Raw genomic sequence first — 56,235 nt, 5'->3', positions numbered from 1 at the left:
CGCAAGCCGATGCCCGTCGGCCAGGGCGACCACCCGCCGCTCCACGCTGAGCGCCTCGCTGGCCAACCCCTGGAGGTCGTTCTGCGGATGGTGCAGCAGGCCCACGTCGGCTCGCCCGTTGCGCAGCATCGCTGCGCGTTCGCCCAGCGAGAACGCGAACTGAACCGGCAGCGCGTCCGGTTCCGACTCGTACGCGGCCAGGATCCGCGGCAGCAGACCCCCGTCGCCGCCGGGCTTCATCGCGAGCACCAGCGACCGCTGCGCTGCGCCGGCCCGACGCGTTCGGCGTACCGCCGTCGATATCGCGTCCAGCGCCACACGCGCCTCGCCGAGCAGCACCTCACCCGCCGCGGTGAGGTGGTTGCCGCGGCTCGTGCGCTCCAGCAGCGCGACACCCATGCGGTGTTCCAGCCGCCGGATCGCGCGCGACAGCGGCGGCTGCGCGATGCCGAGCCGGGCTGCGGCCCGGCCGAAGTGCAACTCCTCGGCGACTGCCACGAAGTACCGCAGCTCGCGGGTTTCGACGTCGTCCATACCGCAACGGTATCGACACCCACCCGATCGATCTTGGACGTCGGTCCGGCGCACTGCTCGGATAGGGGTATGTCGACAACGAGGATCGCCCTGGTGACCGGGGCCAACCGGGGTATCGGCGCGGCGATCGCGCAGGGGCTCGCCGAGCGGGGCATGACCGTGGTCGTCGGGGCGCGCGACGCCGCCTCCGGCGAGCAGGCAGCGCGACGTCTCGGCGGCCGTGCGGTGCCACTCGACGTGACCAATGACGGCTCGGTGCGCGACGCTGTCGCTCACGTGGAGCAGTGGTACGGGCAGGTCGACGTACTCGTCAACAATGCCGGCATTTCGGGCGGTAGCGCGGGTCAGCTCGCCGGCGAGGCGGACTTGGCGGTCATGCGTGCGGTGTTCGAGACCAACCTGTTCGGCGTGGTGCGGCTCACCGAGGCGTTCTTACCGCTGCTGCGCAAGGCGGTTGGCGCCCGCGTCATCAATGTCTCCAGCGGCACCGGGTCGCTGGCCTGGCAGTCCGACCCGGGCCATGCGTTCGCCTCGTCGCGGATCGCGCTCGCCTACCCGGCGTCGAAGGCTGCGCTGAACATGCTCACGGTGCTGTACGCCAAGGCTCTGGCCGCCGACGGGATCGCGGTCAACGCAGTGGCGCCTGGCGCATGTGCCACGGACTTCGCCGCCGCACTGGGTCTGTCGTTGGAGCGCACCGCTGAGCAGGGCGCCGCGATCGCCGTACACCTGGCAACCGTGCCGGACAGCCCGACCGGCGCGTTCTTACAGGACGACGGGCCGGTCCCGTGGTGAACCGAACACCCCACGCCGGCCGCGACGGGGCTCCGGCGTTCATCGTGATGCCACGATCGGACGCGCGGATCTGCCGCGGACAGCGTGCGTCCCCATGGCTCTCCGCGCCGTCGCGATGGGGCCGACGAGGTCGCCAATGGTTTGGCCTACGTCTGGCCGGTGGTGCCCATGGCCCAGCCCGACATGGGGGAGCAGATTGGGAGCAGCACCCAGTTCTGAACGGCTTTCAAAGGCGATCAAAGGGTCCTTTGTCGTGGTTCTGTTCTGCTCCCTGGCTGACCTCCACCAGGTTGCGCGCTGGTATCCATCGAACTTGGCACATCGATGGGGGGTTGCCGGCCCGCTCATGGAGTCGGTGCCGGCGCCTGTTGGTGAGCGCCGGTTGTGTGAGACGTCAATGGTTGTCGTGTAACGCCTCACGCTGTCGTCGCGGCTCGCTCTCGGCCCCATCGGCAACAGCGGCGTCAGTCTCAGCGGGGCAGCCCCGATCGGAGGCGTGGTCGACGATGTGGCGGAGCCAGTTCAGCAGGCAGGCGAAGTCGGCGTCCCGGACGGTTGCGCGATGGTGGGAGAACCGGCCGGCCGCCTCGCTGGCGGCAAAGCCGAGGATTGCGGTGCTGAGCAGTCGCTCCGTTCGTGGGATCTGGGCCGGTTCCTGGCCGGCCTCGCGCAGCGCGTTATACACCGAGCTTATGACGTAGACAAACGGAGGCCACGATGCACGTACTGCTCACAGACGGCTCCGGACTGACCGCGCGGCAGACCGCTACGCTGCTGTCGCGAGCCGGGCACCGGGTCGAGGCGCTCTCGCCGGACCCGTGGTGCCTGTGCCGCTTCACCTGCCACGTACATCGGATCCATCCGGTACCAGCCTATGGCGTGGACCCGTTCCACTGGCTCGACGCCGCCCTCGACCAGTACGCCCGCACCGATGCTGATGTGCTGCTGCCGACCCAGGAGCAGGTCGCTGTTCTTTCCTGCGCCGACGACCGGCTTGCAAGCGCCGGTGTCCGCACCGTCGTCCCGCCGTTCGAGGCGCTCACACGGGTCCAGGACAAGGTGTCGGCCTCCGCCACTCTGGACGACCTCAAGCTGCCCCAGCCGCCCTACCAGGTCATCCGCGACGAACAGGAATTTGCCGGCTGGGATGACTTCCCGGTGTTCATGAAGCTTCCAAGATGTCCGAGGCATCAAGTACGCGCAGCCCTGAGCCATGATGTGGGTGACCTCGCCCCGGCCGTAGGTGTGGCACAAACCTGCCGCGTGACGTATGGGCCTGCGGGCGCCGTCAGCGCGATCCGGACGTCCGCTCATGTGCTTCTCGAGGAGCCAAGGTGTGACGGTTCCGTGCAACGGCTGCCCTCGTCGTACGGGTTTCGTGCACGTCGAGGCCAAGACGCGGGATCGCCCTACGGTCGCATCACCGGTCGTCGAGCGAAGGTGGGCTTCGGGTGGAACTGCACCACAGCACCGCGCTACGAGTGCGCAACGTGCGGCTGATCGGGATCGCGGCAGCGGTCGACACCGAAGCGGTTCTCGAGGCTGGCGACGACGGCCGGATCACGTACGCCGGACCGGCCGGCGGGGCGTGATCCGCAGGTGCACCCCTCCGATCCCCCAAGAGGAGATGTTGATGGCAGAACTCGGCGCCGATGCCACCGCGGAAGCCCGGGCCGACCCGCCCGCTGACGACCTGCACACCGGGTGGACAAGACGCGTCGTCGGTTACGTCGCGATCCTGGTCATGGTGAACGTGATGGTCGACAGCGTGCTCGCCTCGCCGACCTTCGTGCTGCCGCAGCTGAGCGAGGCCTTCCACACCGACCAGTTCGCCTGGATCGGCTCCAGCGCGATGCTCGCCGGCGCGATGTGGGCGCCGCTGCTCGGCAAGAGCGCCGACATCAACGGCAAGCGAAAGATCCTGGTGATCACGCTGCTCGTGGCCGGCGCCGGTGGTCTGGTGTGCCTGGCCGCGCCGCACATCATCGTCTTCGTCATCGGGCGTGTCCTGCAGGGTGCGGCGGTCGCGGCCCTGTTCCTCACGGTCGCGCTCATCCGGGACATCTGCGCGCCGAAGTTCGCGATGGTGGTGACCGGTTTCGTCACGTCGGGCTCGGCCGTCTTCGGCATCGTCACGCCGTTCATTCTGGAGCCGGCGCTGGACGCGTTCGGCTGGCGGGTCGTGTTCGTGATCTCGGCGAGCTTCGCCGGACTGGCCACGCTGCTCGTACGGCTCGTGCTGCCGGAGAGCCGCAACCGGACGCCTGGAAAGGTCGACGTCCGGGGTGCTCTGGTGCTGGGCGGCGGCCTCGCGGGCGTCCTGGTCTACATCAGCCTGGGCCAGGTCTTCGGATGGCTGAACCCGTTCCCGATCCTGGTGCTGGTCGCGGGGATCGCCGCGCTGCTCTTCTGGTATCTGGTGCTCACCCGCCGGCCGGAGCCGGTCATCGACATCCGTGGCATCTCGGTCGCCCTGGGGCTGGGCCTGCTCGTGGTCGTGATGGGCACCGGCGCCTACCAGAGCATGCTCCAGCTGTTCAGCCTCCTGATCGAGGTCTCGCCCGAAGACGGCCTCGGGTACGGGATCGCCGGCCCCGCCGCCCTCGGCCTGATGTTCGGCGTCCCGTCGATCGGAATCATGCTCGGCGGCATCCTGGCCGGGGCGGTCGCGACCAGGGTCGGGCCGGCGCGCACCCTCGCGGCCGGCGTGCTGGCCGGCGTGACCGCGACGGTGATCATGTTGCTGATCGGGGCGGGGAACCTCCCGTTGGCGGTGGTGTCGTCGTTCCTGCTGAGCCTGACCGCCGGCTCGCTGGTCACGTCCGGCTTCAACCTGGCGTCCATCCTCGCGCCCCGGGAACGGCAGGGCACGGTCTCCAGCATGGTCATGGTCATGGTGGCCATCGGCTCGGTCACGATGAACTTCATCGGTTCCGCCGTCCTCGGGGCCACCCGGACCGTCCACGAGGGGGAGTCCGTCAATTCGTCGTTCGGTGTGCACAGCTACATCGCGGTTGCCGGCGTGGTGTTCGTCCTCGCCGCCATACCGACGGCTTTCCTGGTACGCCGGATGCGCGGGTACGTGGTCACCGGCGTACCCGTCAGCCACATCTAGGTCATCGCCGCGGGGAACAGCATCTGAGCACCTTGAGAGGAGACCGCACATGACATACGCGGAAGCCGTCGCGGACGGCATCTGGGCGGCGGACGTGGCACGGGTCGGATACATCCCCTCCGTGACCGTGGCACCGGTCGTCAACGCCCTGGTGGCCGCCGACGGTGGCGTGGACGGCGTTTCGCCGCGGGTCACCCCGCTGTCGCGGGAGGAGGAGGCGGTAGGCGTGCTCGGCGCCGTGGCCCTCACCGGCGCATTGGGCGCGGTGGTCATGCAGGACAACGGCTTCGGCAACGCGCTGACCGCGCTGACCACCTTCCCGCTCGCGTACCACCTGCCGTTGCTGATCTTCGCGAACACCCGGGGCGGGCTCGGCGAGTACAACTCGATGATCCACTCGATCAGCCAGCCGATGCCGGCGATCCTGCGCGCGACCGGACTGCCGGTCATCGAACTGGACCGGCGCAGCAGCGCCGGCGACTGGCGCGAGACGGTCCGGGAGGCCGGCGTGCACGCCGTCATGACGTACCGGCCCGTGGTGGTCCTCGGGTCGTTCTGGAACACCGACGGGAAGGTCGCCTGATGAAGCGGATCGAGGCGCTCACCGCGCTCGCGGACCTCACCGGCCGGCATCCCGTCGTCGTGACCTGCGCGGCAACCAGCCGCGAGCTGGCCTCGGTGCGCGACAGCGACAACCACTTCTACCTGCTCGACGCGATGGGCCTGACCGGATCGGTGGCCACCGGACTGGCGCTGAGCCTGAACCCGGCCGCGCCGAAGGTGATCGGCATCGAGGGCGACGGCTCACTGCTGATGAACCCGAACGTGCTGCCCACGGGCGGCTACCTCGCCCCCGCCAACCTGCTGCTCGTTCTGCTGGACAACGGGGTCTACGGGTCGACGGGCGCGCTGCCGACCTACTCGTCCCGGGTCGACCTCGAGCGGCTGGCCGCGGCCGCCGGGTGGGCGACCCGCTCGGTGGACACCGTCGACGGGCTACGAACCGCCTTCGCCGACCTGCTCGCCGTCCGCGAACCGGCCTTCCTGTACGCCCGCATCGAGCCGGGTAACGCGACAGGCATCCCGAAGCTGCTGGTCGACCCGGTCACCATCCGGGACCGGTTCATCCGCTGGCTGCGGGAGGACGCGGCGTGACCCGGGTGGGCGCCGGCGTCGTCACGGTCAACCCGGCGACCGGCGAGGAGCTGGACTTCTATCCGTATGCCACCGCCGGGAGCGTCGACCGGGTGCTGGCCGCCGCGGCGGCCTGCGGCTGGGGCCGGTCGAGCCCAGGGGAGCGGGTCGCCGCCATCGGCCGGCTCGGCGATCTCCTGACGGCCCGGCGCGAGCGGCTCGCCCGGCTCATCACTCTGGAGATGGGCAAGCCGATCCGGCAGGCGCGCGCCGAGATCGACAAGTGTGTCGGCGCGTGCCGCTACTACGCCGCGCAGCTGCCCGGCATGCTGCGGCCGGAGACCTTCGACCTCGACGGCGACACCGCGGTGGTGCGCGTCCTGCCGCTCGGCGTCGTCTTCTGCATCCTCCCGTGGAACTATCCGTGGTGGCAGGTCATCCGGGCGATGCTGCCCGCCGTCGCCGCGGGCAACGCGGTGGTGCTCAAGCACGCGGAGTCGGTCACCGGCAGCGCGATGCAGGTGGAAGAGATCTTTCAGGACGCGTACGGTGCCGGCGTCCTGCAGACCGTCGTGGTCGACAGCGCGACCGCCTCGGACATCATCGCGGATCACCGGATCGCCGCCGTCACCTTCACCGGCAGCGACCGGGTGGGGGCGCTCGTGGCCGCCCGTGCCGGCGCCGCCCTGAAGAAGTGCGTCCTCGAGCTCGGCGGATCCGATCCGTTCATCGTCCTCGCCGACGCCGACATCCCGGCCGCGGCCGCTGCCGCCGTACGGTCCCGGTTCCTCAACAACGGGCAGAGCTGTATCGCGGCGAAGCGGATCCTCGTCCACCGGTCGGTCCGCGACGAGTTCGTCGACGCGATCGTGCCGCATGTCAAAGCGTTGACCGTCAGCGATCCGGCCGACGAGAGCTGCGACATCGGCCCGCTCGCCCGCCTTGACCTTCGCGACTCGTTGCGCGAGCAGCGCCGTCAGGCCGTGGCGGCCGGCGGCCGGGTGATCGCGCAGGCGCCCGCGCCGGAGGACGGGCCGGGAGCGTGGTTCGCGCCATCGATCGTCGAAGTGGAAGGGCGCGACTCGGTTCTGTTCTCGGACGAGACATTCGGCCCGCTCGGCGCGCTCACCACCGGCGCGCACGACGACGAACTCGTTGCGCTCGCCAACTCCTCCCGGTACGGGCTCAGCAGCAGCGTCTGGAGCGGTGACAGCGAACACGCCGCGGCGCTCGGCGCGCGGATTCAGGCCGGCGCCGTCTTCGTCAACACGATCTCCGCCACCGACCCGCGGCTGCCGGCCGGCGGGGTCAAGGCCAGCGGCTACGGTCGCGAGCTCGGCCGGTGGGGCGTGCACGAACTGGCCAATGTTCAGGCATCGCGGATCCGGAAGGCGGTTGGCGGGCGATGACCGCTCCGGACGCCCGGCCCGCCGAACGTCTGTCCGGCATCACCCCCTCCCGCATCCGGACGGTCTACGACCGGGCGGCCGAGCTGGAGGCCCGCGGGACCCGGGTCGTCCACTTCGAGACCGGCTGGCCACCGCGCGACGTGCCGGTTTTGCCCGACGGGCGTGGGTCGGTGCGGGCTACACCCCGGGCTGGGGTCAGGCCGGTGCCGCCGGGGAGTCCTCTGGCGCCGGGGTGGAATCGGTGGTGATGGCCGCCAACAGCGGCACCGAGCGTACCGATCGGCCCTCGCCGTCCAGGACGCGGCCGAGCAGCTTGACCACCCGCAGGACCACCGTCCGGTCCTGGACCCGCAGGGCCGGCAGCGCCTGGCTCATCCGGCGTTCGAGTTCGTGGACCTCGGCGGCCGAGTGCAGCCACGCATCGATGATCACGTTGTGCGGCCCGGCCACGATGCTGCACGCGCGCACGCCGGGCAGCCCGCGGAGGCGTCCTTCAGCGTCGTCGAGGCCGTCCACGTCGATCGAGCCGTAGTAGACCGCCGCCACGGCACGGCCGGAGAGATGGCGCGACGTGTCACACCGGTAGGTGAGCAATCCCGCGCTCTCCAGCCGCGACAGCCGCCGCCGCACGGTCACCGCTCCGACACCGGCGTGCTCGGCGAGCCGCTCGAACGGCATCCGCCCGTCGATGGTCAACGCCCGCACGATGCGGTGGTCGACGGCTTCGAGGAGGCCGGCGTGCTCCGCGCGGGAGGTGGCGTAGGCGCTCAGCCGTCGTTTCTGGTCCTGGTCGAGAGCGCCTTCGCGCCACCGGCTGGCCTCGATGGCGGAGCGGGTCACGATGTGGCTGCGGACGTTCGTGGCCTCCGGCAGGTGCCCGATCCGGTCCAGCAGATAGCCGGAGAGCGCGGTGAGGTCGGGGGCCTGTGCCAGCACTTGCAGGTCACGACCGCCGGAGGTCAGCTTGATGGTTGCCGCCTCCACGTCGTCGGCCAGGGTGGCCGCCACCGCGGCGGATCTGCCGGGCGTACAGCTGATCTCGACGAGGGCGCAGGCCGGAGTTGCCCGGCCCGCCGGGTGAGCGGTCACCCAGGCCACGCCCGCGGCGTGCATCCGCGCCCAGCGCCGCCCGACCGTCGCCGGGTCCACGCCCATGACCGGCGCCAGGTCGCGCCAGCTCGCGCGCGGCGCCGACCGCACCGCGTCCACGATCGCGACGTCGAGTTCGTCGAAGTCCACCTCGGGCATGATCAACGCTCCTTCAGTGCACCATCTGCGCGCGGTTGAAGGAATCATGCAGCACAACTGCCTTCTGTGAGAGGCGCCCTAGCCTTCCGGCATGACGATCGACATAGACGTGTGTGCCGCCGCCGCCCGGCTTGCCGGTGTGGTGCATCGCACTCCGGTGCTGCGCTCACGGACTCTCGACGAGCTCGTCGGCACCGAGGTGTTCCTCAAATGCGAGAACCTGCAGCGGACCGGCGCGTTCAAGTTCCGAGGCGCTTATCACGCCGCGTCGCGCCTGCCGCCGCAGCGGTTGGCGAACGGCCTGCTCACCCACTCCTCGGGTAACCACGGGCAGGCGGTCGCGCTGGCCGCCCGGACGCTGGGCGTGCCCGCGGTCGTCCTCATGCCGCACGACGCCCCGCGGTCGAAGACGGCCGCAACCATCGGGTACGGCGCCGAGGTGCTCACCTTCGACCGCTACGCCGACGACCGGGAGGCGCTCGCCGTGGCGGCGGCCGCTGAGCGCGGCATGACGATCATCCCGCCGTACGACCACCCCGACGTCATCGCCGGGCAGGGCACCGCCGCTCTCGAACTGCTCGACGACACCGGCGAACTCGGCATGCTGCTCGTGCCGGTCGGGGGCGGCGGGCTCATGGCGGGCTGCGCCGTCGCCGTCGCCGGCCGGTACCCGGACATTCGCATGATCGGCGTCGAGCCGGCGGCCGCGGACGACACCAGGCGCTCCCTCGCGGCGGGCCGCCGCGTGGCCGTCGACGTACCACGCACGATCGCCGACGGCCAGACCGCACGCATTCCCGGGAAGCTCACGTTCGCCGTCAACCAGCGCCTGGTCCACGCCGTCGTTGTGGTCACCGACGACCAGATCCGCGAGGCGATGCGCTTCGCCTTCGAGCGCCTGAAGATCGTGACCGAGCCCAGCGGTGCCAGCGGCCTGGCCGCGATCCTCTGCGCGGCCGCCGGGCCCCCGCCGTCCCGCGTCGGCGTCGTCATCTCGGGCGGCAACATCGACACCGGCCGCTACGCGGAGATCTGCGCACGGTAGTGGGCCGGCCTTAACGTGTCGCTCGTATGCCGGCCAGGATGACGTCGACGATGCGCTCGGCGTCGGTGGCGGTGAAGTCTTTGACGCCGCGGGTCACGTGCAGATGGACGGGGCCGGTGAACAGCTCGGCGAGCAGGTGCGTGTCCACCCGCGGCAGCTCGCCGCTGTCCACGGCCTGAGAGATCCGCTGATCGAGAGTGCTGGTCCGCCGGTCGTAGAAGCTTTGGACGACCCGGCGGAGCTCGGCGCTGCCCTCGGCGGTGTGCAGGGCGCTGCTGATGGCCCGGCCGAGCGGGCTGGAGAGGCTGGCGGCCATCGCGACCAGGAAGCCGGCCAGGTCCCTGCGCAGGTCGCCGGTGTTCCCGATCGGCGCCTCCTGGTCGGCGAGGCGGGTGAGCGCCTCGCTGACCAGCATGTCCCGCTGTGGCCACCGGCGGTAGACGCTGGCCTTGTTGACGCCGGCCAGCTCGGCGACCTCGTCGTAGCGCAGGCCGGTGACCCCGTGCCGGGCGACGATGGCGACCGTCGCGTCGAGCACCGCCGCGCGCACCCGGGACGAGCGTCCGCCCGGCCGCCGGCGCACGGGAACCTCCGGTGTGGGTCCTTCGGCCATCGGTTTCGTCGCTCCTCCCGCCGATCGAGCACCACCATAGCCTGCGCCGTCTGTTAATGCGACGAGTTGTTGCTTTAGTGGGGTGGGTTGAGCTAGAAAGGGGCGATGACCGCTACCCCGAGAGTGCCGATACCCCGTGCCTACTTCGACCGTGCCGGTCACAGCCCCTTCGATCCGCCCGCCGTCCTCGGCCGGCTCGGGGAGCTGTCACCGGTGTCCCGCGTGAATCTGCTCGACGGCTCGGAGGCGTACGTGGTCACCGGCATCGACGAGGGACGGCAGGTCCTGACCGATCCGCGGTTCAGTGCCGACAGGTTCATGCACCGGTCGTCGCTGCGGCCCAACCCGAGAGACCCGTACGGCGCGGGCGCGGGCCTGTTCGCCGCGATGGACCCGCCGCTGCACACCCGCTACCGCCGGCTGCTGACCGGCGCGTTCACGGTCCGGCGGGTCGGCAAGCTGGAACCGGCGATCAGGGACATCGCCGCCACCCTGATCGACAGAATGCTCGCCCGGGGAAACAGCGGCGACCTGGTCACCGACTTCGCGCTGCCGCTGCCGTCCCTGGTGATCTGCGAGCTGCTCGGGGTGGCGCACGCCGATCAGGCCACGTTCCAGTCGTTCGCCGCGGAGATGGCCCGGCTGGACACCTCACCAGAGCGTGCCGCGCAGCTCGGTGCGGAGTTCGACGAGCTCCTGTCGCGATCGATCGAGCACAAGCGCGCGAACCTCGGTGACGATCTGCTGTCCGGCCTCATCAGCAGCGACGCCGATCCCGCGCTGACGAACATCGAGCTGGTCAACATCGCCCGGCAACTGCTGGTCGCCGGGCACGAGACGACCTCGAACATGCTCGCGCTCGGGATGTTCGCGTTGCTCAGTCACCCGGACCAGCTCGACTTTCTGCGTACCCATCCCGGCCATTGGCCGGCGGCGGTCGAGGAACTGCTCCGCTATCTCTCGATCGCGCAGCTCAGCGTGGTGCGGGTGACGACTCACGAGGTGCCGCTCGGCGAGACGACCCTGCCGGCCGGGGCCGCGGTGATCGTGGCCGTGTCGCAGGCCAACCGTGACGCCGGGACCTGGACGGCGCCGCAGGACCTCAGGGTCGACCGGCCGCGCTGCCCTCATCTCGCGTTCGGCTTCGGCATCCACCAGTGCCTGGGACAGCAGCTGGCCAGACTGGAGCTGATCGTCGGCTATGCCGCGCTGCTCGACCGGCTGCCGGGCCTGCGACTCGCGGTCGCGGCTCACGAGGTTCCGCTGCGGACCGACATGACGATCTTCGGCGTCCACGCCCTGCCGGTCAGCTGGAGCTGACGCGCCCCCATCCCTGAAAGGAACCCGCCATCATGCGCATCCTGGTCTCCGGAGCCGGCATGGCCGGTCTCGCCGCCGGCATCAACCTCGGCGCCATCGGTCACGACATCACCCTCGTCGAACGGGCCGGCCACCTACGCGTCAACGGTTCCCCCATCGACATCCGCGGCGACGCGATCGAGGTCACCCGCAAGATGGGCGTCCTCGACCAGATCCAGGGCCGCAAGGTCACCATGACGGAGATGACCCAGTTCATCAGCGCTGACGGCACCGTCCTGGCCGAGCTCCCCGGCAGCGAGGTCAGTGACTCCGAGGACGACACCGAGATCCCCCGCGAGGAACTCGCCCGCGTCCTGCACGCGGCTCTGGCCCCCGGGGCGCCCGTCGTCTTCGGCGAATCGATCAAACACATGCACGACGACGGTGACGGCGTCGAGGTCACCTTCATCTCCGGTAAACAGGATCGCTTCGATCTGGTCGTCGGCGCCGACGGGATGCACTCGCTGACCCGCCGGCTGACCTTCGGCCCGGAGCAGGACTACCTCAAGCACCTGGGCTTCTACGTCGCGCTGACCGACCTGCCCGCCGCAGCCGGCACCGAACGCAAGAACCCGTTCCTGAACTGGCCCGGCCACATGATCGGCATCGCCCGGTACAACGACACCGCCCTCGGCGTCATGAACTTCCGCTCCGCATGGATCGACTACGACTACCACGACCTCGACGCCCAGAAGCAGATCCTGCTCGACGCGTTCGCGGGACACGATGAGTGGCGCGTACCCGAGATCCTCGACGCCGTCCGCAAGGATCCCGAGCTGTACTTCGACTCGGTGAGCCAGATCCACATGCCGAGCTGGCACCATGGCCGCGTCGTCCTGGCCGGCGACGCCGCACACTGCGCGTCCGGCCTGTCCGGACGTGGCGCATCCCTTGCCATCACCGGCGCCTGGCTGCTCGCGGAGGCGCTGCGCGGCAACCCGGGCGATCTCGAGGCCGCCTTCCACGAGTACGAGACCCGTCAGCGTCCTTACGTCGCACGTGCATAGGACAGCGCCGGTCCCGGCGGTGACCTCGTCGTGCCCGCAACCCAGCAAGCCCTCGACCTCCGCAACGCACGACTGCGCGCCATGGCCGAATCCTGAGTTGCCACGCCGGCGCGACCGGCGGCCAGACCGGGACAGGTCTCTATCGGTACGCGCGCAGGAAGGCGTCCACCCCGTCCGCGATGATCGCGTCGATGTCCGGGGGCTCGGTGTCCTTCTCGTTCTCGTGGTCCAGCAGGGCCTCCTGCGCGAGGCTGATCGTGAGCGCGGTGAAGTGCTGTGCCGCGAGGCGGGGACGGGAGGCTCGGATGCTGCCGTCGGCCGCCAGTTCGGTGAATCGCTGCTCGAGCATGCCCAGCGGACGGTCGCGGATCGCTCCCGGCGGGCGGGGCACCAATTGCTGCTGCGAGATCAGCCGGCGAAAGGTCAGGTAGTCGGAGGATCCGAAGGCCCGGTCCACGATGCGGTGGGCGAAGGCCGCCAACGCCTCGCGCAGATCGCGTCCCGTTGTCAGCTCCTCATCGATGGCGGCGCTGATGGTGCTCAGCAGTGTCTCGTTCACGCGGCTCAGCACCCGGAGAAAGATGATCTCCTTGTCGCTGAAGTGGTTGTAGAGGGTTCGCTTGGAGACCTGGGCGAGTGCCGCGATGGCGTCCACTGTGGTCCGCTCGTACCCCTCGGTGATGAACAAGGCCTCAGCCGCGTCGAGGATGGCGGTCTTCTTTCCCTCCGACCGCAGGCGGCGGCCCGGAGTCTGTACCTCCGCGTTGATCCTCGGCACGGCAAAAGCCTACGCCAGAAGACTTAGGGGTCATCCCCCTCGTAAAAGTGCACTCGCCGGTGTACTTTTGCTGCCATGACAAAGCTGACAAGCCACCCACCAGGAGGCGTCGACATCGAGGCCAGTGGGTTGACCAAGAGGTACGGCGACAAGCTGGCGGTGGACGACCTGTCCTTCACCGCGCGGCCGGGCGTCGTCACCGGGTTCCTCGGCCCGAACGGGGCCGGGAAGAGCACGACGATGCGCATGTTGTTCGGGCTGTCCAGGCCGACCGCCGGCACGATCACGATCGGCGGCCGGCGCCTCACCGAACTCGACGACCCCGCGCGCTCCATCGGCGCGCTGCTGGACGCCCGGGCGGTTCACCCGCACCGCACCGCGGCCGATCACCTGCTCGCCTTCGCCCAGGCCGCCGGTCTCGGTCGCCGCCGGGTCGGCGAGGTGCTGGACCTGGTCGGCCTGACCAGCGCCGCCGGGCGCCGGGCCGGGGAGTTCTCGCTCGGCATGCAACAACGGCTGGGCATCGCGACCGCTCTGCTCGGCGATCCCGGGGTGCTGGTGCTCGACGAACCGCTCAACGGACTGGACCCGGAAGGCATCCGCTGGATGCGCACCCTGATGCGTGATCTCGCCGGTCAGGGCCGCACGATCCTGTTCTCCAGCCACCTCATGTCGGAGCTGGAACTCACCGCGGACGACGTCATCGTGGTCGGCCAGGGCCGGCTCATCGCCGAGACGACCCTGGCGAAGTTCGTCGAGGACAACACCACCCAGGCGGTCACGGTCCGTGCCGCCGCGCCGGACGCGCTCGCCCGGGCGCTGAGCGAGTCCGGGGTGATCTTCGCCGTACAGCCCGACTCGTCCTTCCTCGTCACCGGGACCGACACCTCGACGGTCGGCAAGATCGCCGCGGCGGAGGGCATCGCCCTCGACGAGCTTGTCCGGGTGCGCGAATCGCTCGAGGACGTCTTTCTGCGACTCACTCACGACGTCACGGAGTACGGGAGTCACGCGTCATGAACCTGATCCGTTCGGAATGGACCAAACTGCGAACCGTACGCAGCACCTGGATCGCGGCGCTGAGTGCCGTGGCCGCCGGGGTGGCTCTCAGCGTCCTGGGGGCGACCGATCTGCTCAGCGCGTCCCCATCCGACCTTCCCGCTGGATGGGATCCCACCTCCGCGAGCCTGAAGGGCTTCCTCTTCGCGCAGCTGATCATCGGAATGCTGGGTGCGCTGAGCGTGACGCCCGAGTTCGGCACCGGGATGGTCGGCACCAGCATGGTGTTCGTCCCGTCGCGGTCGCGCCTGCTGGCCGCCAAAGCCGCCGTGGTGGCGGCCATCGGGCTGACGGTCGGTCTCGTCACGACGCTGCTCAGCTTCACCGTGGTCCAGCTGATGCTCAAAAGCGCGGGCCTGCCCGCGGCCGGCCTGGCCGATCCCGGGGTGGCCGGCGCGCTCGTCGGCGCCGCGCTCTACCTGACCCTCATCACCCTGATCGGCCTGGCGGTGGGTGCCCTGGCCCGCTCGGCCACCACCAGCCTCGCCGTGCTCGTCGGCGCCCTCCTGCTGGTTCCGGCACTCGGTCCGAGCCTGCCCGGCGTCCTCGGCGACCTCTTCGGGCGGCTCTGGCCGATCACCGCCGGCCAATCGGCTTACACAGTCGTCCCGGTCGACGGCATGGTCGCTCCGGTCACCGGGCTCATCATCCTGACGCTGGCGGCCGTCGGAGTCAGCGTGGCCGGCCACGCGGTCTTCCGCCTCCGCGATGTCTGACACGACGCCCACCCCACTTCTGGAGGTTCCTCCGATGACTGCCCCAGCCCTGCAGATCGCACGCGAATGCCCCTATGCTCCGCCGGCTCAGCACGTCGAGATGCGCGAGAACGGCGGCGTCTCCCGCGTTCGCCTGCCCAGCGGCAAGGAGGCCTGGGCGGTCAGCCGTCTCGACCTCATCCGCGAGATGCTGTCGGACCCACGGTTCAGCTCCGACCGCGACAACCCGGACTATCCGGCGCTGACCACCGAGCCGCCCCCGCCGCCCTCGGCCGGTTCGCGCAAGCTGCTCATCCAACTGGACCCGCCCGACCACGCGCCCGCTCGCCGCGCCGTGATCAGCGAGTTCACCATCCGGCGGATGGCCGCGTTGAAGCCCCGCATCCAGGAGATCGTCGACGAGCGGATCGACGCGATGCTGGCCGGCCCGCGCCCGGCCGATCTGGTGGAGGCCCTCTCCCTCGCGGTTCCGTCGCTGGTCATCTGCGAGCTGCTCGGCGTGCCGTACACCGACCATGAGTTCTTCCAGACCCGCACCGCGGCGATCCTGCATCGCGATACGCCGCCGCGGGAGCGAGGCGCGACGTACGCGGCCCTGCGCGCCTACCTGACCGAGCTCGTGTGCGGCAAGGTCCGCGAGCCGGGCGATGACGTGCTGAGCCGGCAGCTCGCCGCCGGGGCAGATACCGAAGACGTGGTGGCGCTGGCGTTGCTGCTGCTGGTCGCGGGTCACGAGACCACGGCGAACATGATCTCGCTGGGCGTGCTGACGCTGCTCGAGCGGCCGGAGCGGCTCGCCTGGCTGATCGCTGATCCGGCGCGGATGCCCGAGGCCGTCGAGGAACTGCTGCGCTATTTCACCATCGTCGAGTACGGCAACTCACGCGTCGCCACCGCCGATGTCGAGCTCGGCGGAGTGCTGATCCGGGCCGGCGAGGGCGTGGTCTCGCTGAGCAACACGGCCGATCACGATCCCGAGGTCTTTCCCGACGCGGACGAGCTGAAGCTGGACCGCGGCGCCCGTAACCACCTGGCCTTCGGATTCGGCCCGCACCAGTGCCTCGGGCAGAACCTCGCCCGGGCGGAGCTGGACGTCGTGTTCACCACCCTGTTCCGCCGGGTGCCCACGTTGCGCCTGGCCGTTCCGGCCGACGAGCTGCCGTTCAAGTCCGACGCCACCATCTACGGCATCCACCGGCTCCCCGTTACCTGGGACGAGTGACATGCCGCCGACCAGCAACGACCACCCGAGAGGTGAAGCGATGAAGATTCTGCTCGACGAGGAGAAGTGCGTCGGCGCCGGACAGTGCGTGCTGGCCGCCGACGACGTGTTCGACCAGCGCGACTCCGACGGCATCGCGGTGCTGCTGGACGAGAACCCCGGCGAGGAAAGACTGGGCGCGGTCGAAACGGCCGCGCAGCTGTGCCCGGCGCAGGCGATCCGGATCGAGAAGGGCTGAGGCGTGCGAGACGTTGTTGTCGTCGGCGCCTCGGCGGCCGGTCTCGCGGCCGCCGAGACCCTGCGCCGCGAGGGCTTCGACGGGCGGCTCACCCTCATCGGGGACGAGCCCGGCCCGCCGTACGATCGCCCGCCGCTGTCCAAGCAACTGCTGGCCGGCGACTGGGAACCCGAGCGGCTGCGCCTGCGGTCCGATGAGGAGCTGGCGGCCCTGGACGCCCGGCTGATCCACGGCGTCCGGGCGGTCGGCCTGGAGCCACGCCGGCGGCGGATCCGGCTCAGCGACCGCGACGAACCGCTCGGGTACGACGGGCTCGTCATCGCCACCGGCGTCATCGCGCGCCGGCTGCCTTTCGGCCACGAGCTGGCCGGGGTGCACGTTCTGCGGACTCTCACCGACGCCCTCGCACTGCGCGACGACCTGCGCGAGGCGCGGCGGGTCGTCGTCATCGGAGCGGGCCTGCTGGGAGCGGAGGCGGCCGCGGTCGCCCGTACGATGGGCCGCGATGTGACGCTCGTCGACCCCGTCGCCCAGCCGATGCACCATCAGTTCGGGCCGGAGATCGGCGCCGCCGTGGCCCGGATGCATCTGGATCACGGCGTCAGTCTCCGCATGCTGACCTCGGTGACGGGTCTCGCCGGCATGGGCGGGCGCGTCACCGGCGTACACCTCACCGACGGAACCACGGCACCGGCCGACGTCGTCCTGGTGGCCATCGGCGCCCGGCCCGCCACCGCCTGGCTCGACGGCAGCGGTCTGTCCCTGACCGACGGCGTGGATTGCGACCAGACCTGCCGCGCCGGCGAGTCCATCGTGGCCGCCGGCGACGTGGCCAGCTGGCTCGATCACCAGACCGGACGCCGCCTGCGGGTCGAACATCGCAGCAACGCCACCGAGCAGGGCATGGCCGCGGCCCGCACCCTGCTCGGTGCGACCCTGCCCTTCCGCCCCATCCCGTACTTCTGGTCCGAGCAGTTCGGGGTGCGCATCCAGGCCTACGGAACCTGGACCGCCGAGGCGCGGATGCGGATCGCCGACGGCACACCGGGGCAGGACCGGTTCACCGCCACCTACGAATACGACGGACGGGTCGTCGGCGTCCTCGGGTGGAACGCGCCCCGCGAGGTCCGGGGCCTCCGGAAGCTCCTCGAATGACTCCCGGCGCACGGCCGGGCGCTCGGCGCCGCCTCGCGCGGCTCGGTGACCGCCCGGCCCGCGGGCCGGCGTGCCGATCACGTCGCCGCGTGCAGATGGCCGATCTCATGCACCACGCCGGGCCAGGTCGACGGAAAAGTGCAATCCTCGGGGCCGGAACGCAGGGCCACCATACCGTTTCGCGAATGGACATCGACCACAGATCGGCTCTGAGGGTGCACAATGTCCGCCTCGTCGACGGTGTGGAAGAAACCGCGGTGCCCGATGCCGTGCTGCAGGCGGACGACGACGGACGGATCACCTACGCCGGCCCGGCGAGCCGGGCGCCGGCAGCGCCGCCGGACATCCCGACAATTGACGGGCGGGGCGGCACGCTTCTGCCCGGATTCTTCGACTGCCACGTCCACCTCGGCATGCCCTCAGAGCAGTCTGTGGTGGAGCAGGCACTCACGACCACCGACGTGATGCGGGTGATCCAGACCACGCAGCGGATGCGGCGGACGTTGGAGGCCGGGATCACCTCGGCGCGTGACCTGGGCGCCCTGACAGCGGCCTACCGCGCCGCGGTCCGCGGCGGTGACCTGGCCGGGCCGCGGCTGCAGGTGTCGATCGGGATCATCAGCCACACCGGTGGGCATGCCGACAGCACGCTACCCAGCGGGCTGCACCTCGATTTCGACTTCTGCGTGCTGGCCGACAATGTGCATGAGGTGCGACTGGCGGCGCGCCGGATGCTGCGCGACGGCGCCGACGTCGTCAAGATCTGCACCACGGGGGGCATCAGCAGCGCGACCGACGACCCTGACGACGAGGACCTCCCGGAGGAAGAGGTCGCCGCCGTCGTGGACGAAGCCCGCCGGCACCGGGGCCGAACCGTGGCGGCGCACGCTCAAGGGCGGGCCGGGATCCTCGCCGCCATCCGTGGTGGCGTTCGCTCGGTCGAGCACGGGTTCGGCCTCGATGACCAGGGCTGCGATCTGCTGGGAGAGCGGGGGGCGTTCCTGGTCCCCACTTTGCAGACCATCTTCCGGCCGCTGGAACGCAGCAGGACGTCACCGTGGCGCTATGAGAAGAAGCTGCGCTGGAACGAGTTCGCCAAGCAGAACATCGCCACCGCCATCGCACGGAAGGTGACCATCGCCGCGGGAACCGATGCCGGGATCACCCCGCACGGCGAGAATCTCGCCGAACTGGCACACCTCGTCGCGCTCGGTATGAAGCCGATGGATGCCATTCGTGCCGCGACGGTCAACAGCGCCCGGCTGCTCGGGGTCGACGACCGGCTGGGAACGCTGCGTCCCGGCATGCTCGCCGACCTGGTGATCTGCGCGGGTGACCCGCTGCGAGACATCACCCTGCTGGCCGCGCCGGACAACATCGTTGTCGTCGCTCAGCAGGGAGTCATCCGCAAGAACACCCTGCCGGCCGAGCTGACCATGACGTCTTTCGAGACTTCACCCATTCTGGAAGGGACACCATGACCGATCGACCCAGCACCGACGTCATCATCATCGGGGCCGGGCCCACCGGCCTCGCCCTGGCGTGTGACCTGACCCGCCGCGGCTTCGCGGTCCGCATCGTCGAGCGGGACCAGGTGCCTAACCGTGCCACCCGGGCCAAGACCATCCAGCCACGCTCGCTGGAAGTCCTCGACGACCTCGGCGCCGTGGACCACGTCCTGCGTCACGGTGTCGCCAAGCTGCCGATGCGGTTCCACGAAGCGTCCGGCGCGGTCGTGGACAAGCCGCCGATCGCGATCTCGGCCGGCGATGACGTCCACACGCCGTACCCCGATCCGTTGCAGATCGGGCAGTTCCACGTCGAGCACGCGCTTCGGCAGCGGCTCGAAGAGCTCGGTGCGGCCGTCGAGTTCGGCACCGAGGTGATCGGGATGGACCAGGACGACGACGGGGTCACCGTCGAGCTGCGCACCGCGGACCGCGAACAGACGGCACGGGCCCGCTACGTGGTGGGCGCCGACGGCGGCAAGAGCAGCACCCGCCGCTTTGCCGGGCTGCCCCTGGTGGGCACGACCTACGAGGAGCAGCGCTGGTACCTCGGCGACGTCACCGTGGGCTCGGAGCTCGACCGGGATCACATGCACATCTGGCCGTCCGACCGGGGCATGCTCGGCCTGACGCCGCTCGGTGACGAGCTGTGGCAGTTCCAGAGCCCGCTGATGCCCGGTGAGGATCCCGGCGTGCCGTCGCTGGAGTTCTACCAGCAGTTGTTCGACCAGCGCGCCGGTGCCGGCCGCGTCGTGTTGGCCAGCGCCGGCTGGTTGTCGCTGTACCTGGTCAACGTGCGGATGGCGGAGACCTTCCGCAAGGGCCGCGTCCTGCTCGCCGGTGACGCCGCTCATGTGCACTCCGCCGCCGGCGGGCAGGGCATGAACACCGGCATCCAGGACGCCTACAACCTCGGCTTCAAACTGGACAGCATCCTCAACGGCGCGTTGTCGACGCTGTTGGACACCTACAGCGAGGAACGCGTCCCGGTCGCTCGCCGAGTGCTCGCGATGAGCACGGACAAGATGGCCAAGGCGGTGGCGGCAGCGGGCGGCGGCGAGAACGAACTCGGTTCGGCGCTGGCCGGCATCGGAGACGGGAAGATGAACACCGGTTTGGGTATCCACTACCGCGACAGCCGGATGACCTACCCCGGCGGCAGTGAAGTCACCGCCGGGCCCCGGCCCGGCGATCGGGCGCCCAACGTGACAGGCCTGCAAGGTGAACAGTTCCACGGTGGTCTGTTCGATCTACTGCGCGGCATGCACTATTCGCTGTTCGTGTGGGACCACAGCGCGCCGGTCATCTTCGACAACGCCAAGCCGACCCACATGCATGTGCACCGCGTCGGACCGGACAGCGGCAGCCCCATCACTGATGCCAAGGGCGAGTTCCAGCGCGTCTACCAGCCCTACGCCGGCGAGCTCATCCTCGTGCGGCCGGACGGTTACCTGCTCGCCCGCATCCCCGCGGGCCAGGAAATGGACCTCATCAACCATCTGGCCCCGTTCCGCTCGATCGGCAACACCGTCAGGCCCTATTAGAGGACGTCCCGCTGGTGGTCAGGGCGTTGCCGAGCAGGGACAACAGGCGGTCCCAGTGGCGTTGCAGCGCGGCCGGGTTGAATGCGTCGGTGTCGGACATGGCGAAGCCATGGATGGTGCCGGGATAGATCTCGGAGGTGTAGCTGACGCCCGCGGCATTCAGGGTTCGGGGACAGCAGCGAACGCGGGACAGCCGTAGCTGGTGTGGCGGCCAGGGTTTGAAGCCTCGCGGGTGGTCAGGCGGCCGGGATGAGGTCGGCCAGCAGCTCCTCGACGCGGGTCCTGATGTTGTCGCGGATCGGGCGGACGGCTTCGACGCCCTGGCCGGCGGGGTCGTCGAGTTTCCAGTCCTCGTAGCGTTTGCCGGGGAAGACGGGACAGGCGTCGCCGCAGCCCATGGTGATGATGACGTCGGAGTCGTACGCGACGTCGTACTCGAGGATCTTGGGCTTTTGATCGGTGATGTCGATGCCGACCTCACGCATCGCCTCGACGGCGGCCGGGTTGATGGTCTCGGCGGGGGCGGAGCCGGCCGAGCGGACCTCGACGCGGTCGCCGGCGAGGTGGCGCAACCAGCCGGCGGCCATCTGGGAACGGCCGGCGTTGTGCACGCAGACGAACAGCACGCTGGGCTTGTCACTCACGGGAAGAGACTCCTTCGGGTACGAGGACGTCGCCGGCCGCCCGGCCGACGGTGGGATACAGGGCCAGCAGCAGCCCGACACCGGCGATCAGCCCGACCAGCTGGGCGACGACGAAGCCGGGCACCGAATGCGGGGCGATGCCGGCGAAGGTGTCGGTGAACGCCCGGCCGATGGTGACCGCCGGGTTGGCGAAGCTGGTCGACGAGGTGAACCAGTAGGCGGCGCCGATGTACGCGCCGACCGCCGCCGGGGCCACCGCGGCGCGGCCGGAGCGGGCGAGGGCGAAGATCAGCAGGAGCAGCCCGGCGGTCGCGACCACTTCGCCCAGCCACAGGTGCCCGGCGCTGCGGTCCTTCTGCGACCAGGCCACCGCGTCCAGGTCGAACATCAGGTTGGCCAGCACCGACCCCGCGATCGCCCCGGCGATCTGGGCCACGATGTAGCCGCCGAGGTCGCTTCCGGTCAGGCCGGTGCGGGTGCGGCGGCCGAGGAACCAGTCGGCCGCGGACACGACCGGGTTGAAATGCGCCCCGGACACCGGACCGAAGGTGAGGATCAGCGCGCCCAGCACGAGCGCGGTGGCGATCGAGTTCTCGAGGAGCTGCAGGCCGACATCGTCCGGCGACAGGGTGGTGGCCATGATGCCGGAGCCGACGACGGCGGTGACCAGCAGAGCGGTGCCGAGGAACTCGGCGAGCAGCCGGCGCCACAGGGCGATCTGGTGCATCAAGGCGATACTCCGGTCTGGTCAGGGCTTGTCATCTGCTGACTAAGTTGTCCGGGTCAAGCGCGGGCGTGACGGCTCATCCGTTGTCGTCGACGGCGAGCAGCGTCGCCAGTTGGCGCATCAGGCCGGGCCGTGGCCGGTAGTAGACCCAGCTCGCGCGGCGTTCCGCGTCGACCAGGCCGGCCTCGCGCAGGGTCTTCAGGTGATGGGAGATCGTCGGGCCGGACAGGGCGAACGCCGGGGTGAGGTCGCACACGCAGATCTCCCCGCCGGGCGCCGAGGCGATCATCGACATCAGCTGCAGGCGGACCGGGTCGCCGAGGGCCTTGAACGCGGGCGCGAGCGTGCCGGCCACGGCGCCGTCGAGCTTCTGCTGGGCCATCGGCGGGCAGCACGGCACATCCGATCCGGCGTCCGCCGGGGTCACCGCGACGGCTGACTTTGACATGCGTCGAGGTTGACACATATCTAATCCGCGTGCAAACCTCGGTTTCGACAGTCATCGAGTTCGAGACTTCTCGAATCCACGGAGGATGCGCCATGACCGAGACCAGCACCCCGTTCCCGGGGCACGCGGTCACGACCGGGCAGGGTTGCTGCGGATGACCGCCGGCCTGGACGTCGTGGTCGGCGCCGTGGCCGGCTACCGCAGCCCCACCGGCACCGCCGACCGCGCCGACACCGCCACGCTGCTCGCGGCCACCACCGAAGCCGCTACACTTTCATCGTTAATCGGCGATGAACGATGAAGGTGTGTGATGGGCGACCTCCTCGACCGCGCGACCGCCGAGACGTACGCGTCATGGTTCCGCGCCCTGGCCGACCCGACCCGGGTGCAGATCGTCGAATACCTGGCCCGGCAGGCCAGACCGATGCCGGTCGGGGAGGTCGTCGCGGCGGTCGGGCTGGCGCAGTCCACCGTCTCGCAGCACCTGAAGGTCCTCACCGAGGTGCGGTTCGTGCTCGTCGACCCGGTCGGTACCGCCCGCCACTACCGGATCAACACCGACTGCATCGCCTGCTTCCCGTCGGCGGCGGATGTCGTGATGGGCCGCCCCGCCCCCGCCGCGATCGGCGACTGCTCGTGAGCGACCTGACCATCCGGCCCATGACGCCGGCCGACGCCGGCGCGGTGCTGGCCATCTACCAGGCCGGCATGGACGGCGGGAACGCCAGCTTCGAGCACACCGCACCCGGCTGGGACGCGTTCGACGCGAGCAAACTGCCCGAACACCGGCTGGTCGCCGCCGACCCGGACGGCGCCGTGCTCGGCTGGGTCGCCGTCTCGTACGTGTCGCCCCGGGTCGCCTACCGCGGTGTCGTCGAGCACTCCGTCTACGTCGACCCGTCCGCCCGGGGCCGCGGGATCGGCCGCGCGCTGCTGAACGCGCTGATCGCCTCGACCGAGGCGGCCGGCATCTGGACCCTCCAGTCCGGGGTCTTCCCGGAGAACACCGCCAGCCTCGCCCTGCACCACGCCTGCGGCTTCCGCACCGTCGGCGTCCGCGAGCGGGTCGGCCGGCACGCCAGCCAGAACAACCGGTGGCGCGACGTCATCTTCATCGAACGCCGCAGCCCCGCCATCACCTAGGAGACCTGCCTCATGACCACCGAGAACCAGCTTCCCGTCGTCGTCATCGGCGCCGGACCCGTCGGCCTCGCCGCGGCCGCCCACCTCGCCGAGCGCAACCTGCCGTTCCTCGTCCTCGAAGCGGGTGACGGTCCCGCCGCGGCGGTCCGCGACTGGGGCCACGTGCGGATCTTCTCGCCGTGGCGGTACAACGTCGACGCCGCGGCCGCCCGGCTGCTGACCGAGGCCGGTTGGGTGCGCCCCGACGACGACGTGCTGCCCACCGGCGCCGCGCTCGCCGCGGACTACCTGCAGCCGCTGGCCGATCTGCCCGCCCTCAAACCGCACGTCCGTTACGGCGCCCGGGTCGTCGCGGTCACCCGCCTCGGCCTCGACCGCGTCCGCACCACCAACCGCGAGCAGACCCCTTTTCTGGTACGCCTGGACGACGGCACCGACATCCTGGCGCGGGCCGTCGTCGACGCCGCCGGCACCTGGACGATCCCCAACGTGCTCGGGGCGTCCGGCATCCCCGCGCACGGCGAGACCGGCGCGGCCGCGTACATCGACAGCGCCCTGCCCGACGTCTTGGGCCGCGACCGCGACCGTTTCGCGGGTCGGCGGATTCTCGTGGTCGGCGCCGGCTACTCCGCCGCGAACACGCTGATCTCGCTGGCCGAATTCGCCGGGCAGGAGCCGGGCACGACGATCACGTGGGCGATCCGCGCCACTTCACCGGCCCGCAGCTACGGCGGCGAATCAGCCGACGCCCTCCCCGCCCGCGGGGCGCTGGGCAGCGTCCTGCGCGAGCACGTCGAGGCCGGCACCATCGCCCTGTTCACCGGGTTCGGCATCCGGCGGATCAGCACCAGCGGCGACGAGGTGACCGTCTCCGACGGCGAACGCACGATCACGGTCGACCGGATCGTGTCCGCGACCGGCTTCCGCCCCGACCACGCCGTCACCGCCGAACTGCGCCTCGACCTCGACCCGATCCTCGGCTCGACCCGCGCTCTGGCCCCGCTGATCGACCCGAACGAGCACTCCTGCGGCACCGTCCCGCCGCACGGCGCCGACGAACTCGGCCACCCCGAGCCCGGCTACTACGCCATCGGCTCCAAGTCCTACGGCCGCGCGCCCACGTTCCTGATGGCCACCGGCTACGAGCAGGCCCGCTCCGTGGTCGCCGCCCTGGCCGGCGACTGGGAAGCCGCGCGTGACGTGCAGCTCGACCTGCCCGAGACCGGCGTCTGCAACAGCAACGCGCCCGTGGACAGCGACCGCGTCGACAGCGCCGGAGGCAGCTGCTGCGGAACCCCCGCGGCCGTGGCCACGCCCGAGCCGACCGGCCGCGGTCTGGCCACCGGCATCTCGGGAGGCCTGCTCACCGTCATCGACGTGTCCACCAACACCGACGACGAGGCCGGCGGCTGCTGCCCGTGACCTCCGCCCGCACGGTGGCCTCCCCAGCCGCCGGGCGGGCGCGATCCATCGTCGCGGCGCTCGCCGTCACCCAGACCGTCGGCTACGGCACCCTCTACTACGCCTTCGCGGTCTTCCTCACCCCGCTCGCCGCCGACCTGCACACCTCCACCACGGCGATCACCGGCACGTTCACCGCCTCGGTGCTGGCCTCCGCCGTGGCGGCGGTGCCGGTCGGCCGGTGGCTCGACCGGCACGGCGGCCGCGCCCTGATGACCGGCGGGTCGCTGCTCGGCGCGGTGCTGCTGGTCGCCTGGTCCCAGGTGGACAGCCTGTGGCAGCTCTACGCCGTGCAGATCGGACTCGGCGTCGCCGGGGCGGCCAGCCTCTACGAAGCCGCGTTCGCCGTGATCATCGCCTGGCACACCCCGGCCCGGCGCTCGGCCGCGCTGCTCGCCCTGACCGTGGTCGCCGGGTTCGCCAGCACCATCTTCCTGCCCCTGACCGGATGGCTCGTCGACCGGCACGGCTGGCGCACCGCCCTGCTCGTCCTGGCCGTCATCCAGGCCGTAATGACCATCCCGCTGCACGCCGCCGTCATCCGCGCCGCTCCCCGGCACCCCGCGAACCACACCGTAGCGCCGCCGATCCGGCTGCGGGCGGTCCTGACCGACCGCGGGTTCTGGCTGCTCGCGGTCGCCTTCACCGCCCACACCGCGGCCATCGCGGTGGTCACCGTGCACCTGGTCACCGCCCTGATCGGCTGGGGCCACCGGACCACCTTTGCCGCGACCGCGGCCGGGCTGTTCGGCGTCCTGTCGGTGACCGGGCGTCTGGTCACCACCGGGCTGCACCGCCGCTACCGCCTCAGCCGGGTGGTCGCCGGCATCTTCGTCGTGCAAGGACTCGCCGCCGCGGCCCTGCCCGTGGCCGGCCGCAACCCGGTCGCGGCGATCACCGCGGTCATCGGCATCGGGCTCGGCTTCGGCGTCGGCTCCATCGCCAAACCGATCCTGCTCGCCGACCGCTACGACACCCGCCGCTACGCCACCATCGCCAGCCTGCTCGTCGTACCCATGACCATCGCCAAAGCCACCGCACCCCTGGCCGCCGCCACCTTGCACACCAGCTCCGGAAGTTACGCCGGCGTCTTCACCGCCACCGCCACGGCGTGCATCATCGCCGCCATCGCCCTGCTCGCACTTCAGTTCAGTATCGGCAAGGCCGGCAGAGCTTCCTGACCGTGCTGTTCGCCGCCGGACCGAGGCATCAGGCGCCCGCGTGGGTCACGACCGCTCGCCCGGCCCGGGTGGAGAGTGCCGGCGGCGTGTCCGGGGTCGCCGGTCGGGGCGAGGTGCGGGCGGCCAGGCCGGTGACGCCGATCGTTGCGAGTGCCGCCGCGGCCAGCGCGATTACGGGGCCCGTGGCGCCGAAGCGGAAGCCCTCGCCCAGCATCAGGATGCCGACCGTGGTGGCGACCACCGGGTTGGCGACGCTGACCATCGCCAGCGGCGCGGCCAGGCCGCCGTTGCGGTAGGAGAGCTGGCTCAGGCCGAGTCCGGCGGCCGCGAAGACCGCGATCATGGTCAGGGTGGGTACGGAGGAGGCGCCGATCCCGCCGTACGCGATGGCGACCGTCTCGGTCTTGATCATCACCGAGGCCACGCCGAACGCCGCACCGGAGGCACCCGCCAGGAGCAGGCTGCGGACCAGCGGGGATGAGGTCAGCCGCGCGGCGCCGGCCAGCATCGCCAGCCCGGCCACCGTGAGCGAGCTCAACCACCGGCCCTCGGCGCCGGTGAGGACGGCCGGCACCTCCGGTGTTGCGGTCACCGCCAGGATGCCGGCCAGGCCGACGACGGTGAGCCCGGCGTCACGCCAGGCGCCGGCGGTGACCCGGCCGCGGGTCCGGGCGGCGATCGGCAGCGCGAACAGCAGGGTCAGCGCGCCGAGCGCCTGCACCACACCGACCGTGCCGTAGCCCAGCGCGATGACGTGCAGGCCCGCGCCCGCGCCGGTGAGCAGCAGCGTCAGCAGCCAGCGCGGCGCTCCGCGGTGACCGGCGGCGGCGAGCTGCTCCTGCACGACGGCGGCGGCCGCGTAGCTGACGGCGGACAGCGCCGCGAGCAGGGTCGCGAGTCCGACGCCGCTGATCATCGCCGGGTCCGGGTCCGGGTCGGTGCGGGGTTGCGATTCATGTGTTCAGCCTGCCGTCGATCGCCCCGGATGGCGTCCTGCCTGCGCAGGCTTTCCGGCTACCACGGTGGTGGTAGCGCCGGACGGATCAGCCGGCCGGCGGCGGGTGGCCGGGCCGGACCAGGCCGCTCTGGTAGGCGATGACCACGAGTTGCGCCCGGTCGCGTACGCCAAGCTTGGTCATGGCCCGGTTGACATGGGTCTTGGCGGTCAGCGGCGACACGTACAGCCGCTCCGCGATGTCATCGTTGGACAGCCCGGCCGCGACCAGGGCGAGGGTTTCGCGCTCCCGATCGGTCAGCGCGCTCAGCTGGGCCGGAGTGGTCAGCGGCGCCGGCTCCGGTGAGTCGAGGAATCGGGCGATCAGGCTCTGCGTGGCCTTGGGGGACAGCAGGGCCTCACCGCCGGCGACGATCCGGACGGCCTCCAGCAGGTCGGCCCGGTTGACACTCTTGCTGAGGAAACCGCTGGCCCCGGCACGCAACGCTCGCAGCACGTTCTCGTCGATCTCGAAGGTGGTCAGGATGAGCACCCGGACCCCGGCCAGGTCCTCGTCCGCGGTGATCAGCCGGGTGGCCTCGATGCCGTCCAGTTCCGGCATCCGGATGTCCATCAGGATCACGTCGGCGCGAGTGCTGCGGGCCAGGGCGACCGCTTCCCGGCCGTTCGTCGCCTCGCCGACGACCTCCAGATCCGGCGCGGAGTCGATGAGCACCTGGAATCCCGCGCGGATCAGGGCCTGGTCGTCGGCGAGCAGCACCCGGGTCTGCTTCGTCACGTCGATACTCCCTGGTTGTCGGGCGCGGGCAGGAAGGCCCGCACCGCGAACCGGCCGCCCGCACCGGGGCCGGCGTCCAGTGTGCCGCCCACCGAGGCCGCCCGCTCGCGCATACCGGTCAGCCCGTGCCCGGTGGGCCGACCGGCGGACTCGGCGAGGCCGGGCTCGACCCGGTTCTCGACGGCGATCGTGAGCCCGGTCCTGGTGTAGCCGAGACTGAGGTGGGCGATGGGCGCGCCGCCATGCCTCCACGCGTTGGTCAAGGATTCCTGCACGATCCGGTACGCGGCCAGGTCGACCGCCGAGGGCAGGGGCCGCGCCTCGCCGTTCTGGCGATGCTCGACCCGCAGGCCGGCGGCGGCCACCGAGTCGAGCAGCCCGCCCAGCCGGGCCAGGCCCGGAGCCGGTTCGGTGGACGCCGCCGGGTCGTCGTCCCGCCGCAGCACGTTCAGCACGGTGGACAGCTCCTCCAGCACGGTCCGGACGGCGTCCCGGACGTGGGACAGGGCCTCCTCGGCCTGCTCCGGCTCCCGCCTCAGCACGTGCGACGCCACCTCGGACTGCACGCTGATCAGCGCGATGTGGTGCGCCACGACGTCGTGCAGCTCGCGGGCGATATGGAGCCGCTCCTCCGTGACCCGGCGGCGGGCCTCCTCGTCACGACTCTGCTCGGCGCGCAGGGCCCGGTCCTTGACCGCCGCCACGTACGCGCGCCGGGTCCGTACGGCGTCACCGACCGCGACGCCCATCCCCATCCAGCCCAGGTCCTCCAGGCTCTCCGAGGAGTCCCAGCCCTGCCCGGTGAACACCACCGCGGCCAGGTAGACGACCAGGGCGGCGGCGCCGCCCGCGGCCCAGGCGGTGGTGCGGCCGGTACGCGTGGCCACGGTGTACGCGCAGATCACCGACACGGCGGTGAGTACGTAGATCTCGCCACTGGTGGCCACCGCCCAGGCCGCCCCGGCCGCGACGACCCCCAGCACCGGCACCGGCCAGTGGTGCCGCAACGTGATCAGGAGGGCCGCGGCCGCCGCCACCAGCACGTCCCGCGGTGACAGGCTGCGGCCCGGAATGCTCCGGGGCCCCACCAGCACCGACACCAGCGACGCGACGCCGACGAATGCTCCCAGCAGCGCCTCCGCCACCTGCGGGTGGCGGGCCGCGGCCGCCCGCACACGCGGCAGCCAGGTGTTGAGCTGGGCCATGCCGATCACCGTACGCCGTCACGGGTCCCGGCTTCGTCGTCTCCAGGTGGTACCGCCCGCCTTCCGGCTACCACAACCGTGGTAGCCGGAATGACCATGACCGGAGGACGCGGAACGTACCCCGCCGGACGATCGTTTGGCCCGTCACCAGGCTTTCTTCGCTTAGGAGTTCCCGTGGATCGGACCTCGGCCAGAATCGGCGCCATCGCGCTCTGGGCGCTTCAGATCGCCCTCGCGGCGGCGTTCATCCTCAACTTCGGCCCCGGCAAGGTGTTCGGCAGCGAGCAGGCCGTGCAGACGTTCGCGGACATCGGCGCGGGACAGTGGCTCCGCCATCTCACCGGCGCCCTGGAGATCGCCGGCGGCATCGGGCTGCTCATCCCGCGTCTCAGCGGGCTCGCCGCCCTGGGGCTGGCCGGCGTCATGAGCGGGGCCGTCCTCGCCGAGATCCTGTTCCTCGACGCCGACGTGCTCGTCCCGCTCATCCTGCTGGCCGCCGTCCTCACGATCGCGTGGTTCCGCCGTGCCCGCACGGTGGCGCTGCTGGGACGGCTACAGCGCACCAGCTCACCGGTGGGGCGCTGAGCCGCGGCTGAGCCGGCGATCGACCGGGCGCTGACCGCGAGGTGGCCGGCCGGCGGGCTGATCTTCTCGGCCTTGGCCGGGGTGGAATCAGAGCAGGCCCCGGGCCGTGGCGATGGCGTAGGCGGCCAACAGGCCGCCGTCGCTCACCTTGCCGGACGCGATCAGGTCGCGTAGCTCGTCGGCGGTCACCAGGCGGAACTCGTCGATGCCCTCGATCGTGGCGCCGTCGGGCAGGGCGCCGTACGAGTCGACGTCCAGCCGGGCCAGCCACAGCTCGCACGGATTGTCGTCGGTCAGCCGGCCCAGGAACTCCGTCTTCTGGGCGGTGATGCCGATCTCCTCCCGCAACTCCCGGATGGCGGTCTCCGCGCCCTTGTCACCAGGTTCGGCGAAGCCGCGGGGCGTCTCCCACTGCCAGTCGCGGATGTGGTGCCGGAACTGGCGGGTCAGCAGGATCCGGCCGTCGCTGAAGATCGGCAGGACCACGGCGCCCTCGCTAGTCGTCTGCGCCACCCAGCGGATGTACGGACCCGTGTAGCCGTTGCGGAACCGGACCGTGTCTCGCATGGCGATGAAGAAGGCGTCCTCGTAGATCACGCCCATGTCGCCGTACTCCTCAGGCCGGCCGAGCTCACGGAGCTTGGCTGCGGAGCGGTTGGCGACGTCTTCCTGAACCTCCGGATCGAACACGAGCTCGTAGGCCGCGCCCTCGGGATTGGCGAACAGGGCCGGCCGCTCGGCGCGGAGTTTGTTGTAGCGCGCGAGCCGCTGAGCGCGTCGGGCGCGCGTGGCGTCGTCTGTGGTCAAAGTTCCTCCGTCGGGTTCGTACCGGCAGCCTAAGACATGCGGCCGACCGGTCCGACCTCCTTGGGCTGTCGGTGCGATGACAACGGTCCGGCCGTGCGATCACTTATGGACGCGGGTACCGATACTGATGGAGTCCCCAGCACGAGGAGGCCAAGTGGATCGTCTGGACGGCGGCGCGCTACCCGCGAACCGCGACATCGTCGACCTGCAACTCGACGACGGCACGGTGATCCCGGTCGAGGTGACGATCGAGCCCACCGGCGATTTTGCCCCGGGTGGCCGCAGCGACGCGAGCTTCGGTGACTGGCTGAGTGGCGGCCGGCGCGCGCCGCTCGGCCGTACGCCCACCGTCAAGGGCATGGCCCGTTGGGTGCAGTCCCAGTTGGAGGATGTCGACACGTTGCTGCCTGACCGGGTCAGCCTGGAGATGGGCGTGAAGTTCGTCGCCAAGTCGCCCGACCTGGTGACACCGGTGCTGGGCCAGGTCGGCGGAGAGGCCAACCTGCTCGTACGCCTCGAATGGGACCTCGGCCGAGCCGGTGCCCAGCAGACTCCGCCGCCGCAGCCGGAGAGCGACCAGGACGACGACCGGCCGGATGCAGACGACCAGCATCCGGCCTCCGGCGTGGACGGCTGACGCGGCCGATGTCGACCGCACTCGACGCCCTGGCGCGGCGCTCATTGGTCCAGATCCGCCTGGATCGCGAGCACTATCGGGGCGTCGGTTTCGTCATCGCGCCGGGCCTCGTTGTGACCAACGCACACGTCGCAGAGGAAGGCATCCAGGTCTGGTACGGGGGCGAGCCGCACGAGTGCACCGTGCGGCGTTATCCCGCCGAGCGGGCCAACGGTTCCGAATGGCCCTGGCCCGACCTGGCCGAACTGGCCGTGCCGACGCTCGAGGCGGATCCGGTGCTGCTCGGACCGCCGTTCACCGGTGCGGGCGACATCGAAGGCCTGGGTGAAGTGCGAGTGCCCACCTTCGACCTCGCCTACGTGGCGACCGGCCCGGAACGCCTCGAGCCGATCACCAAACGGCTCGTGGTGTCGATCACGGGTGATGGCCTGATCGGTCTCGGCGGTGGGACGCTCGACCTCGGCATGAGCGGCAGCCCGGTGATCGACATGCGCAGCGGCCGGGTCCGCGGCGTCGTCAAGTCGGCCGCCTGGGCGCAGGCTCAGGTGCAGTACGGCGCCAAGGTGCCGACCGGCGGCTGGATGATCCCGTTGACCGGCTCGCACACTCCGGCGTCCTGGTTCGAAAGCAATGCCGCCGCCAATCCGCCCGGCAACCGATGGCGCCTGGTCGCGGCCGACGCCGAGCGCGTTCAGCAGGAACTCTTCCGGCGTACGGAGCCGCCCGCGGAGATCACGCCGGCCAATCTGCTGGACCCGGACACCGGTGTGACCCCGTTCGAACCGATGGCCGAGCTCGACGAACTGCTGGACTGGTGCCGCACCGAGGGCCGGACGGTGGTCCGGCTGGTCTCAGCCACCTCGGGCACCGGCAAGAACCGGGTCGCGCACGAGCTCTGCGACCGTCTGCGAGGCGAGGGGTGGGCCGCCGGCATCCTCCGCCCGTCGTTCCGGGACGCCGGGTGGCTCCGGACCCTGGCTCAGGCGCTGGAGCGGGAACTGCAGGTCTGCGTCGTCGTGGACGACGCCGAGCATCGTGGCCCGGATGTCGCGGCGATCCTGCGGGAGGTGAGCGACGCGCTGGACGCGGCGCCCGCCGGACTGCGATTGACGGCCCGGGTGGTGCTGCTGTCCCGCAACGACCCGGACCGGTTCGAGGAAGAGTTCCTGAGCATCGACATCGACGACGACGAGTTCGCCCGGTGGATCCGATCGGTGCAGAAGTCGCCGATTCTGCTGCCGCAGATGCTGCCGGACGCGCCGGCTGTGCTGTCGCGCGCATGGCGGGCTTTCGCGTCCCGGCTGGGGATGGCGACCGAGGCGGAACCGCTGTGGCCGCGGGATATCTCCGCGAGAACCACCCTGGACCTCTACGCGATCGCTGTCGACGAGGTGCTGTCCGCCTTGCCGGGCTACGAGCAGGACCACCGCGGCTCGATGGATCCGCTCGAGACCATCCGCCGGCATCAGCTGAGGTACTGGTCGCGGAGGTTGAGGGACGCCGATTACCAGTTGCGGGCGCCGCCGCCGAAGCCGGTGACCCGCCCGAAGGCTGGTTCCGGGCCGGTCCACATTTCGCTGATTACCGCCGAGGCATGGCTGCTGGTGCCCACGCTCGTCGCATCCACCGACGAAGCTCCCTTCCGCCAGGTCATGACCAGGGCCGCGCTGGCCCTCGGTGCGCCGGGTCTGGACGAGATCGACACGCTGCTCAAGCTGTATCCCGTCGCCGCGGACCGCCGCCCGGCCGCACTGACACCGGATCGGCTCGCCGAGATCGTCTTCCGGCACGTCTGCCGGGACTTGGACGAGTTCACGCTCTGCGCTCTCCTGGCTGCCGTCCTCGTCGGCGAAGGGGCCGATGTCCATCTCGGCCTGAGATTGATCTGCCGGTCGCGGGCCGATCCGGACACTGCCGGCGACGCGGCGCACGACCGGATCGACGCTGCCTTGACCACGTTGCTGGCCGAATATCCGCGAGAGTTGCTGCCGGCGCTCACCCGGGTGTGCGGCGAAGTGCCGCACATGGCCCCACTGGTGAAGCTGCTGACCGTCGCGGCCGAAGAGAGCGAGCTGGATGTTCTGCCGCTGGTCGAGGAACACCTGCCGGACGACGGGCGGGGGTTGTCGCCGTTGGCCGTCGTCGTGCTGCGGAGGCTGGCTGACGCCACCGCCGGCAACGACGACCACAGTCTGTTCCGCCGGGTGTCATGGTGGCGCCGGCTGAGCCTGCATCAATATCACCTCGATCGGGACGAGGCACTGAACACCAACCAGGACGCGATCAACGAGTGCCGCGTGCTGCAGGCCCGGGGTGAGCGGCACGCCGCGACATTCGCCAGGCTGCACGGCGACCGGGCACTCTTCCTGCTGCGGCAGGTGCAGGCCCAGCGGGCACGCCAGGAGGGCAACGGACCGATCGGTGACGCGCTGATCAACGGCGAGATCGCCGTCCGGGCGTACGAGAAGCTGGGCCGGGAGAACGAGACCGCCCTCGCGGACGTGCTGCACAACCAGGACATCCTCTATTCCGTACGGAAGCGGTCGAGGCAGGCCCTGCAGTACGGCCGGAGGGCCTTGCGCCTTTATGGCGAGAACGGTCCGCGTCGTTCCCGCGCGGCGGCGCATTCCCAGGTCGCCGAGGACCTCGACGGCTTGGGACGCGTGGACGAGGCGCTGGTGGACAGCAACCAGAGCGTGGCCATCCTGACCGACCTCTTCCGCGAAGCGCCGTCGGCGTACGCAACCGACCTGGTGCGGGCGCTGGGCCAGCGTGCGTACATCCAGTTGCACAAGGGGACAGGGGACCGGCGGGAGGGCAAACCGGGGGCTACCGCACTGCTGGTCGATGCCCGGAAGGATCTGGTCCGGGCAGATCAGATTCTGCGCCGGTGGTCTCCGGTGCACGAGCCGGGGCTGGAAATATTTCTCCGTCGCGTCGGGGTGGTGCTGGAAAAGCACCTGGACCGGATGAGGTGACCGGGTCAGTCGCCCACGGTGACGCTCGTGCCGGCGATGATCCGGGTGTTCGGCGTCTGTGAGCGGTCGTCCTGATCCATGTACGGTCCGGTGCTGGTGCCCAGCACCGGCATGTGCAGGTTGTCGAAGAGGGTTCGGCTCTCGGGGCCGGCCGCATGCAGGCGTACACCGCTGGCGCCGTTGCTCTCATCCCGGACCGCGCTGATCTCGGCCTTGAGATCGGAGCCGAGGATCGAGTAACGCACCTCTGCGTCCCGATCGGTGCCGCCGGTGAAGGTCTGCTCGACGATCACGTGCAGTTCGTCGGCGAAATTGATGATGCTGCCCATCAGCGGATCGACGGGGGCATTGCCGGCGGCCTTCGCCTCGGCCAGTTCGCGCAGCATCTTCTGCCGTGAGTCGAGATCGAGGATGTCGGTGACGGCCTCGACCGGGATGTTTTGCCACACGGTGTCGTTGATCAGACTGGGATCGATCGACGTGCTGTTCGTCGTCGAGATCCACGATGGCAGCTCGACCAGGTCGTCGTTGCGCGGACCGGAGACCGCGATGGCGATCGCCATCGGCACGGCCACGTGGTACGCGGCGCTGGCCGATCGTTCCACGAAGTCGGTCGCCTCGACGGTGTCGCGGTCCGTGTCCTGCGCGGCGAGCAGGCTCTCGTACTCCTCGCGGAGTGACTTGTAGAGCACGACCGGCTGTTCCTGGGCCCAGTCGCGCATGGTCCGCAACGTGCGGACATAAGCTTCCGGGGTGCCGGCCGCGAGCCGGTTCAGCCGCTGACCGATCCGAGCCAGGAAGCCCTTCTTGAAGTTGGCGGCGACCGTGTCCGCGGAGAACTCGACGACGTAACCGTCGGTCACCTCGTCCAGCCAGTCGCCGTAGGCGGGCGGCGGCACGTTGACGACCTTGCGGTTGACGTGATCGGCTTGGATCTGCCGGAACGAGGTCACCGGTTCGTGGTGGAGCGTGTCGCGGCGGCACACCCGCACGTCACCGCGCCGTAGCAGCGCTCCCAGGTCGGTGCTCCGGAAGGCGGAGCCGCTCTTCTCGGCGAACAGCGAACGCAGCATCGGGCTGTTCAACGTGTGCGAGTCGGCGATGATCAGCGGCTCGGCCTGGACCGCGGTCATCAGCACGCGCGAGCGCAGGTCTTCGCGCTGCGAGAACTCGATCGGGACATGCAGATTGACGTCGCTCAGGAATACCGAGAAGTCGTGGTCGCCGCTGTCCGCCATGAGAATTCCTCGTGCTCTCGTTGGGGAAGGACCATGCAACAACCAATACAACTCAGTGTCAACGGTTGATCACTCGTTGGTGGAGGACCGCCATTCCTGATGTCAGCACTGTGGAGCTCGCCCGATGATCTCGGGCGAGCTCCGGCGGCACGAGCGGGACTGGTGACGACCAGCGTCAGGAGGCCGAGCAGGCGGCGGTCAGGTTCTTGATGGCGGTGTCCAGCTTCTTCTTGCTGGGCTTGGCCTTGGCCGACTCGTTGTACTCGTCGCTGAGGGTCCGCATTTCCTTCTGGACCTCGTCGGCGGCGGCGCTGACCTTCTCGTTGGCCTCGATGGAGTGTGCAACGACCGCGGCTGAGCCGGCGATCCACTGGGCGCTGACCGCGATGTGGCCGGCCGGCGGGCCGATCTTCTCGGCCTTGGCGACCTTCTTCGCGTTGTCCTTGATGTCCTTCTGGATGTTCTCGCAGGCCTTCACGGTGGCCGCGTCGTTGGTCGCCTCGGCGGCGGGGCTGCTGGGCGCGGTGTCGGCCGGGGCGGCGCTCGAGGCGGCCGGGGCCGGCGCGGGCGCGGAGGTGTCCGCGTCTGACTGCGTGTCGCAACCCGACAGCGCGAGCACTGTCGCGATGGCTGAAACGCCCAGGGTGAGCAGGGTCCGGTGCATTGATGTTTCCCCCATGATCCTCATCATCGGGCCGGACCCTATCAGCCGCGGTCGATGATCCGGATCTATTAATGGGGGGTCGACGCAACGGGGGAGCGGGCGGCCCGCCCCCCGTCGCGCCGGCTCAGCTCCCGGCGCGGACAGCGAGCGGGAACGTGCCCTCGCCGATGGTGGTGAGGGTCCGGGTGTACTGCCTCAGGTAGGTGTCGAGGAACGGCGACCGGTCGCCCTGGGTCGGGTTGTCGGCCCGGGGGTTCTGCAGCCCCAGGGTCAGCCGCGCGCGGGTGACCTGGATCGTGTTGCCGCTCGGGGTGTCGAGCCAGCTGCCGCTGCCGATCGTCCCGATCTGGACCCGGAGCTGGTGACCCACCTCGAAGGTCCAGTCGGTGGACTTCAGGTCGAAGGCGACCCGGCCCGCCTGCTCGATCAGCGCCACGTTCTCGTCGAACATGACCGCGGTCCCGTCCGGAGCCACGTCCCACAGCTTCACCATGACGTTGCCGGTCGCGCCGGCCTGCAGGGTGATCCGCGGGGTGGCGGTGATCCGCACCCGGGACGTGGCCGGCGTGGACCAGATGGAGTAGCTGCTCCGGTCCTCGGCCGCGAGGCTTCGCGCGCCGGGCGGGGCCGGGTCGGTGGCGTGTTCCATGTCCCACTTCTGGCCGGCCGGTGCGGCCAGCGTGGTGGCGGCGCTGTCGTCGACGTACGCGCCGTCTCGCAGTTCGGCCGTGATGTACGCGGCCGGCTTCGGCCAGGTCGGCTGGGCCCGCCACGCGCCGGTGTTGTCCTCGATGGCGAAGGCGGGATCCTGGACGGCCGGCTGCTCGCCCTTCAGGTAACGGTCGTACAGGCGCATGACCTCGTCGAAGAAGCCGGCGCGGCCCTGCAGCAGCTGCCCCTGGCTGTTCGTGTCGTTGCCGCGGACGTGCTCCCACTGCCCCATCCAGCCCCGCTCGGTGCCGTGGTGGTTGTCGAGGTACTCCTCAACATCCTCGGGCTTGGTGTTGTTCTCGATGAAGCCCTGGGTGAGGAACAGCGGGGTGCTGGTGTTCTTCGCCTTCGCCGCCAGGTTCCGGGCGCGCCAGTAGGGTGCGGCGGGGTCAGGTTCGTTGTTGTTCGTGAGGTTGTCGGTCAGGCAGTTCGGGTGACTTTCCTCGTACGCCGCGTTGGCCTGGTATCGGCCCGAGTCGTCGGCGAGGGACGGCATCGTGGCGATGCTGTTGTAGGCGTTCGGGGTGCCGGTCACGTTGGGCCGGGGGACACCGTTGCTGAACAGGTAGTTGTACATGTCCCACAGCGGCTCCTGGGCGACGACGGCCCGCAGCGCGCCCAGCCGCAGGTTGTTGCCGACCAGACCGGTCACGGCGTCGTACGACTTGCCGTACATGCCGACCTTGCCGGTCGACCACGCCTGGCTCGCCGCCCACTCGATCGCGGCCTTCACGTCCGCCTGCTCGCCGGGGCCGACCCAGTCGAGGCAACCGGTGCTGCCGCCGAAGCCGCGCAGGTCGACCATGACGTAGGTGTAGCCGCGGGCGAACAGGTTGGTGCCGCTGGTGAAGTCGGCGAACCGGCTGGACGGGCCGGTCTGGGTCCACCCCTCCGGCCCGGTCTGGCCGGCGTGGTTGAAGTAGGGGCCGACGGCCAGGATCACCGGGGTCTTGGCGCGGGGCGAAAGGTTCGCGGGCCGGAGCACGTCGGCGTGGAGCTCGACGCCGCTGTGGTCGGCCGACGGGAAGTAGGCCTCGGTCCAGACCGCGCCCTCGGGGACGCGAGGATTGTCGGCGTGGGTGACGCCCGGCGGGGCCGGGGCGGCGGCGGTTGCCGGGCCGCTCACCGCGAGACTCGCCATCATGATCAGCGCGGCGGCGGCGGACATGGCCGGCCTGCGTACGTTCATCTGACCCTCCGTGAGCGATAGACCACTATCTCTACGGGGGTTGACGCTAGCCGATCAGTGTCCTTTCTGGTCACCCGAGATGACGCGGGCCGGGCTTCCGCCTCGAAGCCCGGCCCGCGTCGATCACGTCTAGCGGACCGCCTGGTAGGCGTCCACGATGCCGTGACCGTAGAAGCCGTTGAACTCCTCGGTCCCCTCGCACGCCGGGGTGGCGGCGGGGCAGGCGCGTTCCGTGGCGCTGTTGATCAGCTTGCGCTCGACGGCGTTCGGCTTCATGGTCTTGCCGCCGTGCTGCCGGTCGAACTCGCCGAACCGGCTCGCGATCAGCGCGGCCACCCCGGCCGCGTGCGGCGAGGCCATCGAGGTGCCCTGCAGGTACGTGTAGTACCCGCAGACCCCGGCCTTGGTGCACGACTTGAACACCCGGTCGGCGAAGGCCGGATTGACCTCACCGTTCTGGTCGACGCGGCCGAGCTCCTGCAGCACCTTCAAGGGGTAGGTGGACAGGATCGCGTTGGTGATGCTGGTCGAGGTGCCGTCCGTGGTCGCCCCGCCGGGGGCGGCCACCGAGATCTGCTCGACGCCGTAGTTCGAGTAGTACGAACGGTTGCCGGACGGGCCGACCGCCGAGACGCCGATCACGTGCGGGCCCTCGACCGGCAGGTCCAGGCAGGTGTTGTTGTCGATCGTCCGCGGGTAGTTGGCGCCCTCCGGGTAGTCGGGGCTGGACGTGTCGACCGGGGGCTTGCCGAGGTCCTGGTTGGCGTTGCCCAGCGCGCCGAACAGCGTGACGCCGCTGTTGTGCGCGTAGTTCAGGGCGCGGCGCATGCCGGCGATGATCGCCCGCTGCTCGGCCTGCTGCTCCGGCGAGTCGGCCGGGTTGGCGCGGCAGTTGTACAGCCACGGGTCCACGTAGAACGACATGTTGACCACATCGAGGCCGGCGTCGCCCGCGTACACCAGGGCGTTCACCACCGGCTCGAGGAAGAAGTAGCCGGAGTCCTGCCCGCCCTTGAGCTCGACCAGGGTGACGTCCGGCGCGACGCCGGAGACGCCCACCCCGTTGGCCGCGGCGCCGATCGTCCCGGCCACGTGGGTGCCGTGGCCGCCGTCGTCGGTGCCGACCGGGTCGAGGCAGCTCGCCACCTCACAGGGGCCGTCGACGTCCGCCATGTCGGGGGCGAAGTTGCGGCTCAGCCGCTGGCTGAAGTGCGGGGCGAGATCGGGGTTGGTCGCGTCCAGGCCGGTGTCGAGCACGCCGACGGTGACGCCGCGGTCGCCCGACTCGATGGCGTGCGCCTGGTCGGCGTGGATCATCTTGAGGCCCCAGAGCTTGTCGTCCAGGGGGTCGGCCTGCACGCCGGCGTTGTTCCGGTTGCTGCCGGCCGGGATCTGGAGCGGCTGCTCCAGCTTGGGGGCGCGTGGCGCGTACCCCATGGCCTTGTTCTGAGTGACGCCGATGAGCTTGGCGTCCGCGGTGGCCTTGACCCGGAAGTCGGCTCGGGTCGACTTCACGGTGAACATGCCGGCGGCGTCGTTGCGGGCGACCACCGAACCGCCGGCGCCCTGGATGGCGGCGATGGCGGTGTCGGGGGAGACGCCGTCCTCGGCGACGACGACGTATTCGATCGCGGTGGCGGCGGTGGCGGGGCCCGTCGACACGGCAAGGAAGGATGCCAGGCCGGTCGCGGTGGCGACGGCGGCCGCGGCTAATTGTCTTCTCATCCGTACATGAGATCGAGAAGAATCGAAGCTTGCAAGGTGGCAAAGAGTGCAATGAGGGCCATCTCAGCGAGAAGATCTCACCGACACGGGCAAATCGGGTGACCGTGATGAGCATCTCCGCGAAGATGGCCGACGTGGACGAGGTCGAGGTCGTTGTTGCCCACTCGGAGCGCGCGACCCTCCGCGTCGGAGATGTGTTCCTGAAGGTCGACGGCAACCAGTCGCGTCACGACGTCGAGGTCGAGGCGATGGCCATGGCCCCGATCCCGACCCCCGCCATGCTGTGGCGCAAGCCGCCGGTGCTGGCGATCGCGGCCGTCCCCGGCTCGGCCCTCGGCATCCTCGGCGAGCCGTCGACCGCGTCGTCGGCGGCCTGGTCCGCGGCCGGCGCCGCCGTGCGGAAGCTGCACGACGCGCCGTTGCCGCCCTGGCCCGGCCGGAGCCTCGACGCGATCGCCGCAGACCTGGAACGCGAATGCGAGTGGCTGGTCACCAGCGGCGTGCTTCCCGCCGACCTGGTCACCCGCAACCGGACGGTGGCCGAGGCGGTGTTCCGGCCCTGCCCGCCGGTGTTCGTGCACGGTGACCTGCAGATCACCCACGTCTTTGTGGACGGTGACGTGGTCACGGGCGTGATCGACTGGTCCGAGGCGGCCCGCGGCGACGCCCTGCACGACCTGGCCACCTTGACCCTCGGGCACGAGGAGCGCCTCGACGAGGTCCTCGCCGGGTATGGCGGTGGCGTCGACGTCGAGGTGATCCGCGCGTGGTGGTCGCTGCGCAGCCTGCTCGCCGTGCGGTGGCTGGTCGAGCACGGCTTCGACCCGTCGTCGCCGGGCTGCGAGTTCGACGTGCTCAGAGCCCGGATGTGAGATCGCGCCGGGCTCGTTCCCGCCGCACCTCCTCGAGCTCGGCGGTGTCGGATTCGAGGTCCGGGTGGTCGACCTGACGGTCGAGGTTCACCACGAGTTCGAGCTCGGCGATGGCTTGGTCGAGGTCGCCGTTTGTGCGGTGGATCGACGCGATGTTGTGCCGGGTGACCGCTTCACCGGTACGGGCACCGATCTCCCGGCTGATGGTTAGAGCCTGCCGGTAGTAGGCGAGGGCTCGCTGCTGGTCGCCGAGTTTGTTGTGCACGGCGCCGATGTTGTTCAGCGTGGCGGCTTCGCCGTCGCGGTCGCCGACCTCTCGCCTGATGGGCAGGGCCTTTCGGTAGTGGGCCAGGGCCTGCTGCTGGTCGCCGAGGTTGTCGTACACGCCACCGATGTTGTTCAGCGTGGCGGCTTCGCCGGCCCGGTCGTCGACCTCTTGAGTGATGATGAGGGCTTGCCGGTAGAAGGTCAGAGCTTGCTGTCGGTCGCCGAGGTTGTCGTGAACACCGCCGATGTTGTGGAGCGTGGTCGCCTCATCGGCGCGGTCGTCGACCTCTTGAGTGATGGTGAGGGCCTGCCGGTAGTAGAAGAGGGCTTTCTGTCGGTGGCCGAGGTGGTTGTGCACGAGGCCGATGTTGTTGAGAGCGGCCGCTTCGTTGCCGCGGTTACCGGCTTCTCGGTACAGGTCCAGGGCTTGCTCGTAGCTGTCCAGGGCCTGCCACGGTTCTCCGGTGGAGGACTGGGCCCAACCCAGGTCCATGTAGGCGCTCGCATCCGGGCCCAGGGTGAGAGTGTCGCGCGCGACGGCTTCCACGTTCGCGAACCGGGACCTGGGCAACCACGCCGCCGCCACTTGGAACCCGACGTCTCGGGCGATCGCCGGCTCACGCCCGGCCACGGCCAGCCGATGCAACTCGACCCACCGTTCGATCAAGGCGGCGGGCGGGCCTGGAGCATCCGTCAACGTGTCACCTTCCGCCAGGGTTGACCGGATTCTTCAGCCTGGGCTAGATCCACTCAAGCGGGAGCGCCGGTCAGGTGGTGTAGACCTCGACCTCGAAGATGCGGGCCGTGGCGGCGCCGTCCTGTTGGCCGGTGTCGATCAGCAGGCGTACGTGGCGCGCGGTTGACGGGCCGGCCGTGCTCGTGACGACGCCGTCGGCGTTGTTGGTCACGGTGGCGAAGGTGGTCCAGGTGGTGGCGTCGGGGCTGAGCTGGATGCGGTAGGCGCGGGTGTTCCAGGCGAGCGGCTCGCCGCCGGTGGAGGCGTGGCGCACGATCACCGTGCGGACGGTGGTGGCCGCGCCCAGGTCGGTCTGCCAGGTTGCGCCGCTCACGCCCGTACACCATTTGCTGTTGTTTCCGGTTGTTCCGTCGTTGGCCCTGGTCGCGTCCTCGGTCGTGGCGCACGCGGAGCTCGCGGACGAAGGGCGCTTGAGGGCGAGGTTGACGGCGGCCGGGCGGGTGGTGCCGGTGATCGCGAGGTCGTCGACGTAGCCGCGGAAGACGCCGGTGCCGGCCGGCTGGTCGTAGCCGAGGTGGACGCGGTCGACCGTGCGGCCGGCCAGGGCGGACAGGCTGACCCGGACCAGGTTCCACTGGTTCACCACCAGGTGGCCGCCCTCGCCCTGGAACTGGGGGTGGGCGCGGACGCCGTACTGGTCGGTGGCGCCGGAGTCGCGCAGGCTGCTGCCGTCGGTGAAGGCCAGGTCGACGGCCACGTGGGCGCCGTTGGTCTGCTGCGGGAAGATCCAGTAGGTGAGCACCGAGGTGGCGCCGATCCGCAGGTGGGTGTCGAGGACCCGCATGTAGGAGTAGGAGCCGGTGGCGCTGAGGTCGTTGCCGGAATACATCAGCGCGTTCGCCCCGCCCCGGGACGTCTCGGCCCGCGGGCCGGTCTCCATCGTGGTCAGGGCCGCGTTGTAGCCGCCCACGTTCTGGCTGCCGTCCACGGTGTCGGTCCAGGTGGGCGCGGTTTCGCCCGGTTCGAGGCCGGCACGCAGCAGCGGCCAGTCCCGGCCCCCGCCGAGCACGGACTCCAGCGCCGCGTGCCAGAGGTCGGCCATCTTGGTGTAGCCCGCGTCGTTCGGGTGCAGCGTGTCGTTCAGGTCGGCGGTGGTGATCGTGCGGTTGAGATCGACCAGCCGGGTGTACGCGGCGCGGGACGACAGCACCGACGGCACCGCCGCGTTGAACGTGGTGATGCGGGAGTTGATGGTGGCGTCGAGCGCGGGGACGATCTGCGCCACCAGCACCACCGCGTCCGGCGCCCCGGTGTGGATGCGGTCGAGCAGCGTGCCGAGCCGGGCCGGCGCGTTCGCGACGTCGAAGTTCTGGTTCAGGTCGTTGGTGCCGATGTGCAGCAGCACCACGTCGGGCCGGCTGGTGGCGAGCCAGCCGTCGATCGACGCGGTGATCTGTTCGATCCGCCAGCCGGAGTGGCCCTCGTTGTCGGGGTCGGGCAGCGAGCCGGACTGCCCGCTGCCGACGTAGTCGACGGCCAGCCCGGCCCCGCCGACCAGCCGTTGCCACAGGGCGGCGCGGTAGCTGGAGGTGGTGCTCGACCCGTCGCCCCAGGTGATCGAGTCGCCCAGCGGCATGATCTTGACCGGCCGGCCGGTGATCACGGCGGCGGGCGCGGGGCTCGGCGCGAGGAGGGCGGAGGCCGCGACCAGCGTCGCGACGAGAATGCGGATCACCGTACGCATCGAGCCCCCCAGGTTTCCATCGAAGCATGTCAATGGTTGGCCAATCGAGGGCTGAACGCAAGGCCCCGGGGCACGCCCCGGGGCCTGAGGAGCTCAGCTGCGGACGGTGACGGCCTTGCTGATCGAGCGGCCGTCGTTGCGGTAGGACGTGGCCCTCGGGACCAGGCGCCGGCGGAGGCTCGGACGGTCTTGCCGACCCGGACCGTTCCGGTGACCGCCGGCCGGGCCGTGGCCCGGGACGCGGCGCCCCGGGTGACCGCCGGTGAGGCGTACGACGCGATGGCCGCCGACGGGTGGCCGGAACGCTGGCCGGTGACCGTGACGGCCAGCCGCTTGCCCAGCATGGCGGGCGGGATCAGCGTGCCGCCGGCGTCCTCGGTGAGCCGGTCGGTGGAGATTTTGTGGTCCCGTCGATCCGAGGGTCGAGAATGGACGGCCATGGAGAGCTTCGACAGCACCCGGCCCACCGCGGCGCGGGCCTACGACTATCTGCTCGGCGGCGACAACAACTACGAGTCCGACCGGGCGATGATCCGACAGGCGCTGACCTTCATCCCCGACCTGGCGGTCCAGGCCCGGGCCAACCGCGACTTCATGCAGCGTGCGGTCCGCCACCTGGCCGGGGCCGGGATCCGGCAGTTCCTGGACATCGGCTCGGGGATCCCGACGGCCGGCAACGTGCACGAGGTGGCCCAGGCGGCCGACCCGGAGGCCAGGGTGGTGTACGTCGACCTGGATCCGGCCGCGGTCGACCACGGCCGCCGGCTGCTGGCCGGGAACCCCCGGACCGCGGTCATCCAGGAGGACGCGCGGAACGCCGAGGCGATCATCGATCACCCGGACACCCGGGGGCTGCTCGACCTGGACGAGCCGATCGCCGTCCTGATGGTGGCGTTGCTGCATGTCATCCCGGACGCCGACGACCCGTACGGCCTGGTCGCCTCGCTCCGCGACGTGATGGCGCCGGGCAGCCACCTGGTCATCGCGCACGGCACCGGGGACGGGCGCCGCGAGGACGCGGAACGGCTGGTCGAGATCTCGCGGCAGACCCCGACCACGATGACCCTTCGCGACCGGGCCGGGGTGTTGCGCTTCTTCGATGGGTTCGAGCTGGTCGAGCCGGGGCTGGTGTGGGCGCCGGAGTGGCGGCCGGACGTGCCGCCGGTGGATCCGCCGCGGTCCAGCAACTGGGCCGGTGTCGGGAAACGCCTCTGAAAACTTGAACTGTTCCAGAAAACTGCCTATGTTGATCGGGTGACGGCGGACCTCGAAGCGGAGCTCCGATCGGCCTCGCTGCGCGTGACGCGGCCCCGGCTGGCGGTGCTGGCCTCGCTGCGTGATCATCCGCATGTCGACACCGACACCGTCATCGATCTCGTCCGTGTTACCCAGCCCCACGTCTCCCACCAGGCCGTCTACGACGTCCTGCGGGCGCTCACCGACGCGGGGCTGGTGCGCCGCATCCAGCCGGCCGGCGCCACGGCGCGTTACGAGCGCCGGGTCGGCGACAACCACCACCACGTCGTGTGCCGCTCCTGCGGCGCCATCGCCGACGTCGACTGCGCCGCCGGCCACACACCCTGTCTCACCGCCTCGGACGACCACGGTTTCGTGATCGACGAGGCGGAGGTCGTCTACTGGGGCACCTGTCCCGATTGTCCGGAAGGAAACTGATGAGCGACACCCAGGACCCGAAGGCCGAAGGCTGCCCGGTCGCCCACGACTCGGTGACCTCGCACGGCAGCGAGAGCGAGAACCCGGCGATCGACGCGCCGACCCCGAAGACCGGCGGCCGCCCGCGTACGAACAAGGACTGGTGGCCCAACCAGCTCGACCTCTCGGTGCTGCACGCCCACTCGAGCAAGGGCAACCCGCTGGGCGAGAACTTCTCGTACGCCGCCGAGTTCGCCAAGCTCGACGTCGAGGCGCTGAAGCGGGACATCACCGAGGTGCTCACCACCTCGCAGGACTGGTGGCCGGCCGACTTCGGCCACTACGGCGGCCTGATGATCCGGATGAGCTGGCACGCCGCCGGCACCTACCGGCTGGGCGACGGCCGGGGCGGCGCCGGCGACGGCGGTCAGCGGTTCGCGCCGCTGAACAGCTGGCCCGACAACGCCAACCTGGACAAGGCCCGCCGCCTGCTGTGGCCGGTCAAGGCCAAGTACGGCCAGAAGATCTCCTGGGCCGACCTGCTGGTGCTCGGCGGCAACGTGGCGCTCGAGTCGATGGGCTTCAAGACCTTCGGCTTCGGGTTCGGCCGCGTCGACGTCTGGGAACCCGAGGAGATCGTCTGGGGTACGGAGGAGACCTGGCTGGGCGACCGGTACGTCAACGACCGGGAGATGAAGCCGGACGTCGGCGCCACCGAGATGGGCCTGATCTACGTCAACCCGGAGGGCCCGCGCGGCAACGCCGACCCGGCCGCGGCGGCGCACTTCATCCGGGAGACCTTCGCCCGGATGGCGATGAACGACGAGGAGACCGTCGCCCTGATCGCGGGCGGTCACACCTTCGGCAAGACGCACGGCGCCGGTGTCGCCGACGGTCACGTCGGCCCCGAGCCCGAGGGCGCCGACCTGGAGACGCAGGGTCTCGGCTGGCTGAGCACGCACGGCAGCGGCAAGGGCGCCGACACGATCACCAGCGGCCTCGAGGTCACCTGGACCGACCAGCCGACGCAGTGGTCCAACCGCTTCTTCGAGATCCTCTACGGGTACGAGTGGGAGCTCACCACCAGCCCCGGCGGCGCCAAGCAGTGGGTGGCCAAGGACGCCGAGGAGATCATCCCCGACGCCTACGACTCTTCGCGCAAGCACCGCCCGACGATGCTGACCACCGACCTGTCGCTGCGCGTCGACCCGGCGTACGACCAGATCTCCCGCCGTTTCCTGGCCAACTCGGACGAGTTCGCGCTGGCCTTCGCCAAGGCCTGGTACAAGCTGCTGCACCGCGACATGGGCCCGGTCAGCCGCTTCCTCGGCCCGTGGGTGGCCGAGCCGCAGCTGTGGCAGGACCCGGTCCCGGCGGCCGAGGGCACCCCGGTGTCCGACGCCGACATCGCCACGCTCAAGGCCAAGGTGCTCGAGTCCGGGCTGACCACGGCCCAGCTGATCAGCACCGCCTGGGCGTCGGCGGCGAGCTACCGGTCGACCGACAAGCGCGGTGGCGCCAACGGCGCCCGCATCCGGCTCGAACCGCAGCGCGGCTGGGAGGTCAACCAGCCCGAGCAACTGGCGTCGGTCCTGAGCACCCTGGAGAAGGTCCGGGAGGAGTTCAACAGCGCCGGTGGCATCACGATCTCGCTGGCCGACCTGATCGTGCTGGCCGGTTCGGCCGCGGTCGAGAAGGCCGCCGCCGACGCCGGTGTGCCGGTGACCGTGCCGTTCCACCCGGGCCGCACCGACGCCTCGCAGGACCAGACCGACGTCGAGGCGTTCAGCTACCTGGAGCCGCGCGCCGACGGGTTCCGCAACTACCTGCGGCCGGGCGAGAAGACCCAGCCCGAGGTGCTGCTCGTCGACCGGGCGTACATGCTGGACCTGACCGCGCCGGAGATGACCGTCCTGGTCGGCGGCCTGCGCTCGCTCGGCGCCAACGTCGGTGGCGCCTCACACGGGGTGCTCACCGACCGGCCCGGCGTGCTCACCAACGACTTCTTCGCCAACCTTCTTTCGCCGGGTACGCGGTGGAAGGCGTCGTCCGAGGAGCACGTGTACGAGGTCCGCGACGCCGCCACCGACGAGCTGAAGTGGACGGCCACCGCGGTCGACCTGATCTTCGGCTCGAACTCGCAGCTCCGCGCCCTGGCCGAGGTGTACGCCAGCGCCGACGCCAAGGAGAAGTTCGTGACGGACTTCGTCGCGGCCTGGACCAAGGTCATGGACAACGACCGGTTCGACCTCGTCTGATCTTTCTTTCCCAGGGCCCGGCCTCACCAGGCCGGGCCCTTCTCAATGCGTGTGCCCGGTTCCGGCGACCAGGCCGCGGGAGCCGCCCGAGATGGCCAGCCGCCGGCCCTCGACGAGCTCGAAGTGCATGGTGTCGGCCGAGCCGTCCCAGGCCACCCCGAGCTCGAAGCCGTGCTGGACCATGGCCTTGAAGAACTCCAGGTTGTACCCGTGGGTGCCGCTCCACTCGCCCTTCGCCGCCTGCGCCTCGCCACCCTGCTCCTCGTCCGGCGTGAAGAAGCCGCCGCCCTGCACGCCGCTCATCAGCCCGAGCAGCTGGGTGATGCCGGGGTCGGCGACGTCCTTGCTCTTCAGCACGAAGTCGATGTTCGTGCTGAGCGACCTCGCCGTCTCGTCCAGCCAGAACAGCGTCTTCCGGTCGGCCTGGAGCTGGGCCAGCCCGGTCTTGCCGACCTTGGCGCTGACGCCGGCGTTGCGTTCCTTGCGGGCGGCGATGTCGTCGGCGGTCGCCTCCTGCTGACTGCGAGCCTCCGCCAGCGGGCCGCTGACCTCGCCGAACGTGGTGCGGTGCCGGCCCAGCCGCGCCCCCGCCTTGTCCAACGCGGACCGCCACTCCGCGACCGTCCGCTTCGGGCCCTTGGCGGCGCTGTACTTCGCCGGCTTCTCGTCGGTCAGCAGGTCGTCGACCTCGGTGCCGAGCGCGCCCGAGTCGCCCAGCAGCTGCCGCGCCGCCGCCAGCAGCGTGGCCTTGTCCGGGTTGTCGTCGGTCAGGCCGGCCTCGATGGCGGCCGCCTCACGCAGCAGGATCTGATGATTTTCGCGTACGCCGGACAGCAGTTTTCTGGCCTCCTGCTCGATCTTTTTCACGTTCTTGGCGAACTCGGCCCGCTCCTTCGCCAGCTCGGCCAGCGCGCCCGGCGTACTCACGTCACCGCGCAGATCGACCCCCCGGTTGGCCGCGCCCTTCTCGATCTCCTCGCCCCGCTTGGCCAGCTCGTCGAGCCACGGTTTGAAGATCGTGGCGAGGTTGGCCTGCACGGCCGCCTTCGCCTTCTCGAACGCCTCCTGGGCCGTGACCAGCTCGGCCTGGAGCGCGGGCCGGTCCTTGGCCTTGGCCTTCTTGAGCCGCGCGGCGATCCGGTTCAGCTCGGTGCGCCGGTTCTCGACCTCGCGCAGCGGCGCCAGCCCCGACTCGGGCAGCGAGGTCTTGAAATCGGCCGACCCCTGCTTGAGCCGGTTGTACTCGGAGGTCAGCGACTCGAGGAACTGCCGCTGCTTGTCGGCGTCGGCGGTGCCCTGGCCCATCTGCTCGATCAGGTCGAGCCGCCCCTGGCCGCCCAGCGGCTTGCCGCCCACCTCGAGCTGGAACGACGTCTTCCCGCCGGTGACCGTCTCGAACAGCGTGTGCAGCTTGGCGTCCTTGATGTGCGGCGCCGCGTACGCCTTCCAGTCACAGGCGAAGCCCAGACCGTGGGTCATCATCCCCGCGCCACCGGTGTTATGCACGTGCCGCCCGCGCAGGCCCAGACCCACGGTGGTGGCCGGCATCGGGATGTTCTTGGCCTCGAGGTCGGCCTTGACCTCCATCAGACGTTCCCGGGTCGAGTCGTGCACCCACAACTCCTCGCCCCGGCCGACGCTGATCGGATGGATCGCCTCGTAGTGCGCCTGCACCTGGGCCGGGCCGCCGAGGTACTTCGACATCTCGGTCACGAAGATCTCGCGGTACTGCTGCCGCTGATCGAGCAGCTTCTGGTGCTTGGCGCCGGTGGCCTTGTCCAGCGCCGACGCCTGGAACATGTCGATCTGCCCCTGGATGTGCCCCGGCAGCGCCGCGATCCAGTCGATGTCGGCCGCAGGTCCTGTCGCCGGCCCTGTTGTCGCCGGCCCTGTTGTCGTCGGTCCCGCTGTCGTTGGCCCTGCTGTCGTCGGCCCTGTTGTCGTCGGCCCCGCGGGGGAGGCCTGCAACATCCGCGTCACCATCGCGTTGCCGCCGGTGGACTGTAGATAGGACAGTTGCTCGGCGGACGCGGGCTGGGCCGGCGACACCGGGTGGTGGTGGGCGGGCGCCGCCGCGTCCGGCTCGTCGATGTGGCCGTGGCCGTGCTGCTCGTCGGCCTCGCGGCGCGTGCGCAACGACCCGCTGCCCATGATCCACCCCCACCGATGCCCCGTCCTGGCTGCTCAGCCTAGGGCTTCGCGCTCGGCCGGAAGTGTCGTCAGGCGGACAGCGGCCGCGCGATGTCGTTGACGTGGTCGGTGACCGCCGCGCCGGTGATGGTGGCCCGGATCGGCAGAACCTCCAGGCAGCGGCGGACGGCCGGGGCCATCAGCGGGTTGGGCACCCGCATCGAGACCGTGCAGTGCGGCACCCAGCGGCCCGGCCGATAGTGCTCCCATACCTCGACCCCGGCCCCGGTCAGCCGATCGTGCACCTCACGATGATGGGCCAGCAGCTCCTCGGTGGCCGTGACACCGAGCCAGAGCACCCGCCCGACGAACTGGCCGACGAAGTCCAGGCTGACCGTGCGGCCCACCCCGACGTCCAGCCCGGCCAGCGTCCCGGCGATCGCCTCAGGGGCGAGCCGGTGGGCCGCGGCCAGCGAGATGTGCGGCCGGTGCCGCTGGTTCTGCAGCGACCCCAGCGTCGGGATGCCGTCGGCCTCGCACGCCGCCCACAACGCCCGCACCCGGCGAGTGGCATCCGTGTCCAGATAGAGCTCGAGCGCCGCGACCATCCGGACACCGTAGATGCCGCCCGCGAGCGACACACCGGGGTGCGGGCGCCGCGGCGGGCCTGGGCGGCGCGGCGGTCGTGGGCGGCGCGGGCGGCGGGGGTGGCTGCGGGCTCTACCGCTCTGCCCTACCGCCATCAAGCGGGGTGGTAGGCCAAGACGGCATCGGAGGCCCGAATGGCGCGCTGGGCTACCACTCGCTCTAACCGTGGTAGCCCAACGCGCCGTTCGCCCCTTCGAACACCGCGCTCAGCCACCACTCCGCGAAAGCGTGGCAGCGCAAGCCGGCACAACCTCCACCCGGCCGCACCGACCCGGCCCAGGCGTGGACGCTGCCCGCGCGGCAGCCAGGGTGAGTGGGCAGCTCGCCGGCATGGTGCTCTGGAAGTAACCGTGACCACGCAACGCGTCGCATCCGGCGGCAACCACGGTGAGTGGGCAACTCGCCGGCATGGTGCTCTGGAAGTAACCGCGACCACGCAACGCGCCGCACCCCGCGGCAACCACGGTGAGCGGGCAGCCCGCCGGCACGGTGCGGGCGGAACGGACGGCGTGGCGCGGAAGGCTGCGGTAGGGGTGGTGCAGAAGGGGTGCGGTGGGCGGCACGCGGAGGGGCGGGGTGGGCGGGCGTGACGCGGCGCGGGATGATCGGGCGGTGGGGGACTCGGCGGCGCGGCTGCGGGTGACGCTGCTCGGCGGCGTTGAGGTGCGCCGGGGTGGCAGCGCCGTGCCGGTTTCCGGGGCTCGGGTGCGCGGGCTGCTGGTGCGGCTGGCGCTGGCCGGTGGGCGGGTGGTCGGCCCGTCGGCGCTGGTCGACGCGCTCTGGCCGGACGAGCAGCCGGCCGATCCGGTCAACGCGCTGCAGTCGCTGGTGTCGCGGGTCCGCCGGTCGCTGGGTGCGGCGGGCGTGGTGGTGCAGGCGGACGGCGGCTACCGGCTGGACGTCGAGAGCGGCGACGTGGACGCGCTGCGGTTCGAGCGGCTGGCCGCGGACGGCCGGGAACGGTTGCGCGCGAGCGATGCGCCGGGCGCGGCGGCGTTGCTCGGCGAGGCGCTCACGCTCTGGGGTGAGCCCGAGGTCATCGCGTCGGTGGCGCCGGCGGCCGCGATGCGGCTGAGCCAGTCGGCGGTCGAGGCCGTCGCCGACCTGGCCGAGGCCGAGCTGGCCCTGCGCCGGGCGGCCGACGCCGCCGAACGCCTGACCGCTCTGCTGGCCTCCCAGCCCACCCACGAGCGGGCGGCCGCGCTGCTGATGGATGCCCTCGCGGCCCAGGGGCGGCAGGCGGAGGCCCTCGACCGCTACGAGCAGATCAAGCGGCAACTGGCCGATCGCCTCGGCGCCGACCCGGGCGCCGCGCTGCGGGAACGGCACGTGCGCCTACTCCGTACCGAAGCGGTTGTGGTTGGCGGGTCGGAGCCGGCGCCGAGCAACCTGCCGGCCCCGCTGACCAGCTTCATCGGGCGGGACGACGACGTGGCGCGGATCGACTCGCTGCTGGCCGGGGGACGGCTGGTGACCGTGGTCGGGCCGGGCGGCGCGGGCAAGACGCGGCTCGCGGTGGAGGCGGCGCGGCGGCACCGGCACGAGTACCCCCACGGCGCCTGGCTGGTCGATCTCGCCTCGGTGACCGAACCGGCGAAGGTGGGCGGCGCGGTGCTGGCGGCGATCGGGCTGCGCGGCGCGGCGATGTTCGAGGTCGGCGCCAAGCCGCGGACGGACGAGCTGGAGGTGCTGGTCGAGCAGCTCACCGGCCGGGAGAGCCTGCTCGTGGTGGACAACTGCGAGCACCTGATCGACGCGGTGGCCCACCTGATCGCGCTGCTGCTGCCGCGCTGCGCGGGGCTGCGGGTGCTGGCGACGAGCCGGGAGCCGCTCGCGGTGGACGGGGAGGCGCTGGTCCCGCTCGGCCCGCTCACGTTGCCGGGGCCGGACGACGGTGTGGAGCAGGCCCGGCGTACGGCGTCGGTGCGCCTGTTCGTCGAGCGTGCCGCCGCGGTGCGTCCCGGGTTCGACGTGGTCGACGACACGCTCGGTGACATCGTGCGGGTGGTCCGGGGCCTGGACGGCATGCCGCTGGCCCTGGAGCTGGCCGCCGCCCGGCTGCGCACGCTCGCGTTGCCCGACCTGGTCGCCGGGCTGTCCGACCGGTTCCGGCTGCTCACCACCGGCAGCCGCACGGCGCCACCGCGGCAACGCACGCTGCGCGCGGTGATCGCCTGGAGCTGGGAGCTGCTGAGCGCGAAAGAGCGTTCGTTCCTGGAGCGGGTCGCGGTCCTGCCCGGCGGCGTGACCGCGGCCTCGGCCGCCGCGATCACCGGCCTGCCCCCGGCCGAGGTGCCCGACCTGCTCGCCGCCCTGGTCGACCGTTCGCTGCTGCAGCTCGCGCCGGAACCCGGCCGCTACCGGATGCTGGAGACGCTGCGCGAGTACGGCATCGAGCGCCTGGCCGAGCAGGGCCTGCTGGACGCCGTCCGGGGGGTCGCCGCCCAGCACCTCCGTGCGCTCGTCGCCCACCACGACCCGCTGTTGCGGGGCCACGGGCAGCTCGCGTCGATGCGGCTGATGCGCGCCGAGTACGACAACGCGCTCGCCGCCCTGCGCCACCTCTGTGACGCCGGCGACCCGGACGCGGTGCGCATGGCGCTCGACCTGGCCTGGTACTGGCAGATGTTCGGCCGGCACGCCGACGCCACCTATTGGCTGGGCGAGGCGCTGGCGGTGCCGGCCGGCCGGCACCGCGGCCTCGAACGGGACGTCGCCGAGGCGGTGCGGCTGCTCAACGTCATCGCCAACCGGACCGGGGCGACCAGTGAGACGGCCGCCGCGCAGCAGGCCGAGTTGCGGGCCCTCGCCGACCGGCTGGTCGCGTACCCGGCCCTGCCCGGCCTGGCCGGTGCGATGACCGCGCTGACGCTCTTCTTCCTCGACGAGCACGACGCGGCGGTGGCCATCCTCCAGCGCATCATCGACGGCTCCGACCTGTGGCTGGCCGGGCTGGCGCGGCTGTTCCGCTGCCAGGTCTCGGAGAACCGGGGCGACGCCGACCAGGTGCGGATCGACGTGGAGGCCGCGCTGACGTGTTTCGGGTCGGTCGGCGACCGCTGGGGTCTGGCCACAGCGCTGCCGATGCGTGCCATCCTGCGGGAGTACGACGGTGACCTCGACGGCGCCCTTTCCGACCTGCGCCGGGCCCGGGTGCTGGCCGGGGAGTTCGGTTCGCTGAGCCTGAGCGACGACATCTTCATCGACCTGCGCTGGGTCGACCTGGACATGCGACGCGGCGAGGTGGAGAAGGCCTTCGCGGGCGTCGCCGAGGCCCGCGAGAAGGCGTTGCGCGCGTCCACGCCGGAGCTGGCCCTCCTGATCGACGCGCTCGAGGCCGGCCTGCGGGCCCGGGTCGGCGACCTGGACCGCGCGCTGGAGCTGGTGGCCAAGGCCGAGCGGGAGATGGACGAGAGGTTCGACTTCGGCGGCGACCACGGGCGGGCGCTCACCCACTCGGTCAAGGCGTGGGTGCGGGTCAAGCAGGGCGACGGGCCGGGAGCGCAGGCGGCGCTGATCCGGGCGTACGCGGCCGCGGTGGAGAGCCGCGACATGCCGATCCTGGCGATGGTGACGGTGACCGCGGCCGCGCTGGCCGACCTCTACGGGCAGCACCGCGAGGTGGCCCTGCTGCTCGGCGCGGCGTCCCGGCTGCGGGGCGCCCACGACCGCACCGATCCGCACATCGCCGAGCTGATCGGCCGGAGCCGGGCCGCACTGGGCGAGGCCGCCTACTCCGCCGCGTACACCCAGGGGTGGGAGCAGGACGGGAAGACGGCCTCGGCCCAGGTCGACCCGGCCCGGTTTCGCCGGCCGGCGCTGACCTCCGGCGAGGATCAGGCGCGCCGGTTGTAGGCCCGGAGCGCGAGCGGCACGAACACGATCAGCAGACCGGCCATCCAGGCCAGGGTGACCAGCAGGTGGCTCGCCACCGGACCGCCGACCAGCAGGCCGCGGATCGCGCTGACCAGCGGCGTGATCGGGTTGACCTGCACGAAGGCCTGGAGCCAGCCCGGCAGGGTGTTGGTCGGCACGAACACGTTGCTGCCGAACGAGAGCGGGAAGACCAGCAGGAACATCAGGCCCTGGACGGCGCCCGGGGTGCGGACCATCATGCCGACCAGCACCGAGATCCAGCAGAAGCACAGCCCGAAGCCGATCGACAGGGCGACCGCGGCGAGCGCCGGCGCCAGGCCGGTCTCCACCCGGAAGCCCATGATGTAGCCGAACCCGAGCATCACCACGCACACCGTCAGGTAGCGGATGAAGTCGGCCGCGACCGCACCGACCAGCGGCGCCGACCGGGCCACGGGCAGCGACCGGAAGCGGTCGAAGACACCCTTCTCGATGTCGGCGTTGAGGTTCTGGCCGAGCGCGATGCCGCCCATGGCCAGCGATTGCGCCAGCATGCCGGGCAGCAGGAACTGGAGGTAGCCGGCCCGGTCGCCGCCGGAGATGGCGCCGCCGAAGAGGTACGTGAACAGCAGCAGGAAGATGACCGGCTGGAGGGTCACGTCGAGCAGCGCCTCGGGCGTCCGGATCGTCTTGATCAGGCTGCGGCGCATGAGGGCGGTGGCGTGCCGGGCCAGCGCCGCGACCGGGCCGCCGCGTGGCTTGTCGATGTCGCCCGCGACCGCGCGGACCGGAATGTCGAGCGTGGTCATACCAGCTCATCCTCCTTCGTGCTGGTCTCCGCCGTGCCTTCGGTCAGGGCGTGGAACACCTCGTCCAGGCTGGGCAGGTGCAGGCCGAGGTCGTTGATCTCGATGCCGGCCCGGCGCAGCGCCGGAACCGCGATGTCCAGTGAGGTGTCGCCGGTGACCGGCACCGACACCGCGCCCGGGCGGGCCCCGGCCGTCGTGTCCGGCGAGGCGGCGGTGCCCGGGGCGGCCACGGCTTCGAGCACCCGCAGCACGTCCGGGACCCGGGCCGGGTCGGCCGGGCGTACCCGCAGGGTCAGGCCGCCGACCCGGCGCTTGAGGCCGTCCGGTGAGTCGTGCGCGATCACCCGGCCCTTGTTGATCACCACGATCTCGTCGGCCAGCGCGTCCGCCTCCTCCAGGTACTGGGTGGTGAGCAGGACGCTCGAACCCTGGGTGACCTGGGTGCGGACGACGTTCCACATGTCCTCGCGCTTGGCCGGGTCGAGACCGGTGGTCGGCTCGTCCAGGAAGATCACCTCGGGGTGGCCGACCAGGCTCGCGGCCAGGTCGAGGCGCCGGCGCATGCCGCCCGAGTAGGTCTTCGCCATCCGGCCGGCCGCCTCGCCCAGGTCGAACCACTCGAGCAGTTCGGCCGCCCGGCGTTTGGCGTCCCGGGTGGTCAGGTCGAGCAGCTGGCCGATCAGCACCAGGTTCTGGGTGCCGGTCAGGTCCTCGTCGACCGAGGCGTACTGGCCGGTCAGGCCGATTCGCCGGCGTACCCGTTGTGGTTCCTTGAGCACGTCGATGCCGGCCACGAACGCGCTGCCCTCGTCCGGGCGCAGCAGGGTGGCGAGCACCCGGACGGCGGTGGTCTTGCCCGCGCCGTTGGGCCCGAGCACCCCGAGCACCGTCCCCCGTCGCATGGCCAGGTCCACCCCGTCGAGCGCCTGGGTCTTGCCGAACCGCTTGCGGAGCCCCTCCGCCCGCACCACGAGATCGCTCATGATCCGCTCCTTCCGTCGTTTCCGTCGAAGAGCGTCGCGCGGGCCGCTGACATCGCGCGCACAGCTCGCTGGCATCAGGCTGGCACGCCGCTGCCGTTCTGTCTACGTACATGTATGCGTATAGTGAGCCCATGCCGAACAAGACGATCTACGTGTCCGACGACGACCTGCCGCTCTACCAGCGGGCCCAGGAACTGGCCGGCGGCACGCTGTCGTCGGCGATCTCCACCGCGCTGCGGCGGTTCGTCGAGGTCGAAGAGGGGCGACAGCAGGGGTACGACGAGGTCGTCGTCCGCGTCGGCCCCGGTCTCGGCCGCAAGCAGCGGTTCACCGGGCTGCTCCTGGCCGAGATGGAACAGACCGGCAACGAGCGCGACGAGACCTACCGCGTCTACCGCACCCGCACCGAGAAGTTCGTGGTCCACCACGAGCGGGCCGAGGCCCACCTGAACACCGGCCCGAACGCCGAGAAGTGGAGCACCGGCTGGCGCGCCTGGATCGGCGACTGGAGCGCCGACCAGTCCTGGACCCGCATCCCCGCCGACTCCAGCCTGCGCATCGCCGACGACCTCGACGCGGTGCGCGAGATCATCCCGCCCCAGCTCTACGAACTGGTCCTCAACGCGGTGCACGAGCCCACAATCGAAGACCTCGACGTTTAGGCCGTGGTTGTTGTCACGGCACCCCCCCACCCCAGGGGGGGGGGATGAGAAACGCCAAGGCCAGCGAGTAAAGGGCGGGCGGAAAAAACCCCCCCCCCCCGC

53 protein-coding genes (1 of these 53 only partly in view) are annotated in these 56,235 nt (G+C 70.8%); 30 read left to right on the top strand and 23 right to left on the bottom strand.

What is annotated here, in order from left to right; all coding sequences use genetic code 11:
• Window positions 1-534 carry the 5' portion of a LysR family transcriptional regulator gene (locus AB0O15_RS44990; RefSeq protein ID WP_364333317.1) on the bottom strand. It extends 315 nt beyond the left edge of the window, so the window shows 534 of its 849 coding nt (coding positions 1-534); it begins with the start codon at window positions 532-534; its stop codon lies off the left edge, out of view.
• A 93-nt stretch (window positions 535-627) separates the two neighbouring features.
• On the opposite strand from AB0O15_RS44990, the gene AB0O15_RS44985 reads away from it, so the two are divergent.
• Window positions 628-1,329: an SDR family NAD(P)-dependent oxidoreductase gene (locus AB0O15_RS44985; RefSeq protein WP_364333314.1), complete on the top strand. Its 702-nt coding sequence runs from the start codon at window positions 628-630 to the stop codon at window positions 1,327-1,329.
• A 394-nt stretch (window positions 1,330-1,723) separates the two neighbouring features.
• Here the strand turns inward: AB0O15_RS44985 and AB0O15_RS44980 are convergent, their stop codons facing one another.
• Window positions 1,724-2,014: a hypothetical protein gene (locus AB0O15_RS44980; protein ID WP_364333311.1), complete on the bottom strand. Its 291-nt coding sequence runs from the start codon at window positions 2,012-2,014 to the stop codon at window positions 1,724-1,726.
• Window positions 2,015-2,046: 32 nt separating this feature from the next.
• Here AB0O15_RS44980 and AB0O15_RS44975 point away from each other — a divergent pair, with 32 nt between their 5' ends.
• The 5 genes from AB0O15_RS44975 to AB0O15_RS44955 all read left to right on the top strand — a co-directional run bounded on the left by AB0O15_RS44975 (window position 2,047) and on the right by AB0O15_RS44955 (window position 6,987).
• Entirely contained in the window at window positions 2,047-2,829 is a 783-nt protein-coding gene (locus AB0O15_RS44975) for a hypothetical protein (RefSeq protein WP_364333308.1), read from the top strand.
• A 133-nt stretch (window positions 2,830-2,962) separates the two neighbouring features.
• Window positions 2,963-4,444, top strand: a complete 1,482-nt coding sequence (locus AB0O15_RS44970) for an MFS transporter (RefSeq protein ID WP_364333305.1) — start codon at window positions 2,963-2,965, stop codon at window positions 4,442-4,444.
• 49 nt (window positions 4,445-4,493) lie between these two features.
• The gene (locus AB0O15_RS44965; RefSeq protein ID WP_364333302.1) at window positions 4,494-5,027 is read left to right on the top strand and encodes a hypothetical protein; all 534 of its coding nucleotides are present in this window, start codon (window positions 4,494-4,496) and stop codon (window positions 5,025-5,027) included.
• Window positions 5,027-5,599, top strand: coding sequence for a thiamine pyrophosphate-dependent enzyme (locus tag AB0O15_RS44960; protein ID WP_364333299.1), 573 nt, complete (start codon window positions 5,027-5,029; stop codon window positions 5,597-5,599). The genes AB0O15_RS44965 and AB0O15_RS44960 overlap by 1 nt, the downstream gene beginning before the upstream one ends.
• On the top strand, window positions 5,596-6,987 hold the full coding sequence (locus AB0O15_RS44955) for an aldehyde dehydrogenase family protein (RefSeq protein WP_364333297.1): 1,392 nt from the start codon (window positions 5,596-5,598) through the stop codon (window positions 6,985-6,987). Before AB0O15_RS44960 ends, AB0O15_RS44955 begins: the two co-directional genes overlap by 4 nt.
• A 195-nt stretch (window positions 6,988-7,182) precedes the next feature.
• Here the strand turns inward: AB0O15_RS44955 and AB0O15_RS44950 are convergent, their stop codons facing one another.
• A complete protein-coding gene (locus AB0O15_RS44950) occupies window positions 7,183-8,235 on the bottom strand; it encodes an Lrp/AsnC family transcriptional regulator (RefSeq protein WP_364333295.1) in 1,053 nt (350 codons plus the stop codon).
• 91 nt (window positions 8,236-8,326) lie between these two features.
• On the opposite strand from AB0O15_RS44950, the gene AB0O15_RS44945 reads away from it, so the two are divergent.
• The gene (locus tag AB0O15_RS44945; protein ID WP_364333292.1) at window positions 8,327-9,280 is read left to right on the top strand and encodes a pyridoxal-phosphate dependent enzyme; all 954 of its coding nucleotides are present in this window, start codon (window positions 8,327-8,329) and stop codon (window positions 9,278-9,280) included.
• Window positions 9,281-9,290: 10 nt separating this feature from the next.
• Here the strand turns inward: AB0O15_RS44945 and AB0O15_RS44940 are convergent, their stop codons facing one another.
• Entirely contained in the window at window positions 9,291-9,893 is a 603-nt protein-coding gene (locus AB0O15_RS44940) for a TetR/AcrR family transcriptional regulator C-terminal ligand-binding domain-containing protein (RefSeq protein ID WP_364333289.1), read from the bottom strand.
• Window positions 9,894-9,998: 105 nt separating this feature from the next.
• On the opposite strand from AB0O15_RS44940, the gene AB0O15_RS44935 reads away from it, so the two are divergent.
• Together AB0O15_RS44935 and AB0O15_RS44930 are read left to right on the top strand one after the other, a co-directional pair.
• Entirely contained in the window at window positions 9,999-11,213 is a 1,215-nt protein-coding gene (locus tag AB0O15_RS44935; RefSeq protein WP_364333286.1) for a cytochrome P450, read from the top strand.
• 32 nt (window positions 11,214-11,245) lie between these two features.
• Window positions 11,246-12,259 (top strand): FAD-dependent monooxygenase, encoded by a 1,014-nt coding sequence (locus AB0O15_RS44930; protein ID WP_364333283.1) that lies wholly within the window; start codon window positions 11,246-11,248, stop codon window positions 12,257-12,259.
• A gap of 139 nt (window positions 12,260-12,398) precedes the next feature.
• Here AB0O15_RS44930 and AB0O15_RS44925 read toward each other — a convergent pair whose 3' ends face one another.
• Window positions 12,399-13,037, bottom strand: a complete 639-nt coding sequence (locus AB0O15_RS44925; protein WP_364333280.1) for a TetR/AcrR family transcriptional regulator — start codon at window positions 13,035-13,037, stop codon at window positions 12,399-12,401.
• Window positions 13,038-13,112: 75 nt separating this feature from the next.
• Here AB0O15_RS44925 and AB0O15_RS44920 point away from each other — a divergent pair, with 75 nt between their 5' ends.
• The 7 genes from AB0O15_RS44920 to AB0O15_RS44890 all read left to right on the top strand — a co-directional run bounded on the left by AB0O15_RS44920 (window position 13,113) and on the right by AB0O15_RS44890 (window position 20,479).
• Window positions 13,113-14,057, top strand: coding sequence for an ATP-binding cassette domain-containing protein (locus tag AB0O15_RS44920; protein WP_364333277.1), 945 nt, complete (start codon window positions 13,113-13,115; stop codon window positions 14,055-14,057).
• Window positions 14,054-14,812 (top strand): ABC transporter permease, encoded by a 759-nt coding sequence (locus AB0O15_RS44915; RefSeq protein ID WP_364333274.1) that lies wholly within the window; start codon window positions 14,054-14,056, stop codon window positions 14,810-14,812. The genes AB0O15_RS44920 and AB0O15_RS44915 overlap by 4 nt, the downstream gene beginning before the upstream one ends.
• Before the next feature lie 34 nt (window positions 14,813-14,846).
• Complete coding sequence (locus AB0O15_RS44910) at window positions 14,847-16,034, top strand: cytochrome P450 (RefSeq protein WP_364333271.1); 1,188 nt, start codon at window positions 14,847-14,849, stop codon at window positions 16,032-16,034.
• A 40-nt stretch (window positions 16,035-16,074) separates the two neighbouring features.
• Window positions 16,075-16,272: a ferredoxin gene (locus AB0O15_RS44905; protein ID WP_364333268.1), complete on the top strand. Its 198-nt coding sequence runs from the start codon at window positions 16,075-16,077 to the stop codon at window positions 16,270-16,272.
• Window positions 16,273-16,275: 3 nt separating this feature from the next.
• Complete coding sequence (locus tag AB0O15_RS44900; protein WP_364333265.1) at window positions 16,276-17,427, top strand: FAD-dependent oxidoreductase; 1,152 nt, start codon at window positions 16,276-16,278, stop codon at window positions 17,425-17,427.
• Window positions 17,428-17,522: 95 nt separating this feature from the next.
• Window positions 17,523-18,908: an amidohydrolase family protein gene (locus tag AB0O15_RS44895; RefSeq protein WP_364333338.1), complete on the top strand. Its 1,386-nt coding sequence runs from the start codon at window positions 17,523-17,525 to the stop codon at window positions 18,906-18,908.
• Window positions 18,905-20,479, top strand: a complete 1,575-nt coding sequence (locus AB0O15_RS44890; protein ID WP_364333262.1) for an FAD-dependent oxidoreductase — start codon at window positions 18,905-18,907, stop codon at window positions 20,477-20,479. Before AB0O15_RS44895 ends, AB0O15_RS44890 begins: the two co-directional genes overlap by 4 nt.
• Here the strand turns inward: AB0O15_RS44890 and AB0O15_RS44885 are convergent.
• The 4 genes from AB0O15_RS44885 to AB0O15_RS44870 form a co-directional block, all read right to left on the bottom strand.
• On the bottom strand, window positions 20,466-20,642 hold the full coding sequence (locus tag AB0O15_RS44885) for a dienelactone hydrolase family protein (RefSeq protein WP_364333335.1): 177 nt from the start codon (window positions 20,640-20,642) through the stop codon (window positions 20,466-20,468). The genes AB0O15_RS44890 and AB0O15_RS44885 overlap by 14 nt on opposite strands.
• Before the next feature lie 73 nt (window positions 20,643-20,715).
• On the bottom strand, window positions 20,716-21,123 hold the full coding sequence (locus AB0O15_RS44880; RefSeq protein ID WP_364333259.1) for an arsenate reductase ArsC: 408 nt from the start codon (window positions 21,121-21,123) through the stop codon (window positions 20,716-20,718).
• Entirely contained in the window at window positions 21,116-21,850 is a 735-nt protein-coding gene (locus tag AB0O15_RS44875; RefSeq protein ID WP_364333256.1) for an MIP/aquaporin family protein, read from the bottom strand. The genes AB0O15_RS44880 and AB0O15_RS44875 overlap by 8 nt, the downstream gene beginning before the upstream one ends.
• 76 nt (window positions 21,851-21,926) lie before the next feature.
• Window positions 21,927-22,298, bottom strand: coding sequence for a metalloregulator ArsR/SmtB family transcription factor (locus AB0O15_RS44870; RefSeq protein ID WP_364333253.1), 372 nt, complete (start codon window positions 22,296-22,298; stop codon window positions 21,927-21,929).
• Between the two features lie 154 nt (window positions 22,299-22,452).
• Here AB0O15_RS44870 and AB0O15_RS44865 point away from each other — a divergent pair, with 154 nt between their 5' ends.
• Genes AB0O15_RS44865 through AB0O15_RS44845 form a run of 5 tightly spaced genes read left to right on the top strand, consistent with a single transcriptional unit; the run spans window position 22,453 to window position 26,083 of the window.
• The gene (locus AB0O15_RS44865) at window positions 22,453-22,599 is read left to right on the top strand and encodes a hypothetical protein (RefSeq protein WP_364333250.1); all 147 of its coding nucleotides are present in this window, start codon (window positions 22,453-22,455) and stop codon (window positions 22,597-22,599) included.
• 9 nt (window positions 22,600-22,608) lie between these two features.
• Window positions 22,609-22,938 (top strand): metalloregulator ArsR/SmtB family transcription factor, encoded by a 330-nt coding sequence (locus AB0O15_RS44860; protein ID WP_364333247.1) that lies wholly within the window; start codon window positions 22,609-22,611, stop codon window positions 22,936-22,938.
• Window positions 22,935-23,441, top strand: a complete 507-nt coding sequence (locus AB0O15_RS44855; RefSeq protein WP_364333244.1) for an N-acetyltransferase family protein — start codon at window positions 22,935-22,937, stop codon at window positions 23,439-23,441. Before AB0O15_RS44860 ends, AB0O15_RS44855 begins: the two co-directional genes overlap by 4 nt.
• 12 nt (window positions 23,442-23,453) lie before the next feature.
• Window positions 23,454-24,863 (top strand): FAD-dependent oxidoreductase, encoded by a 1,410-nt coding sequence (locus tag AB0O15_RS44850; RefSeq protein ID WP_364333241.1) that lies wholly within the window; start codon window positions 23,454-23,456, stop codon window positions 24,861-24,863.
• Window positions 24,860-26,083: an MFS transporter gene (locus AB0O15_RS44845; RefSeq protein ID WP_364333238.1), complete on the top strand. Its 1,224-nt coding sequence runs from the start codon at window positions 24,860-24,862 to the stop codon at window positions 26,081-26,083. The genes AB0O15_RS44850 and AB0O15_RS44845 overlap by 4 nt, the downstream gene beginning before the upstream one ends.
• Before the next feature lie 28 nt (window positions 26,084-26,111).
• On the opposite strand, the gene AB0O15_RS44840 is transcribed toward AB0O15_RS44845, so the two are convergent.
• The 3 genes from AB0O15_RS44840 to AB0O15_RS44830 form a co-directional block, all read right to left on the bottom strand.
• A complete protein-coding gene (locus tag AB0O15_RS44840; RefSeq protein WP_364333235.1) occupies window positions 26,112-26,999 on the bottom strand; it encodes a DMT family transporter in 888 nt (295 codons plus the stop codon).
• A gap of 127 nt (window positions 27,000-27,126) precedes the next feature.
• Entirely contained in the window at window positions 27,127-27,816 is a 690-nt protein-coding gene (locus AB0O15_RS44835) for a response regulator transcription factor (protein ID WP_364333232.1), read from the bottom strand.
• Complete coding sequence (locus tag AB0O15_RS44830; protein ID WP_364333229.1) at window positions 27,813-29,021, bottom strand: histidine kinase; 1,209 nt, start codon at window positions 29,019-29,021, stop codon at window positions 27,813-27,815. The genes AB0O15_RS44835 and AB0O15_RS44830 overlap by 4 nt, the downstream gene beginning before the upstream one ends.
• A 174-nt stretch (window positions 29,022-29,195) precedes the next feature.
• On the opposite strand from AB0O15_RS44830, the gene AB0O15_RS44825 reads away from it, so the two are divergent.
• Window positions 29,196-29,606, top strand: coding sequence for a DoxX family protein (locus AB0O15_RS44825; RefSeq protein ID WP_364333226.1), 411 nt, complete (start codon window positions 29,196-29,198; stop codon window positions 29,604-29,606).
• A gap of 87 nt (window positions 29,607-29,693) precedes the next feature.
• Here the strand turns inward: AB0O15_RS44825 and AB0O15_RS44820 are convergent, their stop codons facing one another.
• Window positions 29,694-30,413: an NUDIX hydrolase gene (locus tag AB0O15_RS44820; RefSeq protein WP_364333223.1), complete on the bottom strand. Its 720-nt coding sequence runs from the start codon at window positions 30,411-30,413 to the stop codon at window positions 29,694-29,696.
• Between the two features lie 154 nt (window positions 30,414-30,567).
• Here AB0O15_RS44820 and AB0O15_RS44815 point away from each other — a divergent pair, with 154 nt between their 5' ends.
• Together AB0O15_RS44815 and AB0O15_RS44810 are read left to right on the top strand one after the other, a co-directional pair.
• Window positions 30,568-31,050, top strand: coding sequence for a CU044_2847 family protein (locus AB0O15_RS44815; RefSeq protein WP_364333220.1), 483 nt, complete (start codon window positions 30,568-30,570; stop codon window positions 31,048-31,050).
• 8 nt (window positions 31,051-31,058) lie between these two features.
• Window positions 31,059-34,028 (top strand): trypsin-like peptidase domain-containing protein, encoded by a 2,970-nt coding sequence (locus AB0O15_RS44810; protein ID WP_364333217.1) that lies wholly within the window; start codon window positions 31,059-31,061, stop codon window positions 34,026-34,028.
• A gap of 5 nt (window positions 34,029-34,033) precedes the next feature.
• Here the strand turns inward: AB0O15_RS44810 and AB0O15_RS44805 are convergent, their stop codons facing one another.
• The 4 genes from AB0O15_RS44805 to AB0O15_RS44790 all read right to left on the bottom strand — a co-directional run bounded on the left by AB0O15_RS44805 (window position 34,034) and on the right by AB0O15_RS44790 (window position 39,555).
• On the bottom strand, window positions 34,034-35,266 hold the full coding sequence (locus tag AB0O15_RS44805; protein ID WP_364333214.1) for a hypothetical protein: 1,233 nt from the start codon (window positions 35,264-35,266) through the stop codon (window positions 34,034-34,036).
• A gap of 175 nt (window positions 35,267-35,441) precedes the next feature.
• On the bottom strand, window positions 35,442-35,945 hold the full coding sequence (locus AB0O15_RS44800; protein WP_364333211.1) for a hypothetical protein: 504 nt from the start codon (window positions 35,943-35,945) through the stop codon (window positions 35,442-35,444).
• Between the two features lie 109 nt (window positions 35,946-36,054).
• Window positions 36,055-37,830, bottom strand: coding sequence for a CocE/NonD family hydrolase (locus AB0O15_RS44795; RefSeq protein WP_364333208.1), 1,776 nt, complete (start codon window positions 37,828-37,830; stop codon window positions 36,055-36,057).
• Window positions 37,831-37,959: 129 nt separating this feature from the next.
• Window positions 37,960-39,555: a S8 family serine peptidase gene (locus tag AB0O15_RS44790; protein ID WP_364333205.1), complete on the bottom strand. Its 1,596-nt coding sequence runs from the start codon at window positions 39,553-39,555 to the stop codon at window positions 37,960-37,962.
• Window positions 39,556-39,662: 107 nt separating this feature from the next.
• Here AB0O15_RS44790 and AB0O15_RS44785 point away from each other — a divergent pair, with 107 nt between their 5' ends.
• Complete coding sequence (locus AB0O15_RS44785) at window positions 39,663-40,427, top strand: aminoglycoside phosphotransferase family protein (protein WP_364333202.1); 765 nt, start codon at window positions 39,663-39,665, stop codon at window positions 40,425-40,427.
• On the opposite strand, the gene AB0O15_RS44780 is transcribed toward AB0O15_RS44785, so the two are convergent.
• Window positions 40,411-41,241, bottom strand: coding sequence for a tetratricopeptide repeat protein (locus AB0O15_RS44780; protein WP_364333199.1), 831 nt, complete (start codon window positions 41,239-41,241; stop codon window positions 40,411-40,413). The two genes, AB0O15_RS44785 and AB0O15_RS44780, sit on opposite strands and share 17 nt — an antisense overlap.
• 220 nt (window positions 41,242-41,461) lie before the next feature.
• Window positions 41,462-43,135 carry a GDSL-type esterase/lipase family protein gene (locus tag AB0O15_RS44775; RefSeq protein ID WP_364333196.1) on the bottom strand — a complete coding sequence of 558 codons (1,674 nt, stop codon included), beginning with the start codon at window positions 43,133-43,135 and terminating at the stop codon, window positions 41,462-41,464.
• A 189-nt stretch (window positions 43,136-43,324) separates the two neighbouring features.
• Between AB0O15_RS44775 and AB0O15_RS44770 the strand changes: the two genes are divergently transcribed.
• Genes AB0O15_RS44770 through katG form a run of 3 tightly spaced genes read left to right on the top strand, consistent with a single transcriptional unit; the run spans window position 43,325 to window position 47,046 of the window.
• On the top strand, window positions 43,325-44,350 hold the full coding sequence (locus tag AB0O15_RS44770; protein ID WP_364333193.1) for an SAM-dependent methyltransferase: 1,026 nt from the start codon (window positions 43,325-43,327) through the stop codon (window positions 44,348-44,350).
• A gap of 39 nt (window positions 44,351-44,389) precedes the next feature.
• Window positions 44,390-44,809: a Fur family transcriptional regulator gene (locus tag AB0O15_RS44765; protein ID WP_364333190.1), complete on the top strand. Its 420-nt coding sequence runs from the start codon at window positions 44,390-44,392 to the stop codon at window positions 44,807-44,809.
• Window positions 44,809-47,046 (top strand): catalase/peroxidase HPI, encoded by a 2,238-nt coding sequence (gene katG / locus AB0O15_RS44760; RefSeq protein WP_364333187.1) that lies wholly within the window; start codon window positions 44,809-44,811, stop codon window positions 47,044-47,046. Before AB0O15_RS44765 ends, katG begins: the two co-directional genes overlap by 1 nt.
• A 42-nt stretch (window positions 47,047-47,088) precedes the next feature.
• On the opposite strand, the gene AB0O15_RS44755 is transcribed toward katG, so the two are convergent.
• Together AB0O15_RS44755 and AB0O15_RS44750 are read right to left on the bottom strand one after the other, a co-directional pair.
• Entirely contained in the window at window positions 47,089-49,197 is a 2,109-nt protein-coding gene (locus AB0O15_RS44755) for a hypothetical protein (protein ID WP_364333184.1), read from the bottom strand.
• Window positions 49,198-49,265: 68 nt separating this feature from the next.
• A complete protein-coding gene (locus AB0O15_RS44750) occupies window positions 49,266-49,784 on the bottom strand; it encodes a 2'-5' RNA ligase family protein (RefSeq protein ID WP_364333181.1) in 519 nt (172 codons plus the stop codon).
• A gap of 652 nt (window positions 49,785-50,436) precedes the next feature.
• Between AB0O15_RS44750 and AB0O15_RS44745 the strand changes: the two genes are divergently transcribed.
• Window positions 50,437-53,679 (top strand): BTAD domain-containing putative transcriptional regulator, encoded by a 3,243-nt coding sequence (locus tag AB0O15_RS44745; protein WP_364333179.1) that lies wholly within the window; start codon window positions 50,437-50,439, stop codon window positions 53,677-53,679.
• On the opposite strand, the gene AB0O15_RS44740 is transcribed toward AB0O15_RS44745, so the two are convergent.
• Both AB0O15_RS44740 and AB0O15_RS44735 read right to left on the bottom strand, forming a co-directional pair.
• The gene (locus AB0O15_RS44740; RefSeq protein ID WP_364333176.1) at window positions 53,661-54,488 is read right to left on the bottom strand and encodes an ABC transporter permease; all 828 of its coding nucleotides are present in this window, start codon (window positions 54,486-54,488) and stop codon (window positions 53,661-53,663) included. The two genes, AB0O15_RS44745 and AB0O15_RS44740, sit on opposite strands and share 19 nt — an antisense overlap.
• Complete coding sequence (locus AB0O15_RS44735) at window positions 54,485-55,471, bottom strand: ATP-binding cassette domain-containing protein (protein ID WP_364333173.1); 987 nt, start codon at window positions 55,469-55,471, stop codon at window positions 54,485-54,487. Before AB0O15_RS44735 ends, AB0O15_RS44740 begins: the two co-directional genes overlap by 4 nt.
• A gap of 131 nt (window positions 55,472-55,602) precedes the next feature.
• Here AB0O15_RS44735 and AB0O15_RS44730 point away from each other — a divergent pair, with 131 nt between their 5' ends.
• Window positions 55,603-56,133, top strand: a complete 531-nt coding sequence (locus AB0O15_RS44730; protein ID WP_364333170.1) for an EXLDI protein — start codon at window positions 55,603-55,605, stop codon at window positions 56,131-56,133.
• Window positions 56,134-56,235: the final 102 nt, after the last annotated feature.

Origin of the sequence: Actinoplanes sp. NPDC089786 (genome assembly GCF_040684855.1) — a bacterium.
GTDB lineage: Bacteria > Actinomycetota > Actinomycetes > Mycobacteriales > Micromonosporaceae > Actinoplanes.
The sequence above is the reverse complement of the archived record's forward strand: the minus strand, read 5'-3'. Positions and strand labels throughout refer to the sequence as shown.

Bases quoted from the DNA above. Each gene is read 5' to 3' on its own strand.
- AB0O15_RS44805 (WP_364333214.1), bottom strand. From the start codon at position 35,266: ATGGCGGACAGCGGCGACCACGACTTCTCGGTATTCCTGAGCGACGTC.
- AB0O15_RS44750 (WP_364333181.1), bottom strand. From the start codon at position 49,784: ATGGTCGCGGCGCTCGAGCTCTATCTGGACACGGATGCCACTCGCCGG.
- AB0O15_RS44945 (WP_364333292.1), top strand. From the start codon at position 8,327: ATGACGATCGACATAGACGTGTGTGCCGCCGCCGCCCGGCTTGCCGGT.
- AB0O15_RS44895 (WP_364333338.1), top strand. From the start codon at position 17,523: ATGGCCGATCTCATGCACCACGCCGGGCCAGGTCGACGGAAAAGTGCA.
- AB0O15_RS44930 (WP_364333283.1), top strand. From the start codon at position 11,246: ATGCGCATCCTGGTCTCCGGAGCCGGCATGGCCGGTCTCGCCGCCGGC.
- AB0O15_RS44785 (WP_364333202.1), top strand. From the start codon at position 39,663: ATGAGCATCTCCGCGAAGATGGCCGACGTGGACGAGGTCGAGGTCGTT.
- AB0O15_RS44810 (WP_364333217.1), top strand. From the start codon at position 31,059: ATGTCGACCGCACTCGACGCCCTGGCGCGGCGCTCATTGGTCCAGATC.
- AB0O15_RS44730 (WP_364333170.1), top strand. From the start codon at position 55,603: ATGCCGAACAAGACGATCTACGTGTCCGACGACGACCTGCCGCTCTAC.
- AB0O15_RS44915 (WP_364333274.1), top strand. From the start codon at position 14,054: ATGAACCTGATCCGTTCGGAATGGACCAAACTGCGAACCGTACGCAGC.
- AB0O15_RS44890 (WP_364333262.1), top strand. From the start codon at position 18,905: ATGACCGATCGACCCAGCACCGACGTCATCATCATCGGGGCCGGGCCC.
- AB0O15_RS44740 (WP_364333176.1), bottom strand. From the start codon at position 54,488: ATGACCACGCTCGACATTCCGGTCCGCGCGGTCGCGGGCGACATCGAC.
- AB0O15_RS44905 (WP_364333268.1), top strand. From the start codon at position 16,075: ATGAAGATTCTGCTCGACGAGGAGAAGTGCGTCGGCGCCGGACAGTGC.
- AB0O15_RS44875 (WP_364333256.1), bottom strand. From the start codon at position 21,850: ATGCACCAGATCGCCCTGTGGCGCCGGCTGCTCGCCGAGTTCCTCGGC.
- AB0O15_RS44910 (WP_364333271.1), top strand. From the start codon at position 14,847: ATGACTGCCCCAGCCCTGCAGATCGCACGCGAATGCCCCTATGCTCCG.
- AB0O15_RS44960 (WP_364333299.1), top strand. From the start codon at position 5,027: ATGAAGCGGATCGAGGCGCTCACCGCGCTCGCGGACCTCACCGGCCGG.
- AB0O15_RS44975 (WP_364333308.1), top strand. From the start codon at position 2,047: ATGCACGTACTGCTCACAGACGGCTCCGGACTGACCGCGCGGCAGACC.
- AB0O15_RS44950 (WP_364333295.1), bottom strand. From the start codon at position 8,235: ATGCCCGAGGTGGACTTCGACGAACTCGACGTCGCGATCGTGGACGCG.
- AB0O15_RS44965 (WP_364333302.1), top strand. From the start codon at position 4,494: ATGACATACGCGGAAGCCGTCGCGGACGGCATCTGGGCGGCGGACGTG.
- AB0O15_RS44970 (WP_364333305.1), top strand. From the start codon at position 2,963: ATGGCAGAACTCGGCGCCGATGCCACCGCGGAAGCCCGGGCCGACCCG.
- AB0O15_RS44935 (WP_364333286.1), top strand. From the start codon at position 9,999: ATGACCGCTACCCCGAGAGTGCCGATACCCCGTGCCTACTTCGACCGT.
- AB0O15_RS44830 (WP_364333229.1), bottom strand. From the start codon at position 29,021: ATGGCCCAGCTCAACACCTGGCTGCCGCGTGTGCGGGCGGCCGCGGCC.
- AB0O15_RS44800 (WP_364333211.1), bottom strand. From the start codon at position 35,945: ATGGGGGAAACATCAATGCACCGGACCCTGCTCACCCTGGGCGTTTCA.
- katG (WP_364333187.1), top strand. From the start codon at position 44,809: ATGAGCGACACCCAGGACCCGAAGGCCGAAGGCTGCCCGGTCGCCCAC.
- AB0O15_RS44865 (WP_364333250.1), top strand. From the start codon at position 22,453: ATGACCGCCGGCCTGGACGTCGTGGTCGGCGCCGTGGCCGGCTACCGC.
- AB0O15_RS44920 (WP_364333277.1), top strand. From the start codon at position 13,113: ATGACAAAGCTGACAAGCCACCCACCAGGAGGCGTCGACATCGAGGCC.
- AB0O15_RS44775 (WP_364333196.1), bottom strand. From the start codon at position 43,135: ATGCGTACGGTGATCCGCATTCTCGTCGCGACGCTGGTCGCGGCCTCC.
- AB0O15_RS44940 (WP_364333289.1), bottom strand. From the start codon at position 9,893: ATGGCCGAAGGACCCACACCGGAGGTTCCCGTGCGCCGGCGGCCGGGC.
- AB0O15_RS44860 (WP_364333247.1), top strand. From the start codon at position 22,609: ATGGGCGACCTCCTCGACCGCGCGACCGCCGAGACGTACGCGTCATGG.
- AB0O15_RS44870 (WP_364333253.1), bottom strand. From the start codon at position 22,298: ATGTCAAAGTCAGCCGTCGCGGTGACCCCGGCGGACGCCGGATCGGAT.
- AB0O15_RS44840 (WP_364333235.1), bottom strand. From the start codon at position 26,999: ATGATCAGCGGCGTCGGACTCGCGACCCTGCTCGCGGCGCTGTCCGCC.
- AB0O15_RS44795 (WP_364333208.1), bottom strand. From the start codon at position 37,830: ATGAACGTACGCAGGCCGGCCATGTCCGCCGCCGCCGCGCTGATCATG.
- AB0O15_RS44850 (WP_364333241.1), top strand. From the start codon at position 23,454: ATGACCACCGAGAACCAGCTTCCCGTCGTCGTCATCGGCGCCGGACCC.
- AB0O15_RS44755 (WP_364333184.1), bottom strand. From the start codon at position 49,197: ATGGGCAGCGGGTCGTTGCGCACGCGCCGCGAGGCCGACGAGCAGCAC.
- AB0O15_RS44790 (WP_364333205.1), bottom strand. From the start codon at position 39,555: ATGAGAAGACAATTAGCCGCGGCCGCCGTCGCCACCGCGACCGGCCTG.
- AB0O15_RS44735 (WP_364333173.1), bottom strand. From the start codon at position 55,471: ATGAGCGATCTCGTGGTGCGGGCGGAGGGGCTCCGCAAGCGGTTCGGC.